Source organism: Endobacterium panacihumi, from assembly GCF_050847465.1.
GTDB lineage: Bacteria > Pseudomonadota > Alphaproteobacteria > Rhizobiales > Rhizobiaceae > Neorhizobium > Neorhizobium panacihumi.
Map to the genome: position 1 here is coordinate 2075781 of NZ_JBOZRA010000001.1, position 55204 is coordinate 2130984.

At 60.1% G+C, this 55204-nt stretch carries 57 protein-coding genes (2 of these 57 only partly in view); 32 read left to right on the top strand and 25 right to left on the bottom strand.

Going from position 1 to position 55204, the window contains the following annotated elements:
* Together ACRQ1B_RS10340 and ACRQ1B_RS10345 are read right to left on the bottom strand one after the other, a co-directional pair.
* Positions 1 to 337 carry the 5' portion of a hypothetical protein gene (locus tag ACRQ1B_RS10340; RefSeq protein ID WP_432293482.1) on the bottom strand. 260 nt of this gene lie to the left of the window's left edge, so only the first 337 of its 597 coding nucleotides appear in the window; it begins with the start codon at positions 335 to 337; its stop codon lies beyond the left edge, outside the window.
* 293 nt (positions 338 to 630) lie between these two features.
* Positions 631 to 1464, bottom strand: coding sequence for an undecaprenyl-diphosphate phosphatase (locus tag ACRQ1B_RS10345; RefSeq protein ID WP_432293483.1), 834 nt, complete (start codon positions 1462 to 1464; stop codon positions 631 to 633).
* Between the two features lie 527 nt (positions 1465 to 1991).
* Between ACRQ1B_RS10345 and ACRQ1B_RS10350 the strand changes: the two genes are divergently transcribed.
* A complete protein-coding gene (locus tag ACRQ1B_RS10350; protein WP_432293484.1) occupies positions 1992 to 3317 on the top strand; it encodes a peptidoglycan L,D-endopeptidase MepK in 1326 nt (441 codons plus the stop codon).
* Positions 3318 to 3332: 15 nt separating this feature from the next.
* Here ACRQ1B_RS10350 and ACRQ1B_RS10355 read toward each other — a convergent pair whose 3' ends face one another.
* The 3 genes from ACRQ1B_RS10355 to mutS all read right to left on the bottom strand — a co-directional run bounded on the left by ACRQ1B_RS10355 (position 3333) and on the right by mutS (position 6594).
* Positions 3333 to 3623, bottom strand: a complete 291-nt coding sequence (locus ACRQ1B_RS10355; protein WP_432293485.1) for a type II toxin-antitoxin system RelE/ParE family toxin — start codon at positions 3621 to 3623, stop codon at positions 3333 to 3335.
* Entirely contained in the window at positions 3616 to 3879 is a 264-nt protein-coding gene (locus ACRQ1B_RS10360; protein ID WP_432293486.1) for a type II toxin-antitoxin system ParD family antitoxin, read from the bottom strand. Before ACRQ1B_RS10360 ends, ACRQ1B_RS10355 begins: the two co-directional genes overlap by 8 nt.
* 66 nt (positions 3880 to 3945) lie before the next feature.
* Positions 3946 to 6594: a DNA mismatch repair protein MutS gene (gene mutS, locus ACRQ1B_RS10365; protein ID WP_432293861.1), complete on the bottom strand. Its 2649-nt coding sequence runs from the start codon at positions 6592 to 6594 to the stop codon at positions 3946 to 3948.
* A gap of 211 nt (positions 6595 to 6805) precedes the next feature.
* On the opposite strand from mutS, the gene ACRQ1B_RS10370 reads away from it, so the two are divergent.
* The 4 genes from ACRQ1B_RS10370 to ACRQ1B_RS10385 all read left to right on the top strand — a co-directional run bounded on the left by ACRQ1B_RS10370 (position 6806) and on the right by ACRQ1B_RS10385 (position 10026).
* The gene (locus tag ACRQ1B_RS10370) at positions 6806 to 9085 is read left to right on the top strand and encodes an NADP-dependent malic enzyme (RefSeq protein WP_432293487.1); all 2280 of its coding nucleotides are present in this window, start codon (positions 6806 to 6808) and stop codon (positions 9083 to 9085) included.
* 83 nt (positions 9086 to 9168) lie between these two features.
* Positions 9169 to 9348: a type II toxin-antitoxin system Phd/YefM family antitoxin gene (locus ACRQ1B_RS10375; RefSeq protein WP_432293488.1), complete on the top strand. Its 180-nt coding sequence runs from the start codon at positions 9169 to 9171 to the stop codon at positions 9346 to 9348.
* A 17-nt stretch (positions 9349 to 9365) separates the two neighbouring features.
* Positions 9366 to 9611, top strand: a complete 246-nt coding sequence (locus tag ACRQ1B_RS10380) for a type II toxin-antitoxin system prevent-host-death family antitoxin (RefSeq protein WP_432293489.1) — start codon at positions 9366 to 9368, stop codon at positions 9609 to 9611.
* 1 nt (position 9612) lies between these two features.
* Positions 9613 to 10026: a hypothetical protein gene (locus tag ACRQ1B_RS10385; RefSeq protein WP_432293490.1), complete on the top strand. Its 414-nt coding sequence runs from the start codon at positions 9613 to 9615 to the stop codon at positions 10024 to 10026.
* A gap of 45 nt (positions 10027 to 10071) precedes the next feature.
* Here ACRQ1B_RS10385 and olsB read toward each other — a convergent pair whose 3' ends face one another.
* The 5 genes from olsB to ACRQ1B_RS10410 all read right to left on the bottom strand — a co-directional run bounded on the left by olsB (position 10072) and on the right by ACRQ1B_RS10410 (position 15814).
* A complete protein-coding gene (gene olsB / locus ACRQ1B_RS10390) occupies positions 10072 to 10944 on the bottom strand; it encodes a l-ornithine N(alpha)-acyltransferase (RefSeq protein WP_432293491.1) in 873 nt (290 codons plus the stop codon).
* Between the two features lie 92 nt (positions 10945 to 11036).
* Positions 11037 to 13166, bottom strand: a complete 2130-nt coding sequence (locus ACRQ1B_RS10395; protein WP_432293492.1) for a hybrid sensor histidine kinase/response regulator — start codon at positions 13164 to 13166, stop codon at positions 11037 to 11039.
* A 73-nt stretch (positions 13167 to 13239) separates the two neighbouring features.
* Positions 13240 to 13761, bottom strand: coding sequence for a signal peptidase II (gene lspA, locus ACRQ1B_RS10400; RefSeq protein ID WP_432293493.1), 522 nt, complete (start codon positions 13759 to 13761; stop codon positions 13240 to 13242).
* An 11-nt stretch (positions 13762 to 13772) separates the two neighbouring features.
* A complete protein-coding gene (locus ACRQ1B_RS10405) occupies positions 13773 to 14621 on the bottom strand; it encodes a TrmH family RNA methyltransferase (protein ID WP_306837896.1) in 849 nt (282 codons plus the stop codon).
* Entirely contained in the window at positions 14618 to 15814 is a 1197-nt protein-coding gene (locus tag ACRQ1B_RS10410; protein ID WP_432293494.1) for a class I SAM-dependent methyltransferase, read from the bottom strand. The genes ACRQ1B_RS10405 and ACRQ1B_RS10410 overlap by 4 nt, the downstream gene beginning before the upstream one ends.
* 161 nt (positions 15815 to 15975) lie before the next feature.
* Here ACRQ1B_RS10410 and ACRQ1B_RS10415 point away from each other — a divergent pair, with 161 nt between their 5' ends.
* Positions 15976 to 16416, top strand: coding sequence for an SRPBCC family protein (locus tag ACRQ1B_RS10415; protein ID WP_432293495.1), 441 nt, complete (start codon positions 15976 to 15978; stop codon positions 16414 to 16416).
* Positions 16417 to 16456: 40 nt separating this feature from the next.
* On the opposite strand, the gene ACRQ1B_RS10420 is transcribed toward ACRQ1B_RS10415, so the two are convergent.
* The 5 genes from ACRQ1B_RS10420 to sppA form a co-directional block, all read right to left on the bottom strand.
* Positions 16457 to 17122, bottom strand: coding sequence for a Fic family protein (locus tag ACRQ1B_RS10420; protein ID WP_432293496.1), 666 nt, complete (start codon positions 17120 to 17122; stop codon positions 16457 to 16459).
* Positions 17119 to 17322 carry a hypothetical protein gene (locus ACRQ1B_RS10425; protein WP_432293497.1) on the bottom strand — a complete coding sequence of 68 codons (204 nt, stop codon included), beginning with the start codon at positions 17320 to 17322 and terminating at the stop codon, positions 17119 to 17121. The genes ACRQ1B_RS10420 and ACRQ1B_RS10425 overlap by 4 nt, the downstream gene beginning before the upstream one ends.
* Before the next feature lie 90 nt (positions 17323 to 17412).
* The gene (locus ACRQ1B_RS10430; protein ID WP_432293498.1) at positions 17413 to 17745 is read right to left on the bottom strand and encodes a LapA family protein; all 333 of its coding nucleotides are present in this window, start codon (positions 17743 to 17745) and stop codon (positions 17413 to 17415) included.
* Positions 17746 to 17870: 125 nt separating this feature from the next.
* A complete protein-coding gene (locus ACRQ1B_RS10435) occupies positions 17871 to 18176 on the bottom strand; it encodes an integration host factor subunit beta (protein WP_306837888.1) in 306 nt (101 codons plus the stop codon).
* Positions 18177 to 18200: 24 nt separating this feature from the next.
* Entirely contained in the window at positions 18201 to 19160 is a 960-nt protein-coding gene (gene sppA / locus ACRQ1B_RS10440; RefSeq protein ID WP_432293499.1) for a signal peptide peptidase SppA, read from the bottom strand.
* Between the two features lie 307 nt (positions 19161 to 19467).
* Between sppA and lptC the strand changes: the two genes are divergently transcribed.
* From lptC to ptsN, 6 genes are all read left to right on the top strand, one after another.
* A complete protein-coding gene (gene lptC / locus ACRQ1B_RS10445; protein WP_432293862.1) occupies positions 19468 to 20133 on the top strand; it encodes an LPS export ABC transporter periplasmic protein LptC in 666 nt (221 codons plus the stop codon).
* 36 nt (positions 20134 to 20169) lie between these two features.
* A complete protein-coding gene (locus ACRQ1B_RS10450; RefSeq protein WP_432293863.1) occupies positions 20170 to 20691 on the top strand; it encodes an LptA/OstA family protein in 522 nt (173 codons plus the stop codon).
* A 9-nt stretch (positions 20692 to 20700) separates the two neighbouring features.
* Complete coding sequence (gene lptB, locus ACRQ1B_RS10455) at positions 20701 to 21498, top strand: LPS export ABC transporter ATP-binding protein (protein WP_432293500.1); 798 nt, start codon at positions 20701 to 20703, stop codon at positions 21496 to 21498.
* Between the two features lie 157 nt (positions 21499 to 21655).
* Positions 21656 to 23212: an RNA polymerase factor sigma-54 gene (gene rpoN / locus ACRQ1B_RS10460; protein WP_432293501.1), complete on the top strand. Its 1557-nt coding sequence runs from the start codon at positions 21656 to 21658 to the stop codon at positions 23210 to 23212.
* A 259-nt stretch (positions 23213 to 23471) separates the two neighbouring features.
* Positions 23472 to 24047: a ribosome hibernation-promoting factor, HPF/YfiA family gene (gene hpf / locus ACRQ1B_RS10465; RefSeq protein ID WP_432293502.1), complete on the top strand. Its 576-nt coding sequence runs from the start codon at positions 23472 to 23474 to the stop codon at positions 24045 to 24047.
* Positions 24048 to 24114: 67 nt separating this feature from the next.
* Positions 24115 to 24579 carry a PTS IIA-like nitrogen regulatory protein PtsN gene (gene ptsN / locus ACRQ1B_RS10470; RefSeq protein WP_432293503.1) on the top strand — a complete coding sequence of 155 codons (465 nt, stop codon included), beginning with the start codon at positions 24115 to 24117 and terminating at the stop codon, positions 24577 to 24579.
* 78 nt (positions 24580 to 24657) lie between these two features.
* Here ptsN and grpE read toward each other — a convergent pair whose 3' ends face one another.
* Complete coding sequence (gene grpE, locus ACRQ1B_RS10475; protein WP_432293504.1) at positions 24658 to 25278, bottom strand: nucleotide exchange factor GrpE; 621 nt, start codon at positions 25276 to 25278, stop codon at positions 24658 to 24660.
* 106 nt (positions 25279 to 25384) lie between these two features.
* Positions 25385 to 26467 (bottom strand): heat-inducible transcriptional repressor HrcA, encoded by a 1083-nt coding sequence (gene hrcA / locus ACRQ1B_RS10480; RefSeq protein ID WP_432293505.1) that lies wholly within the window; start codon positions 26465 to 26467, stop codon positions 25385 to 25387.
* 168 nt (positions 26468 to 26635) lie between these two features.
* Between hrcA and rph the strand changes: the two genes are divergently transcribed.
* The 4 genes from rph (at position 26636) to hemW (ending at position 29808) form a co-directional block, all read left to right on the top strand.
* Positions 26636 to 27355 carry a ribonuclease PH gene (rph, locus tag ACRQ1B_RS10485; RefSeq protein ID WP_432293506.1) on the top strand — a complete coding sequence of 240 codons (720 nt, stop codon included), beginning with the start codon at positions 26636 to 26638 and terminating at the stop codon, positions 27353 to 27355.
* A gap of 192 nt (positions 27356 to 27547) precedes the next feature.
* On the top strand, positions 27548 to 27952 hold the full coding sequence (locus ACRQ1B_RS10490) for a VOC family protein (protein ID WP_432293507.1): 405 nt from the start codon (positions 27548 to 27550) through the stop codon (positions 27950 to 27952).
* A 10-nt stretch (positions 27953 to 27962) separates the two neighbouring features.
* Positions 27963 to 28607, top strand: a complete 645-nt coding sequence (rdgB, locus tag ACRQ1B_RS10495) for an RdgB/HAM1 family non-canonical purine NTP pyrophosphatase (protein ID WP_432293508.1) — start codon at positions 27963 to 27965, stop codon at positions 28605 to 28607.
* 10 nt (positions 28608 to 28617) lie between these two features.
* The gene (hemW, locus tag ACRQ1B_RS10500) at positions 28618 to 29808 is read left to right on the top strand and encodes a radical SAM family heme chaperone HemW (RefSeq protein WP_432293509.1); all 1191 of its coding nucleotides are present in this window, start codon (positions 28618 to 28620) and stop codon (positions 29806 to 29808) included.
* Between the two features lie 10 nt (positions 29809 to 29818).
* On the opposite strand, the gene ACRQ1B_RS10505 is transcribed toward hemW, so the two are convergent.
* From ACRQ1B_RS10505 to ACRQ1B_RS10515, 3 genes are all read right to left on the bottom strand, one after another.
* On the bottom strand, positions 29819 to 30409 hold the full coding sequence (locus ACRQ1B_RS10505) for a class I SAM-dependent methyltransferase (protein ID WP_432293864.1): 591 nt from the start codon (positions 30407 to 30409) through the stop codon (positions 29819 to 29821).
* A gap of 15 nt (positions 30410 to 30424) precedes the next feature.
* Positions 30425 to 31039, bottom strand: a complete 615-nt coding sequence (locus ACRQ1B_RS10510) for a LysE family translocator (protein WP_432293510.1) — start codon at positions 31037 to 31039, stop codon at positions 30425 to 30427.
* Between the two features lie 92 nt (positions 31040 to 31131).
* Positions 31132 to 31467, bottom strand: coding sequence for a metalloregulator ArsR/SmtB family transcription factor (locus ACRQ1B_RS10515; RefSeq protein ID WP_432293865.1), 336 nt, complete (start codon positions 31465 to 31467; stop codon positions 31132 to 31134).
* 101 nt (positions 31468 to 31568) lie between these two features.
* Between ACRQ1B_RS10515 and ACRQ1B_RS10520 the strand changes: the two genes are divergently transcribed.
* Both ACRQ1B_RS10520 and ACRQ1B_RS10525 read left to right on the top strand, forming a co-directional pair.
* A complete protein-coding gene (locus tag ACRQ1B_RS10520; protein WP_432293511.1) occupies positions 31569 to 32069 on the top strand; it encodes an SRPBCC family protein in 501 nt (166 codons plus the stop codon).
* Positions 32066 to 32533 (top strand): hypothetical protein, encoded by a 468-nt coding sequence (locus tag ACRQ1B_RS10525; protein ID WP_432293512.1) that lies wholly within the window; start codon positions 32066 to 32068, stop codon positions 32531 to 32533. Before ACRQ1B_RS10520 ends, ACRQ1B_RS10525 begins: the two co-directional genes overlap by 4 nt.
* A 15-nt stretch (positions 32534 to 32548) precedes the next feature.
* On the opposite strand, the gene dnaA is transcribed toward ACRQ1B_RS10525, so the two are convergent.
* From dnaA to mutM, 3 genes are all read right to left on the bottom strand, one after another.
* The gene (dnaA, locus tag ACRQ1B_RS10530) at positions 32549 to 34123 is read right to left on the bottom strand and encodes a chromosomal replication initiator protein DnaA (RefSeq protein ID WP_432293513.1); all 1575 of its coding nucleotides are present in this window, start codon (positions 34121 to 34123) and stop codon (positions 32549 to 32551) included.
* Positions 34124 to 34973: 850 nt separating this feature from the next.
* A complete protein-coding gene (rpsT, locus tag ACRQ1B_RS10535; RefSeq protein ID WP_306837853.1) occupies positions 34974 to 35240 on the bottom strand; it encodes a 30S ribosomal protein S20 in 267 nt (88 codons plus the stop codon).
* A gap of 218 nt (positions 35241 to 35458) precedes the next feature.
* Positions 35459 to 36349 (bottom strand): bifunctional DNA-formamidopyrimidine glycosylase/DNA-(apurinic or apyrimidinic site) lyase, encoded by an 891-nt coding sequence (gene mutM / locus ACRQ1B_RS10540; protein WP_432293514.1) that lies wholly within the window; start codon positions 36347 to 36349, stop codon positions 35459 to 35461.
* Between the two features lie 162 nt (positions 36350 to 36511).
* On the opposite strand from mutM, the gene ubiE reads away from it, so the two are divergent.
* The 7 genes from ubiE (at position 36512) to ertB (ending at position 46103) form a co-directional block, all read left to right on the top strand.
* Positions 36512 to 37288 (top strand): bifunctional demethylmenaquinone methyltransferase/2-methoxy-6-polyprenyl-1,4-benzoquinol methylase UbiE, encoded by a 777-nt coding sequence (gene ubiE / locus ACRQ1B_RS10545; RefSeq protein WP_432293515.1) that lies wholly within the window; start codon positions 36512 to 36514, stop codon positions 37286 to 37288.
* 9 nt (positions 37289 to 37297) lie between these two features.
* Positions 37298 to 38860 carry a 2-polyprenylphenol 6-hydroxylase gene (gene ubiB, locus ACRQ1B_RS10550; protein WP_432293516.1) on the top strand — a complete coding sequence of 521 codons (1563 nt, stop codon included), beginning with the start codon at positions 37298 to 37300 and terminating at the stop codon, positions 38858 to 38860.
* Positions 38861 to 38989: 129 nt separating this feature from the next.
* Positions 38990 to 40600 (top strand): aromatic amino acid ammonia-lyase, encoded by a 1611-nt coding sequence (locus ACRQ1B_RS10555; protein WP_432293866.1) that lies wholly within the window; start codon positions 38990 to 38992, stop codon positions 40598 to 40600.
* 64 nt (positions 40601 to 40664) lie between these two features.
* Complete coding sequence (ertD, locus tag ACRQ1B_RS10560) at positions 40665 to 42050, top strand: hydantoin-5-propionate amidohydrolase (RefSeq protein WP_432293517.1); 1386 nt, start codon at positions 40665 to 40667, stop codon at positions 42048 to 42050.
* Positions 42047 to 43297 carry a Zn-dependent hydrolase gene (locus tag ACRQ1B_RS10565; protein WP_432293518.1) on the top strand — a complete coding sequence of 417 codons (1251 nt, stop codon included), beginning with the start codon at positions 42047 to 42049 and terminating at the stop codon, positions 43295 to 43297. The genes ertD and ACRQ1B_RS10565 overlap by 4 nt, the downstream gene beginning before the upstream one ends.
* A 4-nt stretch (positions 43298 to 43301) precedes the next feature.
* The gene (gene ertC, locus ACRQ1B_RS10570) at positions 43302 to 44396 is read left to right on the top strand and encodes a thiohydantoin desulfurase (RefSeq protein ID WP_432293519.1); all 1095 of its coding nucleotides are present in this window, start codon (positions 43302 to 43304) and stop codon (positions 44394 to 44396) included.
* Between the two features lie 45 nt (positions 44397 to 44441).
* The gene (gene ertB, locus ACRQ1B_RS10575; RefSeq protein WP_432293521.1) at positions 44442 to 46103 is read left to right on the top strand and encodes a thiourocanate hydratase; all 1662 of its coding nucleotides are present in this window, start codon (positions 44442 to 44444) and stop codon (positions 46101 to 46103) included.
* Positions 46104 to 46118: 15 nt separating this feature from the next.
* On the opposite strand, the gene ACRQ1B_RS10580 is transcribed toward ertB, so the two are convergent.
* On the bottom strand, positions 46119 to 47393 hold the full coding sequence (locus ACRQ1B_RS10580) for an MFS transporter (RefSeq protein WP_432293522.1): 1275 nt from the start codon (positions 47391 to 47393) through the stop codon (positions 46119 to 46121).
* A 109-nt stretch (positions 47394 to 47502) separates the two neighbouring features.
* Here ACRQ1B_RS10580 and ACRQ1B_RS10585 point away from each other — a divergent pair, with 109 nt between their 5' ends.
* The 5 genes from ACRQ1B_RS10585 to ACRQ1B_RS10605 all read left to right on the top strand — a co-directional run bounded on the left by ACRQ1B_RS10585 (position 47503) and on the right by ACRQ1B_RS10605 (position 52441).
* Positions 47503 to 48402 (top strand): LysR family transcriptional regulator, encoded by a 900-nt coding sequence (locus tag ACRQ1B_RS10585; protein WP_432293523.1) that lies wholly within the window; start codon positions 47503 to 47505, stop codon positions 48400 to 48402.
* A 90-nt stretch (positions 48403 to 48492) separates the two neighbouring features.
* Positions 48493 to 49908, top strand: coding sequence for a hypothetical protein (locus ACRQ1B_RS10590; RefSeq protein WP_432293524.1), 1416 nt, complete (start codon positions 48493 to 48495; stop codon positions 49906 to 49908).
* A gap of 105 nt (positions 49909 to 50013) precedes the next feature.
* Positions 50014 to 50766 carry a COG3904 family protein gene (locus tag ACRQ1B_RS10595; RefSeq protein WP_432293867.1) on the top strand — a complete coding sequence of 251 codons (753 nt, stop codon included), beginning with the start codon at positions 50014 to 50016 and terminating at the stop codon, positions 50764 to 50766.
* A gap of 88 nt (positions 50767 to 50854) precedes the next feature.
* Positions 50855 to 52063 carry a bifunctional phosphopantothenoylcysteine decarboxylase/phosphopantothenate--cysteine ligase CoaBC gene (coaBC, locus tag ACRQ1B_RS10600; protein ID WP_432293525.1) on the top strand — a complete coding sequence of 403 codons (1209 nt, stop codon included), beginning with the start codon at positions 50855 to 50857 and terminating at the stop codon, positions 52061 to 52063.
* 15 nt (positions 52064 to 52078) lie between these two features.
* Entirely contained in the window at positions 52079 to 52441 is a 363-nt protein-coding gene (locus ACRQ1B_RS10605) for an MmcQ/YjbR family DNA-binding protein (protein WP_432293526.1), read from the top strand.
* An 18-nt stretch (positions 52442 to 52459) separates the two neighbouring features.
* Here ACRQ1B_RS10605 and ACRQ1B_RS10610 read toward each other — a convergent pair whose 3' ends face one another.
* A complete protein-coding gene (locus tag ACRQ1B_RS10610) occupies positions 52460 to 53266 on the bottom strand; it encodes a class II glutamine amidotransferase (protein WP_432293527.1) in 807 nt (268 codons plus the stop codon).
* Positions 53267 to 53523: 257 nt separating this feature from the next.
* On the opposite strand from ACRQ1B_RS10610, the gene otsB reads away from it, so the two are divergent.
* Positions 53524 to 54333: a trehalose-phosphatase gene (gene otsB / locus ACRQ1B_RS10615; RefSeq protein WP_432293528.1), complete on the top strand. Its 810-nt coding sequence runs from the start codon at positions 53524 to 53526 to the stop codon at positions 54331 to 54333.
* A gap of 40 nt (positions 54334 to 54373) precedes the next feature.
* On the top strand, positions 54374 to 55204 hold the 5' portion of the coding sequence (gene otsA, locus ACRQ1B_RS10620) for an alpha,alpha-trehalose-phosphate synthase (UDP-forming) (RefSeq protein ID WP_432293529.1). The gene runs 549 nt beyond the window's last position; only the first 831 of its 1380 coding nucleotides appear in the window; it begins with the start codon at positions 54374 to 54376; its stop codon lies off the right edge, out of view.

The window sequence follows — 55204 nt, forward strand, 5'->3', positions numbered from 1 at the left end:
CATCCGGCATTTTCGGTGCGTCTGAACATTTTCCACCGGTCGCAATGAGGCCCGGAGGAGTACGCACCGGGTCGGCGGAATACATTGAAAGTTCACCTGAGATGACGGATCGTCCCAAAAAGCGCAGATATTCGAGATTGGCCTTGTCGGCATTCCATCCTCGCGTCGTCTGCACAGTTTCGAAAAGTTTTGATCCGTCCAGAAAACAGCCGATATCGCCATGTTCGGCATAGGCATCGATGGCTGACAGGCTTTCGAAAACCTCAGGGTCGTCCATTCGGATTTCACTTGTGATGAGCGGAGGCCGGATTTCGCAGGTCTCCTTCGCCAGCACCACCCATTCGCCGGTTCTGATGTTTTTTGGCTCGACGCGAACAGCTGCCGCATACGCCTCGACAGCCGATCGATCGAGGCCGTGGGCTATGGCGGCCGCGACCGTCGACGGACCAACGGCGCAACCTTGACCCGCAAAAAAAGCCTCGACGGGCCGATTTTCGGCCTGCACGGAGAGTGCGCAAAAGGATGGAAGTACGAGGCCGAGAAGCGCGATAAAACGGTTCATGCAAATCCTTCGACCTGCGGTCGAACCTCCATTTGGAGGGCCCGGCCAAAGCCAGCCCCAATCTCTCATCAAATCGGGCTGACCACGCCGGTCAACAGCAGGCCTAGGAGCACCACGCCGATGACCAGACGGTACCATACGAACGGCATGTAGCTCTTGGTCGAAACCAGTTTCAGGAACCAGACGATGACCGCGTAACCGACCACGAATGCGATCACCGTGGCAAGGGCCGTCGGGCCGGCGGCGACGGCGGTTTCCTCACCCATCGTCTTGAAGAGCTGATAGAAACCCGAGCCGAACACGGCGGGCACGGCGAGAAGGAAGGAATAACGGGCGGCGGCTTCACGTGTGTAGCCCATGATCAGGCCGGCGGTGATGGTGCCGCCGGAGCGGGAAACGCCGGGGATGAGCGCCATCGCCTGCGCAAAACCGAAGATGATGCCATCGCGCCAGATCAGTTGCCTCAACGCGTATTTCTTTTTGCCGATGCGATCCGCCCAGCCGAGGATGAGGCCGAAGACGATCAGCATGACGGCGGTGATATACATGTTGCGCAGACCGTGTTCGATCGCATCCTTGAAGAGCAGGCCGAGCACGATGATGGGAAGCGAGCCGATGATGATCAGCCATCCCATGCGGGCGGCATCCTTGTCGTAATCACCGACACGAAAGACCTGCCGCAGCCATGCGGTGGCAATGCTGATGATGTCCTTCCAGAAATAGACGAGAACAGCGGTTTCCGTGCCGAGCTGTGTGATGGCCGTGAAGGCTGCGCCCGGATCGGTGCCCGAGGGCAGGAATTCGCCGAGGATACGCAGGTGCGCGCTCGAGGAGACCGGCAGAAATTCGGTCAATCCCTGCACAAGTCCAAGAATGGCGGCATCGGTCCAACTCACGCTCATGGCAACTCCAGGGTTCTGTCTGACAGGGGGTATGATTTTGCGGAAGGAAATAGGCGAATTTTGAATAGCTCAAGTGCGGCGCGATACCATTTTCAAGCGCCTGTCTTTCGAACCGGCAATGTGACGATTGTATGATTTTCGAACATTTTCATGCGCAACGCGGCGACACGCCTGTTCGAAGTGGAGCGAAGGCCGGCCGTCGGCACGATGGACAGAATGGTGTGCATGCGATGGTCGAATTCTCCGTATCACGAGGAGGATCGGCAGGCTTTGTTGCAACGCACAATAATCATGCCTTTCCGCAATAGCCAGTACAAACGAAACAGACTCGGATTTCGCCGATATGACAGTTTGGCGAAGGGCTAACCTCTTATTAGGAAATTATTGACCATAATTGCTGATCCGCGGCGCTCTTAAGGAGTGTCAAATGTCCCGCGTAATCTGGGTTTGCAGTTGTCATGGTGGCGTTCGAGTTTCCGCACGGCGTTTCGGTCGTAACTTCCTTTTGCCGAGATGTCGCAACGCGAATGTGCCGTTCTCTGACGCGGCCGGCCAAGGGTCTGGCCGCCGGCCTGCTGGCACTCCCCCTGCTGATGGCCAGCAGTGGCTTTGCTGCGGCTGAGACGCGATCCCTAAAACTCTATTTCACCCATACGGGCGAGCGCGCCAACATCGTTTACAAACGCAATGGCCGTTTCGACCAGAAGGGCCTGAACCAGATCAACCGTATCCTGCGCGACTGGCGCCGCAACGAGCCGACCAAGATGGATCCGCGCCTGCTGGATCTGGTCTGGGAAGTGTATGATCGTGTCGGCGCCAGGGATTACATTCACGTGGTTTCGGCCTATCGCTCACCGCGCACCAATAACATGTTGCGTGGACGCTCCCGCAATACCGGCGTTGCCAAGAAAAGCCAGCACACGCTCGGCAAGGCGATGGACTTCTTCATTCCGGGCGTAAAAATCTCGACGTTGCGCGCCACCGCCATGCAGATGCAGGTGGGCGGCGTCGGCTATTACCCGACTTCCGGTTCGCCTTTCGTGCATCTGGACGTGGGCAGCGTGCGTGCATGGCCGCGCATGTCGCAGACCGAATTGGCAAGACTTTTCCCGAATGGAAAGACGCTGCATCTGCCGACCAATGGGCGGCCGCTGCCGGGTTATCAGCAGGCGCTGGCCGATTACAAACGCCGCGTCGGCGCGCGTTCGATCAAGATTGCCGCCACCGCCGAGGATGACGACGATGATGCAGCACCGGTCATTGCGCGTGGTCGTTCTCGCGACGCCGATGATAGCGGCCTCGTGACCGCCATGCTGCCGACACCGACAAGCCGGGCACAGGCAGCGCTGGACATGCAGAGCAAGTTCGGCGGCAGCCCGAAGGAAAAGACCGAGATTGCGCAAAAGCGCGAGGAAAAGCAGGTGGAACTGCTGACTGCCGCGATTCCCGTGCCCTCGCCGCGACCGAAGGCGGTCGAGACGACGGATTTGCCGCCGGACAATATCGTGGTTGCCTCGATCGGCCCGATCCCGGCACAGCGCCCGACCCTGCCCGCTCCCGTTTCAAAACCTTTCGGCGATCCTGCGATCCGTCAGGATCTGGCAAAAATCCGGGTACTGAAGGATGCGGCTCCTGTCAGCGGCACGGCATCGACCGAACCCGTCGCGATCCGCTCGCTTGCGCATTGGGCGCTGCTTTCACCTGGCCAGCGCGTTGCGATGAAACCGCCGGTTCTGGTGAAACGCTCGCTGGAAACCGAGCCGGGTGCGGCCACGGAGAGCGTGGCTCAGAAGCCGATGGCGCATGGGGGCGCGTTCGATTTCGGACGGTTCAGTTTTGGGGATGAGGGGTAAGGGTAGCGCGCTTTCTCAGGCGATCCAGCTTGATGGATCGCGCATCCCATGCACGATGGTAACGACCTCGACACCGCATTTCGTCGGCTCGTATATCGCGACGTAGCGTCCTTCGACCAGCATACGCGCCACGTCGCCAATGTCTGGTCGAGCCACTCCGATTTCCGGATGAGAGGCAGCACGTTTGAATTTTGCGACAAGATGGCTCAGAAAACGATCGGCCGCGGCTTCGTTATGAACTGCAATGTCATGCCAGATGTCACGCAGCTGTTTTCTTGCATGCGGTGACAGCCTGTATCTAGCCATTGTGAGAACGCCGCTCGGCCTTCAACTCCTGCAAAAACAGTTCGGGATCAAACTCCTCCGCCTCCCCACTCGCTTTGCCCAATGCATATTCACGGCGTAGGAATTCGAGTTCCAGAGCATCAGCCTTGGCCTCCTGCTCCACCAGCCGCAGCCCCTCGCCCAAAACCTCGCTGGCATTCTGGTAACGGCCGGATTTCACCAGACGATCAATAACCTCGGCGTGATGTTCGGTCAAAACGACATTGCGGGTGGGCATGGCTGGGCCTCGCGGCTGTTGTGCGAAGCCCATCATAACAGAATGGCATAGTATGCCAATGTGCCCCTATTTCTCCGCCAACTGCTTCCTCAGCGCATAAAGCGCGTCCATCGCCTCGCGAGGGGTCATGTCATCCGGGTTGAGAGCCTTCAGCGCTTCCTCGACCTTGGACGGACCACGGCGCGTTTCTTCCTTGCGCACGGCGATCTGGAACAGCGGCAGGTCGTCGATCAACTGACTGGCCGGGTTCTTGCGATCTGAATCTTCCAGCTTGGTCAATACGTCGCGGGCGCGTTCCACCACCGCATCCGGCAGGCCGGCCAGACGCGCAACCTGAATGCCGTAAGACCGGTCGGCGGCACCGGGGCCGACTTCGTGCAGGAAGATGACCTCGCCATCCCATTCCTTCACCTTCATGGTGGCGTTGGAAAGGCGATTGAGCTTTTCCGAGAGAACCGTGAGTTCGTGAAAATGGGTGGCGAACAGGCCACGGCAGCGGTTGGCTTCGTGCAGGTGTTCAACGGCGGCCCATGCGATCGACAGGCCATCGAAGGTGGCGGTGCCACGGCCGATCTCATCGAGAATGACCAGCGAGCGGTCCGTCGCCTGATTGAGGATGGCGGCAGTTTCCACCATTTCCACCATGAAGGTGGAACGGCCACGCGCCAGATCATCCGATGCGCCGACGCGGGAGAACAGGCGGTCGACCACGCCGATATGGGCGGATGCCGCCGGCACGAAAGACCCCATCTGGGCGAGAATGGCGATCAATGCGTTCTGGCGCAGAAAAGTCGATTTACCGCCCATGTTGGGACCGGTGAGCAGCCAGAGCGCGCCGAATTCGCCGCCATCGCGGGGTGAAAGGTCGCATTCATTGGCGATGAAAGCACCGGCCGACTGGCGGCGCAAAGCCTGTTCGACCACCGGATGGCGGCCGCCTTCGATGGCAAACATGCGGCTGTCATCAACGATCGGGCGGCGATAACCCCATTCTTCCGCCAGCATGGCAAGACCGGCCGCGACATCGATGATGCCGAGCGCGCGGGCGCCGGCCTTGATGGCCTCGGCCTGTTGCGTCACCGCATTGGTCATGTGGGTGAAGGCTTCGAGCTCGATGACCAGCGCCTGGCCGGCGGCATTGGCGATGCGGGTTTCGAGATCGGCCAGCTCCGTCGTGGTGAAACGCATGGCGTTGGCCATGGTCTGGCGATGGATGAATCGGGCTTTTGCTTCCGGCGTATCGGTCATCGGTCCGGCATTGCCGGCGGTGACTTCGATGAAATAACCGAGCACGTTGTTATGCTTGATCTTAAGCGACTTGATGCCGGTCTCTTCCGCATATTCCAGCTGCAGGCCGGCGATCACCTTTCGCGACTGGTCGCGCAGAGCGCGGACTTCGTCGAGTTCAGCATAAGCGCCATCGGCAACAAAACCGCCATCGCGCTTCAGGAGCGGCAGTTCCTGCGCCAAAAGGCCGGAAAGCAGGTTTTCGACATCATCCGGCAGGGCGGCGAGCGCTGCCATCGCCTCTTCCAGTTCCGGCGGCAGCATGACCTGCGACAGGCTCTGACCGACGGTGCGGGCGGCCTGCAGGCCGATGAGGATGGCGCCGAGATCACGCGGGCCACCACGATCGAGTGCAAGACGCGACAGCGCGCGCGGCATGTCGGGCACATGTTTGAGGCCGGTTCGCAGATCGGCGCAGAGAGATGGCTCATCGATCAGGAAGGAGATGGAGTCGAGACGGTGGTTGATGACTTGCGGGTCGGTCAGCGGCGACATCAGCCGTTCGGCGAGAAGTCGTCCGCCACCACCGGTGACAGTGCGGTCGATGGCCTTGAGCAGCGAGCCGTCACGGCTGCCGGCAAGCGTTTTTGTCAGTTCCAGATTACCGCGCGTGGCGGGATCGATGAACAGGGTGGAGTTGCCGCTTTCGCGCTCCGGTCGGCCGAGCGGCGGGCGTTCGGCAATCTGGGTCTTTTCGACATAAGCAACGGCGGCGGCGGCGGCGGCCAGTTCTGCGCGCGAGAATGTGCCGAAGCCGTCGAGGGTTTCGACACCAAAATAACGGGTGATGCGGCTTTCTGCCATGGCGCTGTCGAACAGCACGGCGGGCTGCGGCACGGCAACACGGCCGAGCACGTCAAAAACCGGCTTCAGCTCGGGATCATGAAACAGAGCATCGGCGAGGATGAGTTCGCGCGGCTCGATACGGAGGATATCGGCGAGCAGACGCGCGTGTTCGGTTTCGGCCACGCGAAAAACGCCGGTGGAAATATCGATCCAGGCAAGTGCCATCTGCTGTTCGCCAGTGCCACGAATGCGGGCAAGCGTCATCAGGTAATTGGATTCGGAGGCGACGAGCAGTTTTTCCTCGGTCAGCGTACCGGGCGTGACGAGGCGCACGACATCGCGTTTCACGACAGATTTCGAGCCGCGTTTCTTGGCTTCGGCCGGATCTTCGATCTGTTCGCAAACGGCGACACGATACCCCAGCGAAATCAGCTTCTGCAGGTAATCATCGGCAGCATGGACCGGCACGCCGCACATTGGGATATCATACCCCATATGCTGGCCGCGCTTGGTGAGCGTAATGCCCAGTGCGCGCGAGGCTTCCGCCGCATCATCGAAGAACAGCTCGTAGAAATCGCCCATGCGGTAAAACAGCAGCGAGCCGGGATTGTTGGCCTTGATCTCGATATATTGTTCCATCATCGGGGTGGCCGAGGCACGGCTTTCCTCGGTGATAAGGCGGGCAGTATCGAGCGTGTCGGTCGGCAGGCGTTGCAAATCGATGGTCCGTTTTGTGTTGCTTCCGGGAAAAGGCGACCTTATCGATGATAGACCCGGAAACACAACAATGGCGGCGGCAATCCGGCCTTCTGCCCACATGATACTGACAGAAAAACAGGGAAACGGAGACACCATGGCAGCAGACAAGACGCCCAAGGGCCGCGCATCGGTTACAGACCGCGAGGCGCTCGACTTCCACGCCAACGGCCGCCCCGGCAAGCTGGAAATCACCCCCACCAAGCCGATGGCGACACAGCGCGACCTGTCTCTGGCCTATTCTCCCGGCGTTGCCGTGCCGGTGAAGGCGATCGCCGAGGACCCGGCAACCGCCTATGATTACACGACGCGCGGCAACATGGTGGCCGTGATTTCCAACGGCACCGCAATTCTGGGTCTCGGCAATCTCGGCGCGCTGGCATCGAAGCCGGTGATGGAGGGCAAGTCGGTCCTGTTCAAGCGCTTTGCCGATGTGGACAGTATCGACCTTGAAGTCGACACCGAAAATGTCGACGAGTTCATCAATTGCGTGCGTTACCTCGGCCCCTCTTTCGGCGGCATCAATCTCGAGGACATCAAGGCGCCGGAATGTTTCATCATCGAAAGCCGCTTGCGCGAGCTGATGGATATCCCGGTTTTCCATGACGACCAGCATGGCACGGCGATCATTGCCGCCGCCGGCCTGATCAATGCTCTGGAGCTGACCGGCCGTGACCTGAAGACCACCAAGCTGGTCTGCAATGGCGCCGGTGCTGCGGCGATTGCCTGTATCGAACTGATCAAGGCGATGGGTTTTGCGCCGGAAAACATCATTCTCTGCGATACCAAGGGCGTGATCTATCAGGGCCGCACCGAGGGCATGAACCAGTGGAAATCGGCACATGCGGCAAAGACCGACCGCCGTTCGCTGGAAGAGGCCATGAAGGGCGCGGACGTGGTGTTCGGCCTTTCGCAGAAGGGCGCGTTTACCGAAGAGATGATCCGCTCGATGGCGGACCAACCGATCATTTTTGCCATGGCCAACCCGGACCCGGAAATCACCCCGGAAGAAGTGGCACTGATCCGCGATGACGCGATCATGGCGACCGGCCGTTCGGACTATCCGAACCAGGTCAACAACGTGCTGGGCTTCCCCTATATTTTCCGCGGAGCGCTGGATGTGCGCGCCGTGCAGATCAACGACGCGATGAAGATTGCCGCCGCACAGGCGCTGGCCGATCTCGCCCGCGAAGATGTGCCGGACGACGTGGCCGCCGCCTATCAGGGTGTTCGCCCACGCTTTGGCGCGCAGTATATCATTCCCGTGCCCTTCGATCCGCGCCTGATCTCGGCCATTCCGGTTGCTGTCGCCAAGGCGGCGATGGAGAGTGGCGTGGCACGTCGCGATATCACCGATCTGGCCGCCTATGGCCGCCAGCTTTCGGCCCGTATCGACCCGATCGCCGCCAATACCCAAGATATTTACGAACGTGTACGGCAATATCCGAAGCGGGTCGTGTTTGCCGAAGCGGAAGAAGAACAGGTCATGCGCGCCGCAGTGTCCTATATGGCGCAGGGGCTTGGCACCGCGATCCTGCTCGGTCGCGATGACGTCATTCGTGCAACGGCGGAAAAGGCTGGCATCGAACTCGATCGTCCCGGCATCGAAATCGTCAATGCGCGTATTTCGAACCGCGTGGATGTCTATATCGACTACCTCTATGAACGCCTGCAGCGTGAAGGTTATCTGCTGCGCGACGTACAGCGCCTGATCCATAACGACCGCAACCACTTTGCCGCCTGCATGGTGGCGCTGGGTGATGCGGATGCGATGGTGACGGGCACGACCCGCAACTATGCCTCAGCATTGCAGGACGTGCGCCGCTGCATCGACGCCAAGCCGGGCCACAAGGTGATCGGCGTGTCGATGGTTCTGGCACGCGGGCGAACAGTGTTCGTCGCCGATACTGCCGTGCATGACATGCCGACGGCAGAGGATCTGGCCGAGATCGCAATTGAAGCCGCCCGCGTCGCCAAGCGTATGGGGCATGAGCCGCGTGTGGCGATGCTGGCCTATTCCACCTTTGGCCAGCCGATCGGCGAACGTTCGGAGCGGGTCCGCGAGGCGGTCAAGATCCTAGACGGACAGCGGGTCGATTTCGAATATGACGGTGAAATGGGGGCCGATGTGGCGCTCAATCTCGAGCGCATGCAGCAGCAATATCCGTTCTGCCGCCTGTCCGGTACGGCCAATGTTCTCGTCATGCCGGCGATCCATTCGGCGGCGATATCCACCCGCATGCTGCAGGAGCTTGGCGGCTCGACCGTGATCGGCCCGCTTCTGGTCGGCCTAGACAAGTCGGTGCAGATCGCCCCGATGGGCGCCAAGGACAGCGATATCGTCAACATGGCGGCGATCGCGGCCTATAACGCCTGACGTCACGCGGCAGCCGTCCGCTTGAATGGCAACCGCGAGTGGATTACCTTGCATGAACAAGGTCCACTCGCGGAATGTCGCTCATGAAGACCGTCAATATTCAGGAAGCTCAGAAAAACTTGTCGCGCCTTCTGGAAGAGGCCGCGAAGGGTGAGCCGTTTGTCGTTACGCGTGAGGGGAAACCGTCGCTGAAGGTGACGGTGGAGGTGATTGATGAACTCCTGCTGCAAGACAATCAGGTCGATACAGTGCACGAAGACTGATCAGGAGATTGCTTATCATGGCAAGTTTCACACTCGCCGAACTGGGCCATAAGTCGAACGAGGTGGCCGAAGCGACCTCTGACGGCCCGGTGGAGATCACTGCACAGGGCAGGCGCAAATTCGTGCTGATGACAGTCGAGCAATTCGACCAGATGCGGAGAGGCGGCAACCAGAAAGCCCACCACGCCGATGATGTCGAACCGCGTGAACGTGAAGAGTTGATCATGGCGCTGGAAAGCATGGCCGAGAAAGGCAACTCATAGGATGAGTAGCTTCGCCCATGGCGACGTCATTCTCTATTCCTACCTTTGGGCTCGCGAATATGATCGCGGCGAAGAAAGTGGCCGCAAAGCCCGGCCAACCTGCGTTATGCTGATCATGATCGGCTCAGACGGCCGCAATAAGTCCCTGCTGTTTCCCATTACCAGTCAACCGCCAGGATCGGATCGGTGGGCGATTGAAATCCCGCCCGTTGAGGCACGTTCGGCAAACCTGCGAATGCCTGCCTGGGTCATTGTCGATGAATTCAATACCGATGATCTCGCGGCATCTTTCGCAGTCGAGAAACAATCGCCGCTTGGTCACTTCAGCAAAGGGTTCATGTCAAGGATCGCCGCAGAAGCAGCAAAAGCAATGCGGGCAGCATCTGCCCGCACTATTCCTCGCGGCACCCTGTAACGGCGCAATCCGGGAAATCGTGGTGACTACCCGGCACCAGGCGTTTTAGCTCGCAAACCGCCCGGCATCGGCGCCAAAATGGTTGATATAGCGGCCGGAGATGACAGCGATCGGCAGAACGATCAACACATCCGTGGTGTTGAAAGCCTGATCGACAACGGCGCCGTCACCGATCATCGCGCCAAGGCGCAGATAACCTTTCACCAGCGGCGGCATGGCCGAGAGCGCCTGACGCGGATTGATTTCTTCGGCTGGGATCATGTTCATGTTCCGGTAGAGATCCGGCTGGGCAGAGACCATCCACTCATCCTTCACCTGCGAATTGTGGTGCAGGAAGGAGAGCGCCAGCGCGTGTTCCTGCGGGTCGATGCCCGGGAAAGAGGCGCAGCCGAACATGGCATCCATGCCGTGTTTAAGCGCATAGGCCCAGTTACCCTGCCAGAGCAGTTCGACCGTGCGTTTGGTGCGATAGTCCGGCAGCACGCAGGAGCGGCCGAGCTCCATGAACTGTTTGCCCGGATGACGGGCGAGAAGCGGCGCGAGATCGAATTCCGATGCCGAATAGAAGCCGCCATGCGCCATGGCCACTTCCTGGCGCAGCAGACGATAGGTGCCGACGATCTGGTCTTCGATATCACCTTCGATGGCATGATCCAAAACGAGAAGATGGTCGCAGATATCGTCGAACGCATCGAAATCGCGCTGGCGCCGCATGGCTTCCGCCGGCAATTGCGCGCCCATTTCCTCAACGAAGACACGATAACGGACAGCCTGCGCAGCGTCGATCTCGCGGGAGGATCGAGCAAGGCGGGTTTCGAGAGAGCCTATCCGGCCGAATACGTCCGTGCCCGCAGAAACCTGCGGAACAAGCTGGTTAGTTTCGATGGTGACGCCCCGAGCAAGCAGTTCGACAGTCATATTGGATCGCCCATATTAGCGCTTCGATGGCTGTCATAAATCATTTCCATGCGACATTGCCGTGACAGTGTTTGTCACATTGGCTGGCGACGTCAAGATGCCTGGCGCATGGCTGCCGTACCGAATTGACGCACCACTTCATTGAGCCTGTCGGGCGAGACGGGCTTCTCCATCACCTGGGCGGCACCGGCTGAAAGCACCTGAACATGCTGGCTCAGGCGCCCTTCACCGGTAAGGATGATGACGGGCAGCGTTTCACCACGACCGTTCGCGGAGGATGTGATGGCGGCAAGCGCCTGGGCAATCTCGCCGCCCGGCATATGCATGTCGGAGATGACAAGATCAGGCGGGTTATCCCCACAGGCGGCGGCCAGAAGCGACGGGAAGTCAGCAACCCGCGTGACGCTGTGGCCGGAGCGCTTCAGGATGGTCGAATAAAGCATCGCACTGACGGCATCGTCTTCCGCCAGAACAATGGACAGGCCGGACGGGGTTGCCGGTGTGGTTTCCCCGGACTTCGGCACGTCAGGGGTTTCGACAGGTGCCAGCGCTGACGGTTCGCGACCGCCAAGACGTCCGCGCAGGACATCGATCAGCGTGCGTTCGCGCAAGGGACGGATGAGCCAGGCATCGTAAAGTTCCTGCGGCTGGCTGCCACGATCTTCCGGATTGACGAGCAGGATGCGCCGCAGACCGTCATGAACCAGCGTTCCGGCCGGTCCGCCTGCAAGACGGTGATCGACGATGAGATCGGTGAAGCCATCCGCCCTCCTGCCCTTTTCCTCGATCAATGTCTCTGCCTCTGCGCTGCCGCCGACCTGAATGCAGGTGCCGCCCAGTGTTTCGATCAGGCCGATGATGGCGGACGAAGACGGGCCTTCCGGCGCCAGCAGCAGCACGCGAGAGGGACGCAAGGCCTCGGCTCGGCCAGATGGCTGGGCGCGCGTGCCCTCAACAAAAGCGGCAGCACTTTCGGTCGGCGCCAGCGGCAGGCGGATGGTGAAAGTGGAGCCTACACCCTTCTCGCTTTCCACGGATAGAGAGCCGCCGAATTCCTGAACGATACGATGCGAAATGGCCATGCCGAGACCGGTGCCGCCGCTGCGAGCTTCGGCAGAGCCCGCCTGTTCGAATTCGCCAAAGATGCGGGCCTGTTCTTCCGCCGTCATGCCGGGGCCGGTGTCAGATACAGTGATGACGACGTTATCCGTTTCCGGCCAAGCGCGGATGAGGACGCCACCGGTCTGCGTGAACTTCACTGCATTGCCGATGACGTTGAACAGAACCTGTCGCAGGCGGGCGGGATCGAAATCGTGCAGGTCCGGCAGGTCGGACATGACGGTCGCGCCGATTTCCACCTGCTTTTCGTGGGCGCGCGGGGCCAGCATTTCCACCACGCTTTCGATCAACTGACGCAGGTTTTCGGCGCGCGTGTTGAGCTTGAAGCGGCCGGCTTCCATGGTGGAGTAATCGAGAAGGTCATCGACCAACTGGGCGAGTGCCTGCCCGGCCTGACGGATGCCGCCGATATAGTTCTGCTGCTCCGGCGACAGATGCGTGCGGCCGAGAAGCTGCCCCATTCCGAGAATGCCATTGAGCGGTGTGCGCAATTCATGCACGACCGTGGCAAGCTGGCGGGACTTTGTGAGATTGAGGGCTTCGGCCTTCAGCCGTGCCACATCCTGCTCTTCGCGTGCCAGCCGTTCCTCGGTAACATCTCGGGCAAAGCCGTGCAGCAGAACATTGCCGTCAGCGTCGCGGACGGGCACATCGCGCCACCAAAGAATGCGGAGGCCAGACGGACCGGTGATTTCGAGGTCGCGACCGGTGAGTGTCGGTTCTGCCAGATCGATCGTTCGGGCGGACTGGGCACGGGCATGAAAACCAAGCCCTTCGAGCGTGCGGCCTTCCGGTGCATCACAACGGGTCAGGTTGCGGAAGATGCCATTGGCGCCGACGATGCGACCATCGGCCGTGCGGGTGACGGCGACTTCGCCGAGAGCATCGGCAAGATTGGCAGGATCGATGGACGGAGCAGCAACGGAAACCGGCGCTTCGCGGTGACTGCCGAGACGGGAAAAGAAGTTCAGCCAGGCCGGGCTTGGCGGTGCTTCCGAAACGGTCTGTTTTGGAAAGGAGATTGGAGCCGCAGCATCATTGCGCGCGCGCTCTTCCCCGGACGGTGCCGGGGCACCGAAGGCAGCGATCAGACGATTTTGCATGTCGGCTATCTTGCGCATGCCTCAGATCTAACATGCGCTTCCTTCCGAATGCTTTCGGGCGAAGGTTAACGGTTTAGATTTTTGGCTCTTCGGGTTTCTTGCGCATCGAGCCCAGAATTTCATCCAGAATGACACAGCCGGCACCGATGGTAATAAAGCTGTCTGCGAGGTTGAAGACGGCAAACGACCAGGTCGACGTGTAGAACAGGATGTAATCGATCACGTGCCCGTAGAGGAAACGATCGAACAGGTTGCCGAGCGCACCGGCGATGATGAAGGCAAAACCGGCATGCGCAAAAGTGCGGTCTGCCGGGGTGCGGCGCCACAGCCAGATGACGAAGGCGCAGATGGCAAGGCGCATGGTGACGATGAACCAGCCATCCATGTGATCGAGCATGGAGAAGGCGACGCCGGTATTATAGGTGCGGTAAAGTGCCAGCATGGGCACGACACCGACCGCCTGCTCGAGCGGCAGATAATGATCGACCGCGATCTTGATGATCTGGTCGAGGATGAGGGCAATGACGATGAAGATCGCGATCGGCAGCGGCCGCGAAAGAAGCGTCGGTCGAAGCGGGGCGGTTTCGGTCGTCATGCCGGTCCTTTTCAGATTTTCAGGAGATGGCGGCGGGCTTCGAACAGCATGACCGCCGTTGCCACCGCAAGATTGAGACTATCCGCCAGACCCTGCTGCGGAATGCGCACCAGACGGGTCGCCGATTTCGCAAGATTTTCCGGCAGGCCCGACTGTTCGTTGCCCATCAGGATCACGACCGGCTTTTTCGAATAATCGACCGTGCGGTAATCGACAGCGCCGGCCAGATGGGTCGCCACCAACTCGGTGCCGGCGTGTTTCTGCCAGGACAGGAATTCATCGACCGAGGCACGGATCAGGGGCGTCGCAAAGATCGAGCCCATGGTGGCGCGAACGGTTTCGAGCGAGAACGGATCGGTGCATTCGCCGACCAGAATGACTCCGGAAGCACCGGCCGCATCAGCGGTGCGGATGATCGTGCCAAGATTGCCGGGGTCACGCACGCGGTCGAGCGCCACAAAGGTCTGGCCGTTTTCCGGGCGGATATCCGACAGGCGGGTCCAGCGGCTCTCGAAAATGCCGACGACCATCTGCGGATTATCGCGGCGGGTGATCGACGACAGGACCTTTTCGCTGACTTCCAGCACGAGGCCGCCATTGGCAACGGTTTTTGCCGCCACCTGTTCGACCAGCGGCTTGCCCTTGGCGGCCTTGGCATAAACCAGCGTGCGGATCTTCCAGCCGAGTTCCAGTGCATCGATGACCAATTTCAGGCCCTCAGCCATGAACGTGCCGGTCTCCTCGCGGGTCTTCTTGTCGGACAGCGCCTTGATGTCCTTGACAATCGGGTTGGCGAGGCTGGTGACTTCCTTCACCTGGCCAACGCGGCGCGGGCCTTCTCTACGATAATCTTCGGTCATTTCGGCACCCAGCGGGAAAAGAGGGAGGTGGAGAGAGCGCGGCCATGATCCTCGCCGTTAATGCCGGCTTCGCGGATGACGAGTTCACCGGATTCGACAACGCCGCCGGCGCCACGCATGGTTTCGCGCATCAGTTCATGAATGGAGTAAAAACTGGCGCGGATGGAATAGGCGGTCAGCACCAGACCGAGGGCCTTTGGCGACAGCAGCTCGCGACAAATATCCAGCATGTTCGGCAGATGCTCGAACAGATGCCAGACCTCGCCATTCGGCCCACGCCCGAACTTTGGCGGATCGGTGAGAATGATATCGTACTTGCTGCCGCGGCGTTCCTCGCGCTGGATGAACTTCATGGCATCCTCGCAGATCCAGCGGATCGGCGCCCGCTCGAGACCGGCAAGTGCCTGATTTTCACGCGCCCAGCCGATCGCCTTTTTCGAGGCATCGACATGGGTGACCTCCGCACCGGCACCGGCGGCCACCAACGAAGCGACGCCGGTGTAACCAAAGAGGTTCAGCACCTTCAGCGGACGATCGGCTTTCTCCTGCCGCTCCTTGACCCAGGCCCAATGGACGATCTGCTCCGGGAACACGCCGACATGGCGGAAGGATGTAAAACGGCCGAGGAAATCGATGCCGAGCAGCGATAGCGGCCAGGTTTCGCCGAGTGCGTTTTTCGGGAACCGCCAGCGGCCCATGCCGTCCTCGTCGGTATCGCCGGTGAAAACGGCATCAGCATTGTCCCAGACATGATCGGGCAGAGCCGGCTTCCACAGCGCCTGCGCTTCCGGGCGAACGATCCGGTAGGGACCGTATTGTTCCAGTTTGAGGCCGTTACCCGTGTCGATCAGATGAAAATCGCCGGCACCGGTGGATTCGAGAATGACGGGGATGCGTTCGGGCGGGCGCTCGCCGCTGCGCTCGATCATCGGGCGCTGTTCGGCGGTCGCCGCCTGTCGCGCTTCGGCTTCGCGCAGATTGCCGAATTGCGCGTGTTCGTTGCGCTGGGGGCGCGGCTTTGCTTCGCTGCGCTGCTCCGGCGCACGTGCGGGCTTCTGCGGCTTTGCAGCGACATTGGGAGATGCGTGACGCTCGCTGCGGGCAGCAGCAGGTTTTCCACCCGCCTTGCCGGCTGGCTTTCCTGCCGGTTTACCGGCAGGGCGCGATCCCGGTCGCCGTTCCTTGTTCTTCATGGTCATTTTCCCGAGCACGATCAGGCCGATCCGGTCGGGCCTTCCTTTATCTGGCGTGCAAATAGCATTGCCGCGCCCCTTGGCAAAGGGCTTTCCATTTCGCAGATACGTGACAAAAGACAGGATAAGCGGCGCGACCGCAGAAAAGAAGGAGCAAGCCCATGGACGTGACCGGCGAGGAACGCATCAAAGCGCCACGCGACAGGGTATGGGCCGGGCTCAATGATGCCGAGATATTGAAGCGCTGCATTCCCCATTGCAAAAGCCTGGAATGGCAATCGGACAACGAACTCGCCGCCGTGATCCGCATCAAGCTCGGTCCGATCGCCAGCAATTTTTCCGGTACGATCACGTTGTCGAACGTGAACGCCCCTGCAAGCTACCGGCTTTCGGCAGCCGGCAAGGGCGGCATTCTGGGTTTTGCGCAAGGGGCGGCCGACGTGGAACTGATCGAAGACGGCGACGAGACCATATTGCGTTACGTGGCGGCGGCGGAACTCGGTGGGCGGCTGGCGCAGCTTGGCGCGAAACTGATCGGTGCTGCGACACAGCGACTGGCGGCGCGGTTCTTTTCGGATTTCAATAATGCGGTGAGTGGGTGAGCATCGTTTAACGGCCGCACGTAACCTGAGCTGAGAAACCCTACTCGAAATGTTTACCGGTCGCCGTTTCCAAGACACCCATCAGCTGCTTGGCCAGCATACTTTCTATCAAATCCTCCATCTTTGAAACATCGACAATGCCAACCGAGGCGGCTTGATCGGCACTTTCGAGCGCGGAGAAATAAGGATGCCTGTTATCAACGATCTGATCGGGTATCGTCTGGCGACCGGGCAAGAGCATGCCGATCCTGACCGACAGCACCAGATACGATACCATTCGAGAGGTACGGCCATTGCCGTCACTGAAGGGGTGGATCCAGTTCAGGCGCCACATGACATATGAGGCGAGATGCACGGCGGTTCTGTCCCACCAGTGATCGTTTACGTAGTCGCAAAGTTCCTCGATGAGCTCCGGCACTCGATGCGCTTCCAGAGGCTTGTGCCTGCTTCCCAAGATGGCGACATCGGCGGGCCGAAAATTTCCGGCGTAATTGCTGATACCTTCAAGCGCTGCACGGTGAAGCGTCAAAATGGCAGAAGGGCGAAGCTTCCACGCGTCACCCCTGTCAATTGCTTCGATAATCATGGCGCATGCACGATCGAATTGAATAAGGCCATTCCTGACCTCTACTTCCGCGCGCTTTTGTGCATCTTGGATCAGATGCGCTTCAGCCGCCACACTGTGACGACGCTCTTCTTCGCTCATTTTTGCCGAGCTGCTCCAACCTTTAGGTCGTCGGGAAGCGGCATCTCGTCAGCGATACGATCAACCATCTCACGGGTAATCACACCATTTTCGAAATGAGTATTTCCATAAGCGAAACTGCGGCGCTGAACCTCCAGATCGCTTTTCGTCTGGGGAACTTTACCAGCAGCCTCTATCAGATTTCTGAGAGGCTCGTTCATGTCGATATCCTTTTCTCTTTCCATAGATACCCATTCCGGATTGCTGGCAATCCCGGCATTTCAGGGACAAATTTTGATTTCGTCGGATTATTACTTGATCCGCAACTGCTTCGCCTCGACCGGCGAGATCGACGGTTTGCCGTTCTGCTGCCATTTCATGGCTTCGCGGGCTTCGGTGCGGGCCTGTTTGCGATAGCGGCCCTGGTTCCACCAGGTCACCATCGAGCCGACACCCATGCCGAAAATGACGGACAGGAAGAGAAGCACGAAGAGCGGTGCCGAGACCGACAGCACGCTGTCCTGCGGCTGGAACGGATTGAGCGCGAGCGTGACGCTCTGACGGTTGGCAACGCAAAGCACGATCAGCAGGATGCCGAGTGGTACAAAAATCACGAGATTGGCGATTTTCCTGACCTTTGTCATGGTCCCTCTCATCATTTTTGTCTTCAACAAGCGGCCATTTCAGCCGACGGCCGCAAACTTCGGCCGCCCTACTGAACTAGGTCCAAATATCCGCTTTTCAAGCGACGTGACGGGCCGCGATCGGCTCAGTCGGCATCTTCTTCATCCGCAAGATCGGGGTTCAGCCGCTCGCGCAGTTCCTTGCCGGTCTTGAAGAAAGGCACCCACTTTTCCTCGACGAACACGGTTTCGCCGGTGCGCGGGTTGCGGCCGGAGCGCGACGGACGGTTTTTTACCGAAAACGCCCCGAAGCCGCGAAGTTCCACACGGTTGCCGGCGGCAAGCGCGTCAGTGATCTCATCGAGGACGGCGTTGACGATATTTTCCACGTCACGGTGATAAAGATGCGGATTGCGGGCCGCGACGATCTGCACCAGTTCCGACTTGATCACGATCTTCCCCCAGAAATCATTGAATTATCTGTCACTACCAACCTGCCAAACGGAAACGAGACCGTCAAGGAACAACTTCTCGGCGCCCCATCGCTGCAGCGATTCGGGCGAAAGATCCATTTCAATGCCCATCAGTCGTGCGGCATGGCCGACGACCATCGGAAGCGAAAAGAACGAACCTTCATCCTTTTTCTTCCATTCCAGCACGGGCAAGCCTTTTGCAACACCCTTGGTCTCGAGCCAGTCGCGAATTTCCTTATCGCCACCAAGCTGATCGATCAACTTGAGCTTGAGCGCCTGCCGGCCGGTATAGATCGAGCCATCGGCAAGCTTCAGGGTTTCCTCGCGCGTCAGGCCGCGACGTTCTGCCACGAGATCGACGAACCAGTCATAGCTGTCCATGATCATCGAGCGGATCATCGCGGTCGCTTCTTCGCTGGCCGGATGGAATGGCGAGGGTTCGGCCTTCAGCGGCGCCGACTTGATTTCCTGATGCGAGACGCCGAGCTTTTTCATCAGCTCGTCAAACTGCGGGTACTGGAAAATCACGCCGATCGAGCCGGTGATCGAGCTTTCTCCCGCGATGATCATGTCACCCGCAGACGCAATCATGTAACCTGCGGATGCGGCAAGGGTGCGGATATCCGAAACGACGGGCTTCTTTTCGGCTATGGCGCGAATGGCCTTGAAGGTGCGCTCACCGCCATAGGTGGTGCCACCCGGCGAGGAGATCGACACGATGACCGCCTTGACCTGATCGTTATTGGCGATCCGGTCCAGCCGTTCGAAAAGCTCGGTATTGTCAGTGATCATGCCGGAAATTTCGACGCGTGCGACATGCGGCCGCATCGTATCCTTCTGATCGTTTGCAGCAAAACGATAGAAGGAAAAGCCGATGGCAACGACCAGAATGAAGGCGGCAATACGCCAGAAGGTCACTTTGCGGCGCAGACGCCTGCGGTCGGCATAGGCCATTTGATCCATGATGGTCTTTATTCCTCGTCACGTCGATTGATGAATGGCGACTGGTCACCGGTCCTAAAACCTTTCCCGAGAAAAAGGAACCGGCCCGGTAAAAATCAAGGGTGCGCAACGCTATAACGAATGGCTAAACACCTATAACGGTGGCGCTTGGCACATCAAACGATTGCGAGTACACGTATTTGTGTCGTCCATTATTGTTTGTTGATGATTAATCGCCATATTCAAGGTTCAGGACGCCGGCTGCCACGCGCCGCGGCCATTCGCTGATAAAGAATGCGGACGCATAACCGACTGCTGGAGAAACCCGCTGCAGACCCTTACTCAATCCGCCCCCGCAAACGATGCCGCGCTTCGGCAGACCAGAGCCTACAAGCTGGCCCAGGCGCATTCGACGCGCGTGAAAAGGCTGAAAGTGTTGCTGCCGGTCGCCGCACTGATCATTTCGCTCATCTTCATCGGCGTATCCTTCATCCGCACCTTTCTGCCGGAAAACCTGACGATCCAGAGCGCCAAGATCGAAGACGGCAAGATCGTCATGGAAAGCCCCGCGATCGCCGGCCGCAATGACGACGGCGTCAGCTACTCGATGACGGCAACGCGGGCGCTCCAGGATCTGCAGAACCCCAACATGATCTCGCTCGAGAACGTCAAGGCGGCGATGCCGATGAGCAAGGATGTCATTGCCCGCGTGGTGGCAAGTGCAGGCATTTTTGACCGCGCCAGCGACCGCATGCAGTTGACCGCACCATTCGACGTGAACCTCAGCAACGGCCTGACGGCAAAATTCCAGTCGGCCAATATGGATGTGAAAGCGGGAACGCTCGAGACGCCCGACACAATAACAATCTCCACTCAGGAAGCGTCTATTGTTGCAGACTCGATGAAGATAACGGATAAGGGAAAAACCATTACCTTCACAGGCGGGGTCCGGGTCGATCTCGAAGCCGCCTCGCTCAACAACCAAGATAAATAGAGCCCGGCCATGACCCTTCGCCGTTTCCTGACCCCGATGACCGTCCCGGCTGCCCTCGCTGCCTGTTTCATGGCCGGCTCGGCGCTGGCGCAATCCTCGACCCGCATGGAAGGCATGACGCTTTCCAACGACAAGCCGATCCAGATCGAAAGCGACCAGCTGGAAATCCAGGACACCGAGAAAAAGGCCTATTTCACCGGCAATGTGCGTGTGGTGCAGGGTACCACGACGATGCGCGCCGGCAAGATGACCGTGCTTTACCTCGGCGAAGGATCTTCCGTGACCTCCGGCAACACGCAGATCGACAAGATTTTCCTGAACGACACGGTTCACCTGACCTCTGGCGAGCAGAATGCCACGGCTGATCAGGGTGAGTTCCAGATGGCCTCGCAGACTTTTGTTCTGACAGGCAAACAGGTCGTGCTGTCCGACGGACCCAACGTTTTCCGCGGCTGCAAGCTGACGGTGCTGATGAAGACCGGTGAAGCCAAGCTGACACCGTGCTCCAGCGGCCGCGTGCAGATCCTGCTCGACCCCAAATCGAAGCCACAGCAGTAATCGCGCCCCGTGAAGAAAATTTTCGCCAAACAGCCGAAGCCAGGCCAGCCGGAACCTTTCGACCCGCGTGACAAGGCGCGTTACGAAGGCACGCTGATCGCCCATGGCCTGACCAAGACCTATGATTCAAGACGCGTCGTCAACGGCGTGTCGCTGGTCGTGCGGCGCGGCGAGGCCGTTGGCCTGCTCGGACCGAACGGCGCCGGCAAGACCACCTGTTTCTACATGATCACCGGCCTGGTCGGCGTCGATCTCGGCATGATCGCCATCAACGGCAACGATGTAACACGCATGCCCATGTATCGGCGTGCGCGTCTCGGCGTTGGTTACCTTCCGCAGGAAGCCTCTATCTTTCGTGGGCTGACGGTGGAGGAAAATATTCTGGCCGTTCTGGAAGTGCACCAGAAGGACAGAAAACTGCGCGCCCGCAAGCTCGATGAGCTTCTGGAAGAGTTTCACATCGAGCGGCTGCGCAAGTCACCTGCCGTGGCGCTGTCCGGTGGTGAACGCCGTCGCCTGGAAATTGCCCGCGCACTCGCCACCGATCCGGCCTTCATGCTGCTGGACGAGCCGTTTGCCGGCGTCGATCCGATTTCGGTCTCCGACATCCAGAATCTGGTGCGCCACCTGACCGCGCGCGGCATCGGCGTCCTGATCACCGACCATAATGTGCGTGAGACACTCGGTCTGATCGACCGCGCCTATATCATCCATGCCGGCGAGGTCTTGACCCACGGCCGCGCCGACGACATCGTCAACAATGCCGATGTGCGCCGTCTCTATCTCGGCGACAAGTTCAGCCTTTGATCCGTTCATGATAACGACATGAATCTGGCGCCGACCGACTGTCGGCGCTTGACCAAACCCATTTAAAAAGCAATTTTCGGGCCAAGTGAGATTTCCTGCCGCAGAGCGGCCGGAAAAACCCACGAGTGGGAGATCGTCCGGGAGTTTCGCGTCCATCATGGCCTTGTCCGCCAGCCTTTTTTTGCGACAGAACCAGTCGCTCGTCATGACGCCCCAACTGATGCAGTCGATCCAGCTGCTTCAGATGACGCATTTCGAGCTGAACCAGTTCATCGCGCAGGAGGTGGAAAAGAACCCGTTGCTCGAATTTTCGCCAGGCGATGCACAAGGCGAAGGCAGCGACGCCGCCTCTGATGGTGCGGGCGACGGTCACGACGGGTCCGGCTCCGACAACGCTGACGGCAATTCGGAGACCGACTGGTACGAAACCGGCCGCGAAGACGGCGGCGCGCATATTTCAGAACAGATCGACGCCGATTTCGAAAACGTCTTCCCAGACGACATGCCGCAGGCAAGGCCCGATGCTCCAGAACTGATGGGCCAATGGAAATCCATGCCGGGCAGCGAAGGTGGAGAAGCCTACGACCTCGACGATTTTGTTGCCGGGCGTTTGAGCCTGCACGACCATATAATGCAGCAGGCACCGCTTCTCGTGTCGGATATCGGCGAACGGCTGATTGCACAGCATCTGATCGACCACCTCGATGATGCGGGCTATCTGCATGCCGACATGCAGGAGATCGCCGACAGGCTGGGCGCCGGCCGCGAAGAGATCGAAGCGGTTCTGGAGCGACTGCAGACGCTCGACCCGCCCGGCATATTTGCCCGCTCGCTTTCCGAATGCCTGGCGATCCAGTTGAAACAGAAGGATCGTTACGACCCCGCCATGCAGGCGCTGGTCTCACATCTGGATCTGCTGGCCAAGCGTGATTTTGCGACCTTGCGCAAACTGTGCGGCGTCGATGACGAGGACCTCGTCGACATGCTGGCGGAAATCCGTCAGCTCAACCCCAAGCCCGGCAGCGGCTTCGAGACCGGCGTTTCGGAGGCGATCGTGCCCGACGTGGTGGTACGATCCGGCGCCGATGGCGGCTGGGCGATCGAGCTTAATCCCGATACGCTGCCGCGCGTGCTGGTCAACCAGACCTATTTCCAGACGGTTTCGAAGACCGTCGCAAAACAGAGCGAGGATCAGGCCTTCCTGTCCGAATGCCTGCAGAATGCCAGCTGGCTGACCCGCAGCCTTGATCAGCGCGCAAAAACGATCATGAAGGTGGCGACGGAGATCGTGCGGCAGCAGGACGCCTTTCTGCTGAACGGTATCGAGCATCTGCGGCCACTGAACCTGAAAACGGTGGCCGACGCCATCAAGATGCACGAATCGACTGTCAGCCGCGTCACCTCCAACAAATACATGATGACGCCGCGCGGTCTGTTCGAGCTCAAATATTTCTTCACCGTTTCGATCGGTTCGGCCGAAGGCGGAGACAACCACTCCGCCGAAGCGGTTCGGCACAAGATTCGCCAGATGATTGCGCAGGAATCACCCGAAGCGGTGCTTTCGGATGACGACATTGTTATCAGCCTCAAGAAGGGTGGCGTCGACCTGGCTCGCCGTACGGTTGCAAAATATCGCGAAGCCATGAACATCCCCTCCTCCGTGCAGAGGCGGCGGGAAAAGCGAGCGCTGGCCAAGGTTTCCGCTGCGGGCTGAGCCTTCCCGCCGCATGGAAAATGCCCAGTTTCCCACAGGCACAGGGCCTTGCACAAACTGCTAATTTTCCCTGCCGTTGACTTTCCAAACCTCTGCGGCTAGAAGCCCGCCGCATCGGCTTGGAGATATGCGCCGCACTTTGATCCCTCAATTATGACCTGACAACGCAATTTGCCTCATCACCGTGTGAAGAGCTTGGATGCATCCGCGGCTTGGCGTAAACTGGTTCGTGCAAGTCACGACAAGAAGGAAACAATCCATGAGTGTGCGTGTATCTGGAAAGCATATGGAGATTGGCGACTCGTTCCGTCAGAAGATCGAAAGCCATATCGGCGATGCGGTTACCAAATACTTCGACGGGGGATATTCCAGCCAGGTGATCGTCGAGAAGGCGGGTTCTTCGCGCTTCTCGGCAGACTGCAAGATCCACCTCGATTCGGGCGTGGTGTTCCACGCAGCCGGTCAGGCGAACGACCCGCAACTGAGCTTCGATGCTGCTGCAGAACGGATCGAAAAGCGTCTGCGTCGCTACAAGCGTCGCCTCAAGGACCATCACGCCGGTAATAACGGTAATGGTGCTGAAGACATCGCCTATGCGATCATGGATTCCATTCCTGACGACGACCAGGAAGTGGCGGAGGATTTTGCTCCGACCATCGTCGCCGAAAGCTCCAAGCAGCTGCGCACCATGACGGTGGCGACGGCTGTGATGGCACTCGACATGACCGATGAACCGGTTCTTCTGTTCCGCAGCCCGGAAAAGAGCCTGAACATCGTCTACCGCCGCAACGACGGCAATATTGGCTGGATCGACGCTGCCAATATCAAAGGATAAGAACTTGTCGGGAGCGGTTTAAACGCCGCTCCCCTCGCCCCGTTCGGTGGCAAAAGGATGAGAAGAAATGGCTTTGGCAGATCTGCTGCAGCAAGATGCGATTATCCCCAGCTTGAAGGTGAATTCCAAAAAGCAATTGCTGCAGGAACTGGCTGCGAAGGCCGCCAAACTGACCGGCGTCAATGAGCGCGAGATTTTTGACGTGATCGTGCAGCGCGAGCGTCTCGGCTCCACCGGCGTCGGCCATGGCATTGCCATCCCGCACGGCAAGCTGACCTCGATTTCCCAGATTGTCGGCCTGTTCGCCCGCCTCGACTCGCCCGTCGATTTCGAGGCGCTGGATGACGAACCTGTCGATCTGGTGTTCCTGCTTCTGGCGCCTGAAGGTGCTGGCGCCGACCACCTGAAGGCGCTTTCGCGCATTGCCCGCGTGTTGCGCGACCAAGACCTGGTGACAAAGCTGCGCGCCACCGATTCCGCCTCGGCCATCTACGCCTTCCTCAACGAGGAACAGGCTTCCAACGCCGCCTGAGGTATTTTACAGCTTCACAAACAAAAAGCCCGGGTATCGATGATGCCCGGGCTTTTTGCTGATTGATGATCCGTTCGATCAGGCCTTGTCGGCAGCTTCCGCCACTTCGACCTTGGGGCCGCCCTTGGCAACGCCGACCATGGCCGGGCGCAGCACGCGCTCGCCGATCGTGTAACCGGCCTGAACCACCTGCACGACGGTGTTGTTCGGCACGGCCGGGTTCGGCACTTCGAACATGGCCTGATGGAAGTTCGGATCGAACTTTTCGCCTTCCGGCTCGATCTTCTTGACGCCATGGCGTTCCAGCGTCGACAGCATGGAGCGCTCGGTCATTTCCACGCCTTCGAGAAGCGTGGTGAGGCCGGCATCGGCTGCAGCGCGCATTTCGGCCGGAACGGCATCAAGTGCACGACGGAGATTGTCGGACACGCCGAGCATGTCGCGGGCAAAGCTGGTGACGCCGTAAACCTTGGCATCCTTCAACTCGCGCTCGGTACGGCGGCGCAAATTGTCCATATCGGCAGCGAGGCGCACAAAACGATCGCGCAGATCGGCATTCTCTGCCTGCAGTTCTGCGATCGGATCAAACTCGGCGACATCGGCTTCGGTCGCAGCTGTGTCCTCCATCGCGGCTGCCACGGCTTCGGCGTTTTCGTTGGCCGCCGCGTCAGTGCCGTTGTTCTTGGTTTCGTCGGTCATGACGGTCTCCGGGTGGTGTTCGTGTGAAGTGGCCCCGATATCAGGGTTTGAGCCGAAAAAATCAAGGCTTTGCGGCCATCAAGCGGCAAGCCGTCGATAAAGCTCTTCAAAGAGGGTTACGCGACATGCGCGCGAGAAGCTGGGCGGTGTAATCCACCATCGGCACGATACGCGAATAATTGAGCCGCGTCGGGCCGATGACACCGACGGCGCCGACGATGCGGTCCTCGCCATCACGATAGGGCGCGACGATCAGCGACGAGCCGGAAAGCGAAAACAGCTTGTTTTCCGAACCTATAAAGATACGGACACCCGGTCCGCTTTCGGCGAGATTGAGAATCTCGATCAGGCTGTCCTTCTTTTCCAGATCATCGAACAGAAGCCGCAGACGATCCATGTCGTCCGCGCCTTCCAACCCCTGCAGAAGATTGGCGCGGCCACGCACGATCAGCTGCGCCGGCTTGCCTTCGCCATTATCGCCCGACCAGACCGCAAGGCCACGGGCCACCAGATCCTGCGACAGGGCATCGAGTTCGCCCTTCACCTGTTCCTGGAGCCTGGTGATCTGGCTGCGCAGGTCCGGCAGGGTCTGGCCGGTGAGATGCGCGTTGACATAGTTTGCGGCTTCGGTGAGCTGCGACGAGCTGATACCGGCCGGCAGATCGATGACGCGGTTTTCAACCTGATTGTGTTCGCCGACCAGAATGGCGAGCGCCTTGGTGGGCTCCAGCCGGATGAATTCGACATGTTTCAGGACCGGATCACTTTTCGATGTAATCACGATGCCGGCGCCGCGCGACACGCCCGAGAGCATGCGGCTCGCTTCCGTCAGCATGCTCTCGATCGGCTGGCCGCGATCGGATGCGCGCACTTCACGGTCGATATTGGCGCGCTCTTCCGGCGAGAGGTCCCCCACCTGCATGAAGGCATCAACGAAGAAACGCAGGCCGGTCTGGGTCGGCAGGCGGCCGGCGCTGATATGCGGCGAATAGATAAGGCCGAGTTCTTCGAGATCGCTCATGACATTGCGCACCGAGGCCGGCGACAACGACATCGGCAGCAGCCGCGACAGGTTGCGCGAGCCGAGCGGCTCGCCATTTTCCAGATAACTTTCGACGATACGGCGAAAGATTTCGCGCGAACGGTCGTCGAGAATGGATTCCGTGGCGGTCGATGCCGAAAATGCCATGTTTCTTCCTATCCTGCGTCTGCGAACCGTCACCGTCTGACAATGCAAATATAATGCCGCGCCGGCCATGGCAAAAGGGAAAAGCGGCTTTGTAGTCTCAGGCTTTTCCTTTGCAAAAGCGGCCCCACAGTTCTAGAAACGCGATCACCATATTCCATGGAGTAAAGCATGCGGCCTTCAGGCAGAAAAATCGACCAGATGCGCAAGATCTCTTTCGAGCGCAATTTTTCCAAGCACGCGGAAGGCTCGTGCCTCGTGAAGTTCGGCGAGACGCATGTGCTGTGCACGGCAAGCCTTGAAGAAAAGACGCCGCCGTGGCTGCGCAATTCCGGTAAGGGCTGGGTGACGGCCGAATACGGCATGCTGCCGCGCGCAACCGGCGACCGCATGCGCCGCGAAGCCGCCACCGGCAAGCAGGGCGGCCGCACGCAGGAAATCCAGCGCCTGATCGGCCGATCCTTGCGCGCCGTCGTCGATCTGGAAGCGCTCGGCGAAAAGCAGATCACCATCGACTGCGACGTCATCCAGGCGGATGGCGGCACCCGCACGGCGGCCATCACCGGTGGCTTCATTGCCCTGCATGACTGCCTGAAGTGGATGGAAGCCCGCAACATGGTGAAGGTGGACAAGGTTCTCAAAGACCACGTTGCCGCCATTTCCTGCGGCATCTTTGCCGGCCAGTCGGTGATCGATCTCGATTACCTCGAAGACTCGGCTGCCGAAACCGACGCCAATTTCGTCATGACCGGCTCCGGCGGCATTGTCGAGGTTCAGGGCACCGCGGAAGGCAAGCCGTTCAGCCGCGAGGAATTTTTGACGCTGCTGGATCTGGCGACCGCCGGTACGGCCGAGCTGGTGGCCATGCAGAAGGCTGCGATTGCGGGCTGATTTTGGTGGGTGTTGCGATTTGTGGCTGCCCCTCACCCTTACCCTCTTCCCGCACGCGGGGAGAGGGGACCTGCCCTATAACTCCGTCGAGTATTACGAGACGGTGCGGCATATCCCTTCTCCCCGCAAGCGGGGAGAAGGTGGCGGCAGCCGGATGAGGGGCGTATCGCAAAGCGCCTGGAGAATGGCACCATGATCGACGGCATTCTCGAAACTGCCCTTTATGTCGATGACCTCGATGCCGCTGAAAACTTTTACGGCAGTCTACTCGGCCTCGAAAAAGTCCTGCGCGCCGGCGACCGTCACGTCTTTTTCCGCTGTGGCCAAGGCATTCTCCTGATCTTCAACCGCAGCGAAACCATCAAGCCACCCTCCCCCGATGCCCTGCCGGTTCCACCCCATGGCACGACCGGCGCGGGTCATGCCTGTTTCCGTGTCAGTGCGGAAGCGATTGACTTGATCGCCGAAAAGCTCAACAAGGCGGGCGTTTCCATCGAAAGCGACTTTCGCTGGTCGAACGGCGCACGATCGATCTATTTCCGCGATCCGGCCGGCAACAGCCTGGAATGCGCCGAACCCAAACTCTGGAATCTTTGAAGGACCGCCCATGCGCAAGCTCGAGACCCGCACCATTGTCGTTGCCAGCCACAATGCCGGAAAAATCCGCGAGATCGCCGACCTGATCGGTCCCTTCGGTTTTTCGGCAAAGTCTGCAGCCGAACTGAAATTCGATGAACCGGATGAGACCGGCACTACGTTTGAGGAGAATGCGGCGATCAAGGCACTGGCGTCAGCAAAAGCCTCCGGCCTACCCGCCCTTTCCGACGACAGCGGCCTCGTCATCGATGCCCTCGACGGCGCACCGGGCGTCTACACCGCCAACTGGGCCGAACGCGAGGATGGCAGCCGCGATTTTCCGTGGGCGATGCAGAAGGTGGAAACCGCCCTGCAGGACAAGGGCGCGGCAACGGACGACAAGCGCACCGCGCGTTTCGTCAGCGTGCTGTGCCTTGCCTGGCCCGACGGCCACACCGAGATGTTCCGCGGCGAAGTGGAGGGCACGATCGCCTGGCCGCCGCGCGGCGCCGATGGTTTTGGTTACGACCCGATCTTTCAGCCGCAGGGTTACGACACCACATTCGGCGAGATGACGGCGGAAGAAAAGCATGGCTGGAAGCCCGGCGATGCGGAAGCGCTTTCCCACCGTGCCCGTGCCTTCAAGATTTTTGTCGAAACCTGCCTGGAAGCGTAAACAACACCTCATGGACACCGTACTCGACCGCCATGCCAAACTTCTGCCCGATACCGGTGAGCCCGGTTTCGGGGTCTATGTGCATTGGCCGTTCTGTGCTGCCAAGTGTCCTTATTGCGACTTCAACAGCCATGTCCGCCACCAGCCCGTCGATCAGGAACGGTTCACCGCCGCCTTCCTGAAGGAGATGGCATGGATGCGGCAGATGAGCGGCCCAAAAACCGTAACAAGCGTGTTCCTTGGCGGCGGCACGCCGTCGCTGATGCATCCGAACACGGTGTCCGCCATTCTCGACGGTATTGCCAAACACTGGCACATGCCCGATGGCATCGAGATCACCATGGAAGCCAACCCTTCCAGCGTGGAAGCAGAACGTTTTCGTGGGTATCGCGCCGGTGGCGTTAACCGCGTGTCGCTGGGTGTGCAGGCTCTCAACGATCGCGACCTGAAATTTCTCGGCCGCCTGCATGACGTGGACGACGCGCTGAAGGCGATCAAGCTGGCACGCGACATTTTTCCGCGCATGTCCTTCGACCTTATCTATGCCCGCCCGAAACAGACGGTTGCCGAATGGGAAGCCGAGCTACATCAGGCGATCGACTTTGCCGTCGACCATCTGTCGCTCTACCAGCTGACGATCGAGGAAGGCACACCCTTCTACGGCCTGCACAAGGCCGGCAAGCTGATCGTGCCGGACGGCGACCAATCCGCCGATCTTTACGAGGCGACGCAGGAGATTACCGCGCGTTTCGGCATGCCGGCCTACGAGGTGTCGAACCACGCCGTACCGGGCGCGGAAAGCCGCCATAACCTGACCTATTGGCGTTACGGCGATTATGCTGGCATTGGCCCCGGCGCGCATGGCCGCCTGTCACGCGGTTCCTTCAAGATCGCCACCGCCACCGAGCGCAAACCGGACGCGTGGCTGGACCTCGTGGAGGCCCATGGCCACGGCATGGTGGAGCAGGAACAGCTCGGCTTTGATGAAATGGCCGACGAGTTGCTGCTGATGGGTCTGCGCCTGACCGAGGGTGTCGATCTTGCCCGCTGGAGCCAGCTTTCCGGCCGCGACCCCAATCCGGAGCGCGAGCAGACTTTACTGGAACACGGGTTTATCGAACGCATCGGCAATTCAAGACTGCGCTGCACGCCTTCCGGCATGCTGATATTGGATGCTGTGGTGGCCGATCTGGCCTTTTGAGGCACAGGTTTCAGGCTTTCACGGCCAGCAGATGCAGCCAGTCTGTCGGCTGACCATCATAAGCGCCGCCATGGGTCATATCCACGGCGAGATAGGACCATGGCAGGGTTTCGCCGAGCATCATCAGCCAAGGCATGGATGGGTAGTTATAATAACGCCCGAGCGCATCATGCCCCTCCGCCTCGCCGCCCTTGAAACTGGCATAAAAGACGCCGCCCTGGCGAAGCGCACGGTGGATACGGGAAAGTACCGCCCCCAGATCAACCCGTGGCACATGCAAAAGACAGGCATTGGCCCAGATGCCATCAAACGCCGAAACGGCAGTGATCTCGCTGAAGGGCAGGACCGAGACAGGCATTTTCAAGCGGCGGGAGGCTTCGGCGGCAATCTCGGCAATGCCATCGGTGGGCGTGACGCGAAACCCGCGGGACAGCATTTCCGCGCTGTCGCGGCCATTGCCGCAACCGAGCTCCAGAATTCTGGCGCCTTGTGTCAGGCGGGCGAGAAACGGATCGAGACGTTCGCGGCTGGGCGCATTCGCGTGTTCGGCGTAGGTACTGGCGTTTTCCGCGTAGAACCGGGTGGTGGGATCCTGCGGCAAAACCATGCCCCTCTCCTATCGCGACAACATCAGCTTCGTGCCGAAACCCAGAAACACCATGCCGACGCCGAGATCGATCTTCTTTTTGGCCTTCAGATAACCGGCGGCAACACGCGGATGGGTGATGAGCCCGACAAGGCAGGTATAATAGAGCGTCGCGATCGCAATCATCACAGCAATGGCGGCGAGACCATAAAAGAACGGCGTGCCGACCGGCATTGTGGCGGCAAACAGGGATGCCACGAACAGAGCCGATTTGGGATTGGCGAGATTGGTGGCCACGCCCATGCGATAGGCGGTTTTCAGCGGCACGTCGATCTTGCGATCCCCCAACTCGGCGACCGGACCGGAGCGACGCAGATCGCGAAGGATCTTGATACCGAGATAAACCAGATAAAGCCCGCCGACGATTTTCAGTGCCAGATAGGCGAAGGGAGCAGCCTGAAAAAGCGCATTGATGCCGAGCCAGCCGGCAAGACCCCATAAAAATGTGCCGGTTATGGTGCCGGCGGCTGCCACGACGGCGACCTGGCGTGGCGCGGTGAGTGCATATCGCATGACTAGCAATGTGCTGGGACCCGGCGTGATGCAGGCCACCGCCCAGATGGTGGCAACGGAAATCAGAAACATTTTTAGCCCCTCAGGCATTCTTGTTTTGACAAGACATGCGCCTCGGAATCGGCCTTGGTCAAGCAGGGATCGCCGGCTTTCCGGGTCTCACCCTATACAGTCGATTTTTCCGTCTCGTCCGCCTTGGCCTTGCGCGCCAGTTCGGCGCTTTCGCGACGGAGCGGACCGCCGATCGGGCAGACATCCTGCACGAAACCGGTCAGCGTCAAGGCCAGTGTATCGGGCACTTGCCTGTAATAGACGAACTTGCCGCGCTTTTCGCTGGTGATCAGCCCTGCATGTTCCAGCAATTGCAGATGCTGCGAGATCGACGGTTTCGACATGTCGAAACGCGCGGCGATATCGCCCGCATTCATCTCGTGATGGGCGACATAAGCGAGGATTTTCCGGCGCACCGGCGAGGCGAGCGCCTCGAAAATGATCTGCATCGACATGCCTCTCTCTACCATAAGTCATTTAGGCAATCAATTAACTGTTGACAGAAAAACAATTAGACGATTACCTAAATGAATAACCAAGGAGAGACGTCATGCAGATCCGATCGCAGTGGATTTTTGACAGTGAGCCGCAGCATATCTGGCCCAATTTTCTGCAGGCCCGCATGGATGACAGCCGGCCATTGCTGTTTTACTTCGGCATACCCAAGCCCGTCAGTTGCAAGGTTCTGGAGGGCGAAGGCGCACTCGGAAAAACCCGCCAGTGCACAACCGATCGCGGCACGATCGATCAGCGTATCGTGATTTTCGAGGAAAATCGGCGCCTGCGCTACCGGATGATTGCCAGCACGGTGTGGTGCCGCAACTGGGTGGGACGCCTGGAAGACGAATTTACTCTCACGCAACTGGAAGATGGGCGGACAAAGGTGGAGAGGCTGACGGAGTTTGGCGCCGCAGGCTGGTTCTGGCCGGTACGACAGATCGGTTTATGGGTAGCGCTGGCACAAGCGCATCGTTATGCCGCCCGCAATTGGCGCCGGCTGAGCGAGATACGAAAGCAAGCAGCATCGAGCGATGGGGAGCAGGTCGCATGATATTGCGAAACAGCCGTCTGCTCCGCCTTGCCTATGTGGTTGAATTCACCGTTCTGGCATTGCCGCTGCTGATTATGATGGCTCCGCTGGCGCTTGTGGGCGCGGTTGCCTTTGGCGTCATCAGCATTTCTCCCGCAGCCGAGGGCCATATCGGCCTTCTTCCGGCGGCCGGCATGCTGATATGCCTGAGCGGTCTTGCGGCCATGTTCAAGTTTTTCAGACTGTCGATCGTCTACGTGTTTGGATCACGGACCAGATTGCGCGGGTACGCCCGTGAATTTCGGCTTGGCTTGGCCTTGGCGGCGCCGGCTCTGGTTTTCACCCTAGGTGCTTCGGTCGCCATGGGTTTCAGCGATCCCAAACTATGGCCGCTACTGCCATTCCTGAGCGGTATGGTGCTGTTCATCCCGATCACGCATTTATGGCTCGCCCTGCGCGATGCGGAGCGAGCCATCGAAACGTGACAAGACGGCGATTGATCAGGCGTTGTTGTCGTTGATCAGGCGCTTCAGGAGTTCGATCTCCTGACCGAGTTTGGTGTCGCCGCCGATCAGATCCTCGATCTTGCGCACGGCGTGCAGAACCGTGGTGTGGTCGCGGCCACCGAAACGACGGCCGATTTCCGGGAAGGACCGCGGCGTCAGTGTTTTTGCCAGATACATAGCGATCTGGCGCGGCTTGACGATGACGCGGGTACGGCGGTTCGACACCAGTTCCTGGCGCGAGACGTTGTAATGGCGGGCAACGATACGCTGGATATCCTCGATGCGGACGCGCTTGGCTTCGCCGGTGCCGACCAGATGGGCCAGCAGTTCATCGACGCGCTCCAGCGACAGAGAAGGCTCGAACGAGCGGCGGAAGATCAACTGGTTGAACGCACCCTCGATTTCTCGACCGCTATTGGCAACGTTGCGGGCAACGTGGCTGAGGATCTCATCCGGAATATCCAGCGACGGATCATCCTGACGCGAGATTTCGAGGCGGCGCTTGAGCATTTCGAAGCGCATCTCGTAATCGGGCGTTTCCATCTCGATGTTGACGCCGCCCTGCAGACGCGAGCGGACGCGGGTATCGAGCGATTCAAGCTCCCAAGGCGCACGGTCGGCGGCAACGACCACCTGTTTGGCGCTGTCGAGCAGCATGTTGAGCAAGTGGCAGAATTCGTTCTGGATCATCTTGCCCTGCAGGAACTGCATGTCGTCGATGATCAGGAGATCGATATTGCGCAGCGACTCCTTGAGCGTCAGGGCATCGTTGTCGCGGATGGCAGTGGCGAAACGCCACATGAAATATTCGGCCGTCAGGTAAACGACGCGCGGATTGCGGTCGCTGTTGACGGCGGCATTGGCAATCGCCTGCAGAAGGTGGGTCTTGCCGAGGCCGACGCCGGAATGGATGAACAGCGGATTGAAACGCACGGCATTGGCACCGGCATCCGCAATGGTGCGGGCGGCGGCAAGAGCCACGCGGTTGGACGGGCCTTCAACGAACGTGTCGAACGTATAACGGCTATCGAGCGGCGAACCGAACAGCGGGCCACCGGCAGATGGCTGGCGCTGCGTAGCGGACGTGGCAGCCTGAACGGGCGCCGGAAACGAGGCGATCTGACCGATTTCACGCGGAGGCTGGCGACGAGCCGGCTGTGCAGCCGGTGCGGCTTCGGTCGTCGACGGACGCTCTTCAGCGCCTGAACGAGCCGGGCGGCCAGCGGTGCGCACCAGGATTTCGACCTTGAGGATTTCGGAATCCTCGGCCTGCATGATGGTGGTGATGAGATCGAGATAACGGTTGTTGATCCACGACTTCAGAAAGGTTGTCGGCACGCTCAGCCGGACAACGCTTTTGGAGACGGAATGAATCTTGAGACGTCCGAACCAGCTTGTGTAGACTTCAAGGCCAACCTGCGCCTTCAGGCGCGCGCTGAACCGCTCGAAAAGAGCATCGTGATGCATTTCAGATTTTTCCCCTGCCGCCTGGGAGCAAACTGAATCCAACGCCTGCGGTACGGTATCGCTTTCGCCAAAAGCCCGGATCGGAGCCGTGTTCATCTGCATTGCTGTGCCGCCTTCCAATATTACTCACGCCCGGCGGCCGTACTTTCGGACCGCCAGGTCGAACTCGTTAAATTGCGATCGGCCTGCCTCTCCTCGTCAGAGGCTTGCGTCTCGCATCAATTATTTAATGCCCCGCTGGGTCTAAAACCCGATCGCGGCTTACCAGGAGCCCTCTTTCCCCGGCTCCAGATCACGTCGATACGCAACGCAACCGCGGCACCCCATCCTCGTCATGGAACGCCTGACATTCTCTGCATGGGGCCGGCAAACGGCCCCACTCATTCGGCAATACCCAACCGCGCCGGAATCCATAAGGATTTTCGGTACACAACCGTTGGTTATATGAAAAAACGGAAACTGAACTTTCCGTCACAAGAGTCTAGAGAGTCTTTGTGCCCACTCTATACTTGGCGTTTGTCAGTGTTCCCGACAATTCCCCGCGCCTCTTGTTGAGAGCCATTTAGGCAGGATCACATGCCAAGATCAACAGCGAATTTTACGCAAAATTAAACGCGGCCCGTTGACTCTTTTGGTCTAGTCGGCATCGATTTAAACCCTTGTTCGAGAATCTCTTTTGAATCAACGGGATTCAAAAATGATGGGATTACTGGACGCGCCAGAAGCGAAAAAATAAAAATTCGCTTGACTCAAAATCGGACAGTTTGCCCACCCTCAAAATTGATGGAATGCAACCTTTCCTTCCATAAGCATTTGATTTTCAACGAATTTTTATGTCACTGACTTGTTATCAATTCATCAAATAAGCCGGACAACGATTCTCGCATAGCGCGAACGCGAAAAAGCCCGGTCAACGACCAGGCTTCATTCATGACAGCGACTTTAACGCTGATTAGGCCGACAGGGCCTTAACGCGCTTGGCAAGACGCGAGACCTTGCGGTCTGCGGTATTGCCATGCATGACGCCCTTGGTGGCAGCGCGCTGGATTTCCGGCTGAGCGGCCTTGAGGGCTGCTGCGGCTACCGTGACGTCACCCGTTGCGATAGCTTCTTCGACCTTGCGGATGAAGCCACGGACGCGCGAACGACGAGCCTTGTTGACTGCGGTACGGCGAGCGATCTTGCGGGTCGCCTTTTTCGCCGAAGTTGTATTGGCCATCTCATGCCTCTCTACGAATTCGAACCAAAACTCCACCATCGCCGCGCCGGGTCGTTGCGACCTCATCATTCAGCAATTCGGGAGCAATAGAGGAAGCCGTGATCAGGCTTTCCCAACTGTGGAGCGGCGTATAGCCTTAATGGGCTGAGCAGTCAACGCGCAATTTCACCGGTTTTGCCCGGATTACGAGTCTTTTCGTCAGACAGGCCGCCCGAACTTCACCTCTGGCACTCTGGGCAATAAAAAGACGAGCGTCCGGCCTGGGTGACGCGATGCACGGTACCTAGGCAATCCGGTGTCCGACACGCATGGCCTTCCCGGTCATAGACAGAGAAGGAATGCTGGAAATATCCGAGCGTGCCATCGGTCTGGATGTGATCCCTGAGTGAGGAGCCACCGGCGGCGATGGCATCGGCAATGACCGCGCGGATGGCATCCGTCAAAGCTACCAGTTCCTTTTTCGGTTTGCCGGTCGGCGTGACAATCGTGCCCGATGCCCGAAGCGGCGAAAGATGTGAACGCCACAGGGCCTCGCAAACATAGATATTGCCGAGACCAGCGATATTGCTCTGGTCGAGAAGCGCGCTTTTCAGCGGCTGGATCTTTCCGGCAAATTTTTTGGCCAGATGATCGGCACCCAGAATATTGCCGGTCGGCTCTGGCCCCAGTTCGGCAAAGGCAGGATAGGTATCGAGCTCAGAGCGCGCCCACAGATGCATGAAGCCGAAACGACGGGGGTCATTGTAGATGACGCGCATCGGGCCAGTCGGCGTTTGCAGGTGGAAGATGACGTGATCGTGTTTTTCATCCTTCGAGCGGACATGATGGAAATTGCCGGGCAACTCGGCACCTGCTCCTTCTTCTATACGGAAGGAACCGGACATGCCGAGATGGGCGATGATGGTGGCGCCGTCATCGAGATCGATCAGCAGATATTTCGCACGGCGGCCGAGGGCTGCGATACGTTGGCCCGATACGCGATCCGCAAAGTTTTCAGGAAAGGGAAACCGCAGGTCCGGGCGACGAAGCTCCAGCTTCGTCACGGTCGCACCTTCCATCACGGGCGAGAGGCCTCGACGGACGGTTTCGACCTCTGGCAATTCGGGCATGGCTTTCCTAACTTCCTGTTTCAACGTCCAGCGGACTGCTCTATAGACCAAGCACAAAGACACCGCATGCGATCCATTACATAGTGTGCGGACAGGCCATTCACCATGGTCCGATCGACCAGACACGTGACCCGTATGCGGGACAAGAAAGAGGACACTTCCATGGCTGAGACCCGAACCCAGGCAGACGGCGGCATGGAAACCTCCTACGGTTTTCGCGAGGTGGGTACCGGCGAAAAGCAGGGACTCGTCAACGAAGTCTTCCATAAGGTCGCCAAGCGTTATGACGTGATGAACGACGTCATGTCGGTCGGCATGCACCGCATCTGGAAGGATGCCATGATCAATGCGCTCAACCCGCGCAAGGACCCGGATTACCGCTTTCTGGACGTGGCCGGCGGCACCGGCGACATTGCCTTCCGCATCGTGGAAGCTTCCGACAAGCTGGCCAAGGGCACGGTTCTAGACATCAACGGTTCGATGCTGGGCGTGGGCGCCGAGCGCGCCGCCAAAAAGAAGCTGGCCGACAACCTGACTTTCGTCGAGGCCAATGCGGAAGAACTGCCTTTCGAGAACAATTCCTTCGATGCCTATACAATCGCATTCGGCATCCGCAACGTGCCGCGCATCGATGTGGCGCTTTCGGAAGCCTATCGCGTCCTGAAGCGCGGCGGGCGTCTGCTGGTGCTGGAATTTTCGGAGGTCGACCTGCCGCTCCTGGAGCGGGTGTATGAAGAGTGGTCGTTCAAGGCCATCCCGCAATTCGGCAGGATGATCACCGGTGATGCCGAGCCCTACCAGTATCTGGTGGAATCGATCCGCAAATTCCCCAATCAGGAAAACTTTGCGACGATGATCCGCACCGCCGGTTTCTCGCGCGTCGGATTCACCAATTACACCGGTGGCATTGCCGCCCTGCATTCCGGCTGGAAGCTGTAAGGGCAACGCATGAGCACGATCGGCGCCTATTTCCGCCTGACCCGCGTCGGCTGGGTTCTCGTCCGCGAAGGCGTGGTCTCCGCTCTGCCGACGCAGGGCATGCCGCCGATGCTGGCATTTGCCAAATCGCTGACCCGCATTTTTGTCAAACCGCGCTCGATCAAGGAAAGCCGTGCCGAAAGGCTGGCCCGCGCCGTCTCGCGGCTTGGGCCCTCCTACGTCAAGATCGGCCAGTTTCTGGCGACGCGACCGGACGTGGTTGGTGTCGACTGGTCCGCCGATCTGGCGCTGTTGCAGGACCGGATGGCGTTTTTCCCGACGGCCATCGCCAAGGAGCAGATCGAGACCTCGCTCGGCCGGCCGATCGATGATCTCTACACATCCTTCGGCGAGCCGATTGCCGCCGCCTCCATCGCGCAGGTGCATCCGGCCGAAGTGGCGGGCAAAAAGGTCGCCGTAAAGGTCGTGCGCCCCGGCGTTCGCCAGCGTTTTGCCAATGATATCGAGGGCATGTATCTAGTGGCCCATATGCAGGAGCGTTTCATGCGCTCCTCGCGCCGTCTGCGCCCGGTCGAGGTGACGCGCACGCTGGAACAGACCACCAAGCTGGAAATGGACCTGCGCCTAGAAGCGGCCGCGCTTTCGGAAATCGGCGAGAACACCAGGGATGACCCCGGTTTTCGCGTGCCGAACGTGGATTGGGAACGCACCGGCCGCGACGTCATCACCATGGAGTGGATCGACGGCGTCAAAATGTCGGACGTGGCGAGCCTGAAAGCTGCCGGTCACGACCTCGATCTTCTGGCCGAAACGCTGATCCAGTCTTTTCTGCGCCATACGCTGCGCGATGGCTTTTTCCATGCCGACATGCATCCCGGCAATCTGTTCGTCGATCCCAAGGGTATCATCGTTGCCGTCGACATGGGCATTGTCGGACGCCTGGGCAAAAAGGAACGGCGGTTCCTTGCTGAAATCCTCTACGGTTTCATCACCCGCGATTACATGCGGGTGGCGCAGGTGCATTTCGAGGCCGGTTACGTGCCGAGCCACCATGATATCGCGAGCTTCGCCCAAGCGATCCGAGCGATCGGCGAGCCGATCCATGGGCAGCCGGCAGAAACCATCTCCATGGCGCGCCTGCTGGCGCTGCTGTTCGAGGTGACCGACCTCTTTGAAATGGAAACGCGGCCCGAGCTGATCATGCTGCAAAAGACCATGGTCGTGGTCGAAGGCGTGTCGCGCATGCTCAACCCGCGCTTCAACATGTGGAAGGCATCGGAGCCGGTCGTCGGCCAGTGGATCCGTGACAATCTTGGCCCCAAGCGGATCATGACCGACCTGAAGGACGGTATGCAGGCGGCGGTAAAACTGGCGGAAGCCCTGCCGGAAATTGCCGCCAAAACCGAAAAATTCCACGGCCAGCTTTTGCAGATGAGCGAACACGGCCTGCGTTTCGACACCCAGACGGCAGAGGCGATCGGCAAGGCCGAGGCGCGGCATACGCGTTCAGGACGGCTGGCCTTGTGGGTGATCGCTATCGCTCTGGTGGCGATCGCGATTATGCTAGCCTGACGCCGCTGCAAAGAACGACATGGCCTGTCGCAACCGGACAAGGTTGCGCAGGTTGCGGATCGGGTAAGATCCGCGCACAAGAAAACGGCAACGGGAGACTGAATGCGGACGTCTGAAAGCGCGCATGACATGACCGACAGCCTGAAACAGGGGCCGGCAGCCGATGCTAGCGACCCGCAAGCCATTATCGAACTGACCGGCCAGCCCCTCGGTTTTCCCGAACTGATCCGCATCGGCCAGGGGATTGTGCAGGTGACGGCGGAGCCGGAAGGGCTCGACCGCGTGCGCGCCGCTCGCGCCGTTCTGGAAAGAGCCATAGAAGACGGCATTCCGGTTTATGGCGCCACCACCGGCGTCGGCGCCATGAAGGATGTCGCCTGGTCGCCGGAGGAACTGGACGCCTTTAATCTCGGCCTCGTGCGCGCCCACCATTTTGGTACCGGCGAACCTTTTCCAATTTCTGTCGTGCGTAATGCCATGGCGCTGCGCGTCAATACCGCGCTCACCGGTTATGTCGGCTGCTCAACCGATCTGGTAGAGGCCTATCTTTCTCTTCTGGCGGCGGATGTCATACCGGTCGTGCGGCGCACCGGCTCGATCGGCTGCGCCGATATCGGCCTGATGGGGCAGATCGGCGCGGTGCTGACCGGCGTCGGCGAAGCGCATTACAGAGGTCGCCGACTGCCCGCCGCACAGGCTTTCGAGGAAGCGGGCCTAAAACCGTTCAAGATGGCGCCGCGTGACAGCCTCGCCTCACTCAGCGTCAACTCCGTGAGTTTTGCTGCCGCCGCCGAAGCGACGCGCGCCGCTGCCGGTGCGATCCGCACCATGCTGGCGACGGGGCTGGCCGCATCGGCCGCCATGGGCGGTTCGCGCGATCCGTGGGTGGCCGTCACCCATGTGGGTACGCCACGGGAAAAGATGATCGGCAAATGGCTGTGCAATGCTTCCGACGGCTGGGCCGAGGGCGGACGGGATTGGCCAGTCGCCACGCACGTACAGGACCCGCTCAGCCTGCGCATGATCGCGCAGGTTTTTGGCTCCGTGTTCGAGGCGGTCGTGACGGCGGGACACAAGGTGCTGGCCGCGACCGGCCGCTCGGACGACAATCCCGTCATCGTTGATGGCCGTGTGCTGACATCCGGTGGTTCGCTACCGCTCGACGTGACCGTGCTTCTGGAATCTGCCTCGCTGACCATGGCGCATGCGGCGCGCAATGCCTTCAACCGCTGTGTGCTTCTCGGCAACGGCCAGCGGCGTGACCTGCCAGTCAACCTCGTGCCGCACGGACGCATCGCCACCGGTTTCGGGCCGATCATCAAACTCGCCGGCGAGATTTTTTCGCGCGTTTTGTCGATGACCAATCCGGTTTCGGCGCAATCCCTCGTCGTTTCCGGTGGCATGGAGGATGAGGCAGCGTTTCTGCCACTGGTGATCGAACGGTTCGAACGGCAGACACAGGCGCTGAAACGTCTGGCGGCGCTGGAGGCCCTGCTGGCGGCACAGGCGATGGATATCTGCGGCGACAAACCCGGTGGTGCGGCAAAGCTGGTTTACGACGTGGTGCGTCGACATGCGGATTTTTACACCATCGACCGGCCGCTTTCGTCCGAGGTGGAAGCGATCGAGGTGGATCTTGCCTCGGAACAGTTCCTGACCGAGCTGATCGCCATCTCTCCGATCCATGCTATCGATGGATTTTTCGCGCTGGGTGGTTTTGGCAGTCAGGCTGCCGAGTAGGCAAATGAAAGACGACGCATAGGACAGGCATAACAGGCAGGCAGGTCAGACAGGAGGCAGGGCCATGGCGGATTTCGATCTCGTGCTGCAGGGAACGGTGGTTCTGCCGGACCGTGTTGTCGACCAGGGTTATGTTGCCGTGCGCGACGGCAAAATTGCGCAGATCGGCATCGGCGTGCCGCCGGCTGCGCATGAACGGCATGTGCTTGGCCATGGCGCCCTGATCCTGCCGGGCGCCATCGATGCGCAGGTCCACTCGTTGTCCCAGAAGGATCAGGAGGATTTTATCTGGTCCACTCGCTCAGCAGCGGCGGGCGGCGTCACCACCATCGTCGATATGCCGTATGACGAAGGCGATCTCGTCTGCTCTGCGGAGGCGGTGAAACGCAAGATCGAACATGCCGGGAAACAGGCGCGAGTGGATTTTGCGCTCTACGGTACGATCGATCCGCAGGAAGGTCCGGTCCGTATTGCTGAAATGGTGCAGGCCGGTGTCGCCGCCTTCAAGTTCTCCACCTTCGGTACCGACCCGAAACGGTTTCCGCGCATTCCCCCTGCCCTGCTCGATGCCTGTTTTGAAGCCATTGCCCCGACGGGATTGACGGCCGGCGTGCATAATGAGGATGACGAGGCGGTGCAGGCCTATCTGAGCACCGTCAAGGCCAGCGGCATCAGCGACTGGCGCGCGCATGGGCTGTCCCGTCCGCCGATTACCGAGCTTCTGGCCATGCACACGATCTTCGAGACGGGCGCCCAAACCGGCTGCCCGGCGCATGTGGTGCATTGCTCGCTGGGACGCGGTTACGACATCGCGGCTGCCTATCGCCGCGACGGCTTTGAAGCAACCGTCGAATGCTGCATCCATTATCTGACGCTCGACGAGGAAAACGACGTCAAGCGGCTTGGCGGCAAGGCCAAGATCAATCCACCCATTCGGCCCCGAGCCGAGGTGGAGGCCTTATGGCGCAAGGTCGCCGACGGCAAGGTGTGGCTGGTATCCACCGATCACGTCAGTTGGTCGCAGGACCGCAAAACCGACCCCGAGATGCTGAAGAACGCATCCGGTGTGCCGGGGCTGGAAGTGATGGTGCCGCTATTCGTCAAAGGCGCGCTGGAGCGCGGCATCCCCCTCAACTGGGCGGCAAAATTGATGGCCGAGAATCCGGCTAAGCATTTTCGTATCGACCATGTGAAAGGCGCGCTGACGGTGGGGCGCGATGCAGATATCGTGGTGCTGACGCCGGAAACAAAGATTTATGAGGCGGCCGCAAGCGGCAACAATGTTGTCGGCTGGAGTCCCTATGACGGGATCCGGTTGCCCTACACGGTGCAGGCTACGTATCTGCGCGGCAGGCTGGCGGCCCGCGAAGGCCATGTGATGGCAGAACCGGGGCGTGGCCATTTCGTCCGCCCGCCGGGGAGACACATATTGCAAGGGGATATTCAATGACCTCCAATCTGCCGGTCGATGTCGCGCGTATCGCAGCCGATATAGAGGCGCTGGCCGACATTACCGAACCGGGACGGCCGTGGACGCGCCGTGCGTTTTCGCCGCTTTTCCTTGAGGGTCGCGCCTATGTGGAACGGCGAATGAAGGATGCAGGACTCGCGACACGCATTGACCATGCAGGCAATCTGATCGGTCGCCGACCCGGCAGAAAAGGCGGCGGCACGCTGATGCTTGGCTCCCATTCCGACACCGTGCCGGAAGGAGGACGGTTCGATGGTATTGCCGGGCTGATCGCAGCGCTCGAAGTGGCTCGCTCGCTTTCCGATAAGGGGATCGAACTTGACCACGATCTGGAGATCGTCGATTTCCTCGCAGAGGAAGTGAGCCCGTTCGGCGTGTCCTGCATAGGTAGCCGTGGCATGACAGGTCAGCGGCCGCAAGCCTGGCTGGAGCGCATGGCCGATGGCCGCAGCCTGGCCGCCGGCATTGCGGAGGTGGGTGGCGACGTGAATGCCGCCGCCGCTCGATACGACATCAAGGGTTTTCTCGAGCTTCATATCGAACAGGGCACGGTTCTGGAGCGTGAAGGCATCAATATCGGCGTGGTGACGGCGATATCCGGCATTACCCGCGTGGAAATCGTGGTCGAGGGCCGCGCCGACCATGCCGGCACGACCACGATGCCGTTTCGCAAGGATGCACTGGTGGCAGCCTCGGAAATCGTGCTGGCCATTCGCGAAACGGGTTTGGAACTCTCAAGGACGCCGGGACATTTTACCGCCACGGTCGGCGAATTCGCGATCGAGCCGAATGCCGCCAATGTCGTACCCGCGCGCGTGCGTATGCTGATCGATGCACGGGCGGAATTTCCGGGCGACATGGAGCTGTTCTGTGCCCAGGTGGAGCGGATCGCAGCGCAGACAGCCGAACGCTGGGCTGTGGCGATCGCCACGCCAGAGCGGATTTCGCACGTGGTGGCCACGCCCTGCGATACCGTGCTGCTGGAGACCCTTGAACAGGCAGCGGATGCATCCGGCATCAGCCATCGGCGCATGGCATCGGGTGCCGGACACGATACCGGCTGGATTGCCAAGGTGGCGCCGGCCGCGATGATCTTTGTACCGTGCAAGGACGGTCGCAGTCATTCCGCCGACGAATGGGCGGAAACCGACGATATCGCGCTTGGAACGGCGGTGCTGTTTGAAGCCGTGCAGGAAATGGACCGGAGATTGTCTGAGGAGAGCTGACACGATGGGACGCATACTGGTCGAAAAGGACGTTGAGGCAGCGGTGAAGGGTGGCTCAGTGTATGCTGCGGGTGGTGGTGGCTGGGCCGATCATGGCCGCATGCTGGGTTATGCGGCTGTCGCGGTCGGCCGACCGGAATTGGTGTCGATCGATGAACTCAAGGACGATGATTGGGTAGCGACGGCAGCCGCGATCGGCGCGCCCGCCTCGACCACGCCCTGGGAAATGCGCGGTGTCGATTATATCCGCGCCGTGCAGATTTTGCAGGAGACGCTGGGCGAAAAGCTGTCCGGCTTGATCATCGGCCAGAACGGCAAATCCTCGACACTGAATGCCTGGCTGCCCTCGGCCGTACTCGGCACCAAGGTGGTGGATGCGGTGGGTGATGTGCGCGCTCACCCGACCGGCGACATGGGCTCGATCGGTATGGCGGGTTCGCCTGAGCCGATGATCCAGACCGCCGTCGGCGGTAACCGCGAGGAACACCGTTACATCGAACTGGTGGTGCGGGGTGCGACGGCAAAGATTTCGCCGGTGTTGCGCACAGCGGCCGATCAATCGGGCGGGTTCATCGCCTCCTGCCGCAATCCGTTGCGCGCCTCCTATGTGCGCAATCATGCGGCGCTCGGCGGCATTTCGCTGGCGCTAACGCTGGGCGAGGCGATCATCGAGGCGGAAAAGCGTGGTGGTTCGGCGGTGATCGACGCGATCTGCAAGACCACCGGTGGCGAGATCATTGCCGAGGGAGAAATTACCGCCAAGGACGTGATTTACACCCCGGAAGCCTTCGACATCGGCACGATCACCATCGGCAGCGGCGACAAGGCGTCGGTGCTGCATGTGATGAACGAATATATGGCGGTGGAGGATGCCGGCGGCAACCGCGTCGCCACTTTTCCCTCCGTCATCACCACGCTGTCGGCCGAGGGCGAGCCATTGAGTGTGGGCCAGCTATCGGTCGGCATGAAAGTGTTCGTACTGCATGTACCGATGGAGATCTTACCGCTGTCTTCCAGCGTGCTCGATCCGACAGTTTACCCTTACGTGGAAAAGGCGATGGGGATCGAGATTGCGAAATATGCGCTGAAGGGACGTTAAACGCGGGCGGCAAGGCCGTTGCATTGAACGACAGAGGAGATCCGCATGCCAAAACCCAATCCGCGTCATCCCGATTTCCCCATCCCCGGCGGACCTGAGCTGCGCGCGAAAGGCTGGCGGCAGGAGACACTGTTGCGGCTTCTGGAAAACGTGCTGTCGGTGGGCGAGGACCCGGACAATCTCGTGGTCTATGCCGCCCTCGGCAAGGCGGCGCGCAACTGGGCATCCCATAGAGCTATCGTCGAAACACTCAAGACGATGGACGAGGACCAGACGCTGCTGATCCAGTCGGGCAAACCGGTGGGGCTGATGAAGACCCATGCCAAGGCGCCGCTGGTCATCATGGCCAACTGCAATATCGTCGGCCAATGGGCGAAGGCCGAATATTTTTACGAGCTGGAACGCAAGGGCCTGATCTGCTGGGGCGGGCTGACGGCCGGAGCCTGGCAATATATCGGCAGCCAGGGCGTCATTCAGGGCACGTATGAAATTTTCATGCGCATTGCAGAACGACGGTTTGGCGGCGATCTGGCAGGGCGGTTCATCCTGACAGCGGGCTTGGGCGGCATGGGTGGTGCGCAGCCGCTGGCCGGGCGCATGGCGGGCGCGGCGATCCTGTGCATCGATATTGACCCCGAACGCGCGACTAAGCGCAAGGCGATCGGTTATCTGGACGAAATTGCGCCCGATCTCGATGCTGCGCTGGCGATGATCGATGCAGCGGTGAAGGACAAGCGTGCGATCTCCGTCGGTCTCGTCGGCAATGCGGCGGCGCTTTACCCGGAGATTTATCGACGTGGCATCGTGCCGGATATCGTTACGGACCAGACCTCCGCGCATGACCTCGTTTACGGTTATGTGCCGAAGGGCATGGATCTTTCGACCGTCAAAACCCTGCGCAAAGATGGTCAGGGGCAGTTGATGGCGGCAAGCCGCGCCTCGATCGTCGAGCATGTTCAGGCCATGCTGGATTTCCAAAAAGCCGGTGCGGAAGTGTTCGACAATGGCAACCTGATCCGTACGCAGGCGCGTGAAGGCGGCGTGGCGAACGCCTTCGATATCCCGATCTTCACCGAAGCCTATCTGCGGCCGCTGTTTGCCCGTGCCATCGGGCCCTTTCGCTGGATGGCACTGTCCGGCGAGGCAAGCGATATTTCCCGTATCGACGATCTGCTGATCGAGATGTTTCCCGACAACAGGATCATCACCAACTGGGTGCGATTGGCGCGTGAAAATATCCCCTTTGAAGGACTGCCGGCCCGCATTGCCTGGCTGGGCCATGGCGAGCGAACGGCCTTGGCACGGCGGGTGAACGAACTGGTATCGGCTGGCGAATTGGCGGGACCGATCGCCTTTTCCCGCGATCATCTCGATGCCGGAGCGATGGCGCATCCCAATATCATGACCGAGCGGATGAAGGACGGATCGGACGCGATCGCCGACTGGCCACTGCTGGACGCGATGATGTTGTGTTCATCCATGGCGGACCTCGTGGTCGTGCATTCCGGCGGCGGCGGTTATGCCGGTTACATGACCAGCTGCGGCGTAACGGTGGTGGCTGATGGCACCGCCGAGGCCGACGAGAGGCTTGACCATGCGCTGACCAACGACACGGCGCTCGGCGTGATCCGTTATGCCGATGCCGGTTATGACGAGGCGCTGGATGAGGCGGAAAAGAAGGGCGTGCCGCATATCCGGCTGAGTTGAGCGCCCTTCGTGCCTCTACCGCGCCGCCAGCATTTTTGCGCCCAGGCCGCAAACGGTGGCCACGACCAGCATGCCGACGGTGAATGTTACAATGGCAGGCCATCCGGCGGCCGCGAAAAAGAAGCCGCCGACCGTGCCGGCCACGCTGGAGCCCATGTAATAGGCGAGCAGGTAAAGCGACGAGGCGTGGCCCTTGGTGCCGCGGGCCAGTTTTGCGACTTGGGCACTGGCCAGCGAATGGCTCATGAAAAAGCCGATCGTCAGAAGCACAATGCCGGCGATGATCAGCGGCAGTGGCGAAAACAGCGTCAGCATGCAGCCGATGGCGGCCGTCAGCAGGCTGAATGGCATGACCCGGAAAGCACCAAAGCGATCCCCCAGGCGGCCGGCGCCCCATGACGCAAAGATGCCGAAAACATAGACGGTAAAAATCATGCCGAGCGCCGTCTGGCCGAGATTGTAGGGGGCCGCGACCAGCCGGTAACCGATATAATTGTAGCTGGTGACGAAGGCGCCCATGACCAGAAAGCTGACGGCAAACAGGCATGGCAGGGCCGGATTGCGCATGTGGCCGAACCATGCCGACAGGTGATATTTCGGATCGAAGCCGCGATGCGGGGTAAAGTGGCGCGAGGGCGGCAGCAGCCTGAAAAAGCCGATCGCGGCGGCGAGCCCGAGCAGACCCATGATGGCAAGCGCCGGCCGCCAGGTGAACATTTCCACCAGCGTGCCAGTGACGACACGGCCGCACATGCCACCGAAGGCCGTGCCTGCGATATAAAGCCCCACCGTAGCCCCGAGACCGCGCGGCTCCACCTCTTCCGCCAGATAGGCGACGGCAACGGCTGGCGCACCGCCGAGCAGAAACCCCTGCAGGGCGCGGATGACCAGAAGCAGGTTCCAGTCCGTCACCATGGAACAGATGATGGTGCAGATGGCCGAGCCGAGCAGCGATGCGAACATCAGGCTGCGGCGGCCGAACTGTTCGGAAATGGCCGCGGCCAGAAAGATGGAAAAGGCGAGAAAGCCGGTGCAGAGCGACAGGGACAGCGAACTTGCGGCCGGCGTGACACCAAAATCATGCGAAAACAGCGGCATCAGCGGCTGGACGCAATACAACAGTGAAAAGGTGGCGAAACCGGACAGGAACAGCGCGATGCTGGCGCGCTTGTATGCGCAACTGCCTTTGGTCAGATAGTCTGGTTCACTGGGAGGATGCAACGTTGGCGCGGGCTGAAGCGCCTGTGGGGGGATGGGCTGATCGAGCGTGTTTTCCGCAACGCGAAACATGTCTGCTTGCCTTCAAAATACCTCCCGTCATTCGATCTACGCCTCCCCTCGTCATTAGTCCAATATATGATACAATCGATCTTGATAGGTTTTACAGATAGCTTGACGAATGGAATTAAGGCATATCCGTTATTTTCTAGCCGTTGCCGAGGCGAGAAATTTCACCCGCGCCGCACAGGCGCTCGGCATCGGCCAACCGCCACTCAGCCAGCAGATTCGCGATCTCGAGAACGAGATCGGCGTGCAGCTGTTTCATCGGGTGCCGCATGGGGCGGAACTCACGGCAGCGGGTGCGGCATTTTTGCAGGAGGCAAAGGGAGCGCTGGCCGCGGCCGAACGCGCCAAGCTGGCTGCGATGCGCGCAAGCCGCGGCGAAACCGGGCGATTGATGCTGGGATTTACAGCCTCCGCCGCATTTACCCCCGCTGTCAGCAGCACGATCCGCCGTTTTCGCGCCACATGGCCTGATGTGGACCTCTCGCTTACGGAAATGAACAGCAACCTGCTTCTGGACCGGCTGATGCGCAGTGAACTGGATGCGGTCTTCATTCGCCCCGGGCTGGAAGATCCGAAGGATGTGCGGCTGCGCCGTCTGCCGGATGAGCCGATGCTGGTGGCGCTGCCCGTGCAGCACCGGCTGGCCGCGCATCGACGACTGCCACTTTCGGCGCTGGCGGGTGAACCTTTTGTCGTCTTCCCGCGCCAGGTGGGCTTAAGTCTCTATAACGACATCGTGGTGGCATGCCGGGCCGCCGGCTTTGAACTCAACGTGCGGCAGGAAGCGCCGCAGATGACGGCAGTGGTGAACCTTGTCGCCGCCGATCTCGGCATATCGGTCGTTCCTGCATCACTGGCGCAGATCCGGATCGAAGGCGTGACTTACAGGCCGCTGGAGGGCGAACCTCTGGTGGCGCGGCTGGCGCTGGCCATGCTGAAAAGCCAACGCTCCACGTTAACCGCAAATCTCGAAAGCCTGCTGCCGCGCCAGAAAAACTACGATGACCATTGACGATAACGTCAACGCACAGTCATCATTCCGCCCTTATCTTCATTCTTTCTTAAAGGAATACTTTCCTTTACCATTTGCCTTGGAGGCCTCATGGCGCTTGGCGCTTCGCACCGCTTGACAGACGGCGTCGCTGCCGTCGAAACCATGACCCGTTTTGCGCTGGCCGTTCTGGCGCTCGCCTCCGGCGTCTACACCTATCTCGGCGCACGCACGATCCTCGACGGATCGCCGACGGCGGTGTTCTTTGCCGCCATCATTTATTCCGTCTCGGTCTCGGTCGGCATCTATGCCTTCTGGTCCTACATGATGCGGTTCTACCCGCATGTGACCAGCCGCACCGGGCGCACGGGCCTGCTGTTCGTGATGGCGGCGGGCTGCGCGATGATCATGGCCATGTCGAGCTGGCTGAACGCGGCAGCACTTGCGGGCTCCGCTGCCGTGGAGCGGCATCTGGCGCAGTCGGTGGAAGCCTATACGGCCGATCTCGACCGCGCCCACCAGAATGCGCTGGCCGCGCAGAGCCTGCTGCCGGATATCCAGCGTGCCTCCGAACGCTTTTCGCAACTGGCCGCTGTTGAGCGCCAGTCCGGTTCACTGACCGGCACGACCGGTTCCGGCAGCGTCGTGCAGTTGCTGACCCAGATGTCGGCGCAGATGAAATCGCTGGAAGGCAATATCAACGCCTCACGAGAGCAGGTGAGCGAACTGGTGGAACAGGGCCAGAAGCGGCTGGAGACGATGCGCACCATCCTCTCGACGCCGGGTTCGATCGAACCGCGCGCCGACCAGTTTTCGGCGGAAGCCGTGGCGCTGACCAATGTGATGGCGCAGCTTTCGCAGACCTCCGTTGCCCCCTCTATCCGCCGTGCCGCCGACGACCTGTCGCTCGGCTTCATTGCGCCTGTGCCGGATGGCGCAGCCCCCGACCTCATCAACCGCCAGAACCAGGTGATGGAGACGGTGAAGGCATCGGTGACGGCGCAATCGAAGGCGCTGGCCAAGGCTGCCGACGAAATTCTGGTGCGTCCGCCGGTGGCGGAACGCCGTTTCGTGCCGCTTTCGCCGGCCGAGGCCGTGCTGGAATATGCCTATGACTTCATTCCCGCATGGGCCGGCGCCATCTCGATCGATCTTCTGCCCGGCGTGATGGTGTTCATCCTCGCCGTCGTGCATGGCGCCATCCGCCGCCAGGAGGAAGGCATGTCCTTTGCCGAGCGGCTGACGGTGGCCGAACTGATGGAAACGCTGGCGTTGCAAAAGGCGATTTCGGAAAAGGCCGCAGAGGCGAAGGTGAACGACGCTCCGACAGCCGAAGAGGTGGCGCTGACGGCTGCCGAGACGCGTGCGCAACGCGAAAACGAAGCTGAGGACCGGGCCGAAAACCGGAATGACGAGCATTTTTCACGCGACGATCATCACCCGCGGACAACGGATGGCGACGAAGCGCATCATGCCACCAATGTCGCGAGTTTCGATCCGGCCAAGAACCCGCGCAAGGGTCCCTGATCCGTGAACCAGTTCAGCCGATCCATCGCCACCAATGTCACGGCCGAGCCAAAGAAGCGCCGCAGCCTGAAACAGGTTCTGGTAGCGATCGATGACGGCGCTATCATGCGCACGGCCTTCTACATGCTGCTGGGTGCGGCGGTGACCTTTCTGGCTGTCGATGTCTACGAGGTCGCGACGGCAAAGACGGATACGCGCCTGCCCGGCCACGATCCGCTGACCACGGATGCGCCGGTTCTGCCGCCTGCACTCACCGAGGGCACACCACATGCGCCGCCGGTGACTCCGGCAAGCCCAGCCGAAGTGCTGCGCAAGCCGATCACCTTCAACCTCATCGGCGGCGGCGTGCTGCTCGCGGAAGGGGCGCTCGACCCCGGTGCGGCCGAGCGGTTCAAGACGGAAATCGAAGCACGCGGTGAATATGTGAAGACGGTGGCACTGAATTCTCCGGGCGGCTCGGTGGAAGATGCCATCGCCATGTCCAAACTGATCCGTGAAAAGAAGCTGGTGACACGGGTCAGGGAAAAGGCGCTCTGCGCCTCCTCCTGCCCGATCGTGTTTGCCGGCGGCGTGATGCGCATTGCGGAAAAGGATGCGGTGATCGGCGTGCATCAGGTTTTCAACGGCAGCCGGGAACGGCCCTCGCCGGAAGAGGCGATGTCGGCGGCGCAATCGACCACCGCACGGATCGCCAAGCATCTGGAAGAAATGGGCATCGGCGCCGGCGTCTGGCTGAAAGCGCTGGAGACGCCGCCGGACCGGCTCTATTATCTGACGCCGAAGGAACTGGCGGATTTCAAGCTGACCACACCGGGCGTGACGCCGGCTGCGACTGCAGCCCCAACACGACGCCCCTGACGGCGGAACACCGCGCCGGACATTTCGGACGATTGCAACTTCTGCGCCAAAGGCTTAGCTTCCGGCCAACATTTTAGCGGGCAGAGCCATGGATCTTTCGGGCAAGCGTATTCTTCTCATCATCAGCGGCGGCATTGCCGCCTATAAAAGCCTCGACCTGATCCGCCGCTTGCGCGAGCGCGGTGCCGAAGTGCGGCCTGTGATGACAAAGGCGGCGCAGGAATTCGTGACGCCGCTGGCCGTCGGCGCGCTGTCGTCCGGGCATGTCTATACCGAGCTGTTTTCACGTGAGGACGAGCAGGATGTCGGCCATATAAGACTGGCGCGCGATTGCGATCTCGTTCTGGTGGCACCGGCAACGGCCAACCTGATGGCGAAAATGGCGCATGGTCTTGCCGATGATCTGGCGAGTGCTGTGCTGCTGGCCACCGACCGACCCGTTCTGCTGGCGCCTGCGATGAACCCAAAGATGTGGGAAGCAAAGGCGACACGGCGCAATGTCGAAACGCTGAAAGCAGACGGCATTTTCTTCATCGGCCCGATGTCCGGCGAAATGGCCGAAAGCAATGAGGCGGGCGTCGGCCGCATGGCCGAGCCGTTGCAGATCGTCGATGCCGTGATCGCAAAACTGGATGGCGGGCCAAAACCGCTCAAGGGTCGCAAGGCGATCGTCACGTCGGGACCGACACATGAGCCGATCGACCCGGTGCGCTACATCGCCAACCGTTCTTCCGGCAAACAGGGCCATGCGATTGCCGCCGCCCTGGCAAGGCTCGGGGCCGACGTGACGCTGGTGTCCGGCCCGGTCACAATCGCCGATCCAGCCGGTGTGACGACCGTTCACGTGGAGACGGCAGCCGAAATGCTGGCCGCCGTGGAAGCACAATTGCCGACCGATATCGCCGTGATGGTGGCGGCGGTGGCGGACTGGCGTGTTGCGGCATCGGCGGACCAGAAGATAAAAAAACAGCCGGGCGAGGCCCCCGCCCCGCTAGCACTGACGGAAAACCCGGACATTCTCAAAACGGTGGGGCACCACGCGCAGCGTCCGGCGCTGGTGGTGGGGTTTGCCGCCGAAACCCAAAATGTCGAGACCAACGGCCGCGCCAAGCTGGAACGCAAGGGCGCCGACATGATCGTCGCCAATGACGTTTCCCCCCAGACCGGCGTGATGGGAGGCGACCGCAACCGCGTCAACATCATCTCGGCCGATGGCATCGATGTGTGGCCCGATCTTTCCAAAGATGATGTGGCCGAACGGCTGGCGGCATTGATTGCAGCACAGGTTTCCAGCTGAGACACGGAGGTAGATATGAGCCTGTTCACGAAAAAGGATTTTGATACCTTTGTGAAGAAGCTGGCGGGCACGACATTCGTGGACCAGTGGGACAGCCATGTGGCCAAGGTGGGCGACAAGGCCTTTGCGCTTCTGGGCGACGATGAGGCGCGTATTGTCGTCAAATGTTCGGAAGAAAGTTTTGAAATCCTGACGGCGCTCGACGGCATCGGTCAGGCACCCTATTTCGCCAAGCGCAAATGGGTAGAGATCGGCTCCGGCGCGCCGCTATCGCAGGACGAGGTCGCGCATTACATGACCCGTTCCTACGAACTGGTGGCGGCCGGGCTGACCAAAAAGCTCAGAACCGAGCTGGGCATCACGCTGCCCGGAAAATGACGCCTCCAGCCTGGAAAATCAGGCGGCTTCAGACATCCGTTTCGGCTCGAAAACCACGCGCTTCATGCCATCGTCGCAAAGCGTGATGGCGCTGCCATCCGGGATTTCCATCCAGGCATCGATATCGTCATTGAGCGGCTCGGACACGAGGCAATAGCCCGTCGTCTTTCCGCACTGCCCACCCATGGGCGCCGCATAAAGCGTCGGCGGCTTGTGGTCGGTGGCATAACGCACGGCGTAAAGCTGATTTCCGTCTGAGAACGCCGCGGTAAAGCGCACCAGCGCATCACCGCCATGGCGGTGCGAAAAATCCTCGACCGTGGCGATGGCTTCCGCCACGGCGCCGAACGGATCGTTTTCCAGGCCGAAATGCAGGGCGAGCAGGAACAGAAGCTCGGAATCGGTCGTACCTGCGCGGGCATCGAACAGCGTATCCGGCAGCAGCGCTTCCATACGACGGCGGACACGCTCGAACCCGGAAATCTGGCCATTGTGCATGAAAGACCAGCGCCCATGCACGAAGGGATGACAGTTATCGCGACGGGTACCGCCATTGGTGGCGGCGCGGACATGCGCGAGAAAGAGCGGCGAACGGATTTGGCGGGCAAGGCTGCGCAGATTGCAATCCGACCATGCCGGCAGGATATCGCGGTAACGGCCGGGCTCGGGGTGATCGCCATACCAGGCGATGCCGAAACCATCGCCATTGGTGGCGGTCTTGGCGCGATTGGCGCAATGGGATTGTTCGATCAGCGAATGTGCGGGCGAGGATACAAGCTCTTCGAGATAAAGAGGGTTACCACGGTAGGCGGCCCAACGGCACATGGGGTTCACTGCTCCGATCAAGACCGCGAACAAGACGCGGCGCATTTATGGAAGGGTCGACGCATTTGGATAATGAAAGCTTAACCTAGCAGCATTCGTGACGGAATTACGACGGTTGAGGCTTCACATTTTGCAACGCATATAGACAGTGTTGCGCGATGGACACGATCGACCGGTACCGTACGGAACGGCATAAGTGCGGCCATTTCCGGGCAAGCGGGGTTGCCGCTTGGCAGACCGGACCTAGTTATCACCGCATGTCTCAGCAAGCAAAAACTCGTGAAGCCAAGCAGGATGGCGGTCTTTCACCGTCCTCTTCCGGCGTTTCCGATCTTCTTGGCGACTTCGACCGTTTCGCCGTTTTTTTCGATATCGATGGCACTTTGATCGATCTGGCCGCCACACCTGACGGCATTGTCGTGCCGCCGGAATTGCCGTCCAATCTCGCGGCTGTCTCGCAAAAATTCGGCGGCGCGCTGGCCTTGGTGACAGGTCGTGCCCTCCCCTACGCCGACAGGCTTTTCGAACCGCAGCGTTTTCCGATTGCCGGCCTGCATGGCGCGGAGCAGCGCATGGCGGATGGCACGGTGGATCGACTAACGGTGACGCCGGAATTCGAGGCGCTCAAGGCCGAGATCGCCGCCGAGGCAGCACAATGGGATGGCGTGCTGATCGAAGACAAAGGCGCCGCCCTTGGTGCTCACTACCGCCAGGCGCCGGAGCGGCAGGCCGTGCTGGATGCGCTGATGGAAGAGGCAGCGAAGAAAGCCGGCCCGGAATTTGCCCTGCAGCGCGGCAAAATGGTGATCGAGCTGCGCCCGGCCCGCGCCAGCAAGGGTGAGGCCGTGAAGCGTTTCCTCAGCGAACCACCCTTTGCCGGACGTCTGCCGATTACCGTGGGTGATGACCTGACCGACGAGGCGATGTTTCGCACCGCCAACGAACTTGGCGGCCATTCCATTCGCATCGGTGACAAGACGCTTCCAGACGGCAGCACCACCGCTGCAACCCTGCTTCTGTCTTCCGCACAGGAGCTTCGCAACATTCTGGCCGGCCTCGCGCGTTAAGCGGCCGCCCGATACCGATAATCTCTGAAAGGAATTTGCCTTGAGCCGCCTTGTGGTCGTTTCGAACCGCGTCACCATTCCGAAAAAAGCCGGTGACGCACCGGCCGGCGGTCTTGCCGTTGCCTTGCAGGCTGCACTTGAGGAACGCGGCGGCATCTGGATGGGCTGGTCCGGCAATTCCAGCGGTGATCGCGAGCCGGAAAAACTCGACATCATCGAGCGTGGCAACATCACCTATGCGCTGACCGACCTGACCGATACCGACGTGGAGGAATATTACCACGGTTTTGCCAACCGCGTGCTCTGGCCGATCTGTCATTACCGGCTGGATCTGGCCGAATATGCCCGCAAGGAAATGGCCGGTTATTTCCGCGTCAACCGCTTCTTTGCCCACAAGCTGGCGCCGCTCCTGAAAGAAGACGACATCATCTGGGTGCATGACTATCACCTGATCCCGTTGGCCGCCGAATTGCGGCAAATGGGTTTCAAGAACAAGATCGGCTTCTTCCTGCATATCCCGTGGCCGCCGGCAGACGTTCTGTTTGCCATGCCGGTGCATGAACAGATCATGCGCGGGCTGTCGCAATACGACCTCGTCGGCTTCCATACCGATTTCGACCTCGACAATTTTGGCGGCGGTCTGGTGCGCGAAGGCATTGGCGAGAGAATGGAAGGCGGCAAGAAATTCTCGACCTATGGCCGCACCTTCAAGGGCGGCGCCTATCCGATCTCGATCGAAACCAAGGCTTTTGCCGAGTATGCGGTCAAGGCGTCACGCAATGCGATGGTCAAGAAGGCACACGAAAGCATCGAGGGTCGCGACCTGATCATCGGTGTCGACCGGCTGGATTATTCCAAGGGCATTACCCAG

Bases quoted from the DNA above. Each gene is read 5' to 3' on its own strand.
- ACRQ1B_RS10345 (WP_432293483.1), bottom strand. From the start codon at position 1,464: ATGAGCGTGAGTTGGACCGATGCCGCCATTCTTGGACTTGTGCAGGGA.
- ACRQ1B_RS10350 (WP_432293484.1), top strand. From the start codon at position 1,992: ATGTGCCGTTCTCTGACGCGGCCGGCCAAGGGTCTGGCCGCCGGCCTG.
- ACRQ1B_RS10355 (WP_432293485.1), bottom strand. From the start codon at position 3,623: ATGGCTAGATACAGGCTGTCACCGCATGCAAGAAAACAGCTGCGTGAC.
- ACRQ1B_RS10360 (WP_432293486.1), bottom strand. From the start codon at position 3,879: ATGCCCACCCGCAATGTCGTTTTGACCGAACATCACGCCGAGGTTATT.
- mutS (WP_432293861.1), bottom strand. From the start codon at position 6,594: ATGATGGAACAATATATCGAGATCAAGGCCAACAATCCCGGCTCGCTG.
- ACRQ1B_RS10370 (WP_432293487.1), top strand. From the start codon at position 6,806: ATGGCAGCAGACAAGACGCCCAAGGGCCGCGCATCGGTTACAGACCGC.
- ACRQ1B_RS10375 (WP_432293488.1), top strand. From the start codon at position 9,169: ATGAAGACCGTCAATATTCAGGAAGCTCAGAAAAACTTGTCGCGCCTT.
- ACRQ1B_RS10380 (WP_432293489.1), top strand. From the start codon at position 9,366: ATGGCAAGTTTCACACTCGCCGAACTGGGCCATAAGTCGAACGAGGTG.
- ACRQ1B_RS10385 (WP_432293490.1), top strand. From the start codon at position 9,613: ATGAGTAGCTTCGCCCATGGCGACGTCATTCTCTATTCCTACCTTTGG.
- olsB (WP_432293491.1), bottom strand. From the start codon at position 10,944: ATGACTGTCGAACTGCTTGCTCGGGGCGTCACCATCGAAACTAACCAG.
- ACRQ1B_RS10395 (WP_432293492.1), bottom strand. From the start codon at position 13,166: ATGCAAAATCGTCTGATCGCTGCCTTCGGTGCCCCGGCACCGTCCGGG.
- lspA (WP_432293493.1), bottom strand. From the start codon at position 13,761: ATGACGACCGAAACCGCCCCGCTTCGACCGACGCTTCTTTCGCGGCCG.
- ACRQ1B_RS10405 (WP_306837896.1), bottom strand. From the start codon at position 14,621: ATGACCGAAGATTATCGTAGAGAAGGCCCGCGCCGCGTTGGCCAGGTG.
- ACRQ1B_RS10410 (WP_432293494.1), bottom strand. From the start codon at position 15,814: ATGAAGAACAAGGAACGGCGACCGGGATCGCGCCCTGCCGGTAAACCG.
- ACRQ1B_RS10415 (WP_432293495.1), top strand. From the start codon at position 15,976: ATGGACGTGACCGGCGAGGAACGCATCAAAGCGCCACGCGACAGGGTA.
- ACRQ1B_RS10420 (WP_432293496.1), bottom strand. From the start codon at position 17,122: ATGAGCGAAGAAGAGCGTCGTCACAGTGTGGCGGCTGAAGCGCATCTG.
- ACRQ1B_RS10425 (WP_432293497.1), bottom strand. From the start codon at position 17,322: ATGAACGAGCCTCTCAGAAATCTGATAGAGGCTGCTGGTAAAGTTCCC.
- ACRQ1B_RS10430 (WP_432293498.1), bottom strand. From the start codon at position 17,745: ATGACAAAGGTCAGGAAAATCGCCAATCTCGTGATTTTTGTACCACTC.
- sppA (WP_432293499.1), bottom strand. From the start codon at position 19,160: ATGGATCAAATGGCCTATGCCGACCGCAGGCGTCTGCGCCGCAAAGTG.
- ACRQ1B_RS10450 (WP_432293863.1), top strand. From the start codon at position 20,170: ATGACCGTCCCGGCTGCCCTCGCTGCCTGTTTCATGGCCGGCTCGGCG.
- rpoN (WP_432293501.1), top strand. From the start codon at position 21,656: ATGGCCTTGTCCGCCAGCCTTTTTTTGCGACAGAACCAGTCGCTCGTC.
- hpf (WP_432293502.1), top strand. From the start codon at position 23,472: ATGAGTGTGCGTGTATCTGGAAAGCATATGGAGATTGGCGACTCGTTC.
- ptsN (WP_432293503.1), top strand. From the start codon at position 24,115: ATGGCTTTGGCAGATCTGCTGCAGCAAGATGCGATTATCCCCAGCTTG.
- grpE (WP_432293504.1), bottom strand. From the start codon at position 25,278: ATGACCGACGAAACCAAGAACAACGGCACTGACGCGGCGGCCAACGAA.
- hrcA (WP_432293505.1), bottom strand. From the start codon at position 26,467: ATGGCATTTTCGGCATCGACCGCCACGGAATCCATTCTCGACGACCGT.
- rph (WP_432293506.1), top strand. From the start codon at position 26,636: ATGCGGCCTTCAGGCAGAAAAATCGACCAGATGCGCAAGATCTCTTTC.
- ACRQ1B_RS10490 (WP_432293507.1), top strand. From the start codon at position 27,548: ATGATCGACGGCATTCTCGAAACTGCCCTTTATGTCGATGACCTCGAT.
- rdgB (WP_432293508.1), top strand. From the start codon at position 27,963: ATGCGCAAGCTCGAGACCCGCACCATTGTCGTTGCCAGCCACAATGCC.
- hemW (WP_432293509.1), top strand. From the start codon at position 28,618: ATGGACACCGTACTCGACCGCCATGCCAAACTTCTGCCCGATACCGGT.
- ACRQ1B_RS10510 (WP_432293510.1), bottom strand. From the start codon at position 31,039: ATGTTTCTGATTTCCGTTGCCACCATCTGGGCGGTGGCCTGCATCACG.
- ACRQ1B_RS10515 (WP_432293865.1), bottom strand. From the start codon at position 31,467: ATGCAGATCATTTTCGAGGCGCTCGCCTCGCCGGTGCGCCGGAAAATC.
- ACRQ1B_RS10520 (WP_432293511.1), top strand. From the start codon at position 31,569: ATGCAGATCCGATCGCAGTGGATTTTTGACAGTGAGCCGCAGCATATC.
- ACRQ1B_RS10525 (WP_432293512.1), top strand. From the start codon at position 32,066: ATGATATTGCGAAACAGCCGTCTGCTCCGCCTTGCCTATGTGGTTGAA.
- dnaA (WP_432293513.1), bottom strand. From the start codon at position 34,123: ATGCAGATGAACACGGCTCCGATCCGGGCTTTTGGCGAAAGCGATACC.
- rpsT (WP_306837853.1), bottom strand. From the start codon at position 35,240: ATGGCCAATACAACTTCGGCGAAAAAGGCGACCCGCAAGATCGCTCGC.
- mutM (WP_432293514.1), bottom strand. From the start codon at position 36,349: ATGCCCGAATTGCCAGAGGTCGAAACCGTCCGTCGAGGCCTCTCGCCC.
- ubiE (WP_432293515.1), top strand. From the start codon at position 36,512: ATGGCTGAGACCCGAACCCAGGCAGACGGCGGCATGGAAACCTCCTAC.
- ubiB (WP_432293516.1), top strand. From the start codon at position 37,298: ATGAGCACGATCGGCGCCTATTTCCGCCTGACCCGCGTCGGCTGGGTT.
- ACRQ1B_RS10555 (WP_432293866.1), top strand. From the start codon at position 38,990: ATGACCGACAGCCTGAAACAGGGGCCGGCAGCCGATGCTAGCGACCCG.
- ertD (WP_432293517.1), top strand. From the start codon at position 40,665: ATGGCGGATTTCGATCTCGTGCTGCAGGGAACGGTGGTTCTGCCGGAC.
- ACRQ1B_RS10565 (WP_432293518.1), top strand. From the start codon at position 42,047: ATGACCTCCAATCTGCCGGTCGATGTCGCGCGTATCGCAGCCGATATA.
- ertC (WP_432293519.1), top strand. From the start codon at position 43,302: ATGGGACGCATACTGGTCGAAAAGGACGTTGAGGCAGCGGTGAAGGGT.
- ertB (WP_432293521.1), top strand. From the start codon at position 44,442: ATGCCAAAACCCAATCCGCGTCATCCCGATTTCCCCATCCCCGGCGGA.
- ACRQ1B_RS10580 (WP_432293522.1), bottom strand. From the start codon at position 47,393: ATGTTTCGCGTTGCGGAAAACACGCTCGATCAGCCCATCCCCCCACAG.
- ACRQ1B_RS10585 (WP_432293523.1), top strand. From the start codon at position 47,503: ATGGAATTAAGGCATATCCGTTATTTTCTAGCCGTTGCCGAGGCGAGA.
- ACRQ1B_RS10590 (WP_432293524.1), top strand. From the start codon at position 48,493: ATGGCGCTTGGCGCTTCGCACCGCTTGACAGACGGCGTCGCTGCCGTC.
- ACRQ1B_RS10595 (WP_432293867.1), top strand. From the start codon at position 50,014: ATGCGCACGGCCTTCTACATGCTGCTGGGTGCGGCGGTGACCTTTCTG.
- coaBC (WP_432293525.1), top strand. From the start codon at position 50,855: ATGGATCTTTCGGGCAAGCGTATTCTTCTCATCATCAGCGGCGGCATT.
- ACRQ1B_RS10605 (WP_432293526.1), top strand. From the start codon at position 52,079: ATGAGCCTGTTCACGAAAAAGGATTTTGATACCTTTGTGAAGAAGCTG.
- ACRQ1B_RS10610 (WP_432293527.1), bottom strand. From the start codon at position 53,266: ATGTGCCGTTGGGCCGCCTACCGTGGTAACCCTCTTTATCTCGAAGAG.
- otsB (WP_432293528.1), top strand. From the start codon at position 53,524: ATGTCTCAGCAAGCAAAAACTCGTGAAGCCAAGCAGGATGGCGGTCTT.